The sequence below is a fragment of the Kitasatospora sp. NPDC051702 genome (assembly GCF_040681575.1).
GTDB lineage: Bacteria > Actinomycetota > Actinomycetes > Streptomycetales > Streptomycetaceae > Kitasatospora.
The window spans coordinates 1-53,794 of record NZ_JBFAZB010000057.1 but is presented as its reverse complement, the minus strand read 5'-3'; the positions used below and the strand labels follow the sequence as shown (position 1 = coordinate 53,794).

Sequence of the window (53,794 nt, the reverse complement as noted above, 5' to 3'; positions counted from 1 at the left end):
CCCGGGGCGGCGGCCGGGGCGGCGGCCGGGGCGGCCGGCGGCGTGGTCGGGTCCTGCGCGCCCGGACGGCTCGGGGCGCTCACCGAACCGTCCGCGTTCCGGGTCGGCAGCGCCTGCGCGCCGTCCGAGGTGACCCGGGTCGCCCCGATGTACTCCCGGGTGTCGATCTTGTCGTAGCGGATCACCGCGCCGGTGTGCGGCGCGTTGATCATGTACCCGCCCCCGACGTAGATCCCGACGTGGTGGATGCTCCGCGGATCGTTCAGGTCCGTCGCCCAGAACACCAGGTCCCCCGGCCGCAGCTGATCGCGCGACGGGTGCGGGCCGGCGTACCACTGGTCGTTCGCCACCCGCGGCAGCGTGATGCCCACGCTGGCGTACGCCGCCTGGGTCAGCCCGGAGCAGTCGAACCGCCCGTTCTGCGAGGGCAGGCCCTCACCGCCCCACAGGTACGGCGTGCCGAGCTTGCTCTGCGCGAAGTAGATCGCCCCCGCCGACTGCGCGGACACCTCCACCGGCGCCGTGGGCGCCGTGAAGCTGCGGGCCATCGCCTGGATGTTCCGCACGTAGCCCTGGGTCTCCTTGTACGGCGGCACCCCGTTGTACCTGGTCACCGCGTACGGGCCGGCGTTGTAGGCGGCCAGCATGTTCGCCTGCCGGTCGCCCGGCACCTTCGCGACGTCCCTCGCCAGCGCGCAGTCGAAGGTCGCCGCCGAGGCGATCGCGTCGAACGGGTCCCAGACGTCCTTCTTCCCGTCCCCGTTGGCGTCCGTCCCGTACGACGCCCAGGTCGCCGGCATGAACTGCGCCATTCCCTGCGCCCCGACGCCCGATTGGGCCTTCGGATCGAATCCGCTTTCCTGGTACAGCTGCGCCGCGAGCATCGGCGGGGAGATCTCCGGACAGAGCGCGCCCCACTGCTGGATCGACGCCTGGTAGGCCGCCGGGACCGTTCCCGGGGAGAGCGCCGCGCGATTGGCCGACGCCTGCGGCGTCCCGCTCGCCGCATACGTCCCCATCGTCACCAGGCCGACGAAACCGACGGCGACAACTCCCGCAGCGGCGGCGGCCGTACCGGCCTTCCGGAGTACCATCAGCACCATCCCGACGAATCGTCAGTCGAAGTGTTCCGGAAGGCGTTGCTCACCGCAATCATCAGAGATACAAAGAGTGAGCGCTATCCTTCGTACGGTGGACATCCTCGCGTACGTGTCCGATGCCTCACGACCAATCCGCGAGAAGTAGCCAAGTCGACATCAGATCTGGCCAAGAATGGGTACCGACCCTTCGCGCGGGCGGGGTCAGGGCCCTTGAATTTGCCTGATCGGGCGGTGAGATGGAAATGAACCTGAGCAGCGTGCACACCTACGCGATCGGCCACCTGGCCGAGGACCCTCCAAAGAAGCCGAATATCGACACCATCATCGGCGGGATCGCCCCGGACTGGGGCCCGTTCGCGACCCTCGGGTCGGAGGCCCGCGTGATGGTCGAGGTCATCATGGCCGTCGCCATCCTGATCTGCCTCGGCATCGCCGTCTGGGGAGCCGCCAAGCAGCGGATCGGTGCGACCGCGATGCGCGACAGCTTCGGCGCCGAACAGGGCAAGGGGCTGATCGTGGCGGGCTTGACCGGCGTGTTCATCATTGGATCACTCGGCACTCTGTTCACCATTGTCTACGGCATGGCGATCTGACGATCGGACAGCAGTAGCGCGCAGTAGCCAGGTCGAACCCCACAGATCGAACCCAGGTCGAACCCCAGGCCCCACCGGGCCCGCCCGGGCCCCACAAGGCCCGACGGGGCCCGTCAGAGGCCAGGCCCCGTCCCCCGACCGCCCCGGGCAGCCCGCGAGCCGTCCACCCCCGTTCCCGCCCTCCGTCCGCGCCCGCCCACGGGCGGAGGGGCCCCGGAGCCACCCGGCTCCCCGCACCAGGAGGGCCGCCGTGCCGTTGTCCGACGACCAGCCGCACACCCGTACGCGGCTGCCGGTCGGCGAACAGCCCTCCTCCCAGCCGAGCCAGCGTCAGGCGCGCCCGATCCGCACCCTGATGACCGTCCTCGCCGTGGTCACCCTCCTCGTCGTGGCCATCTCCATCGCCAACCGCGACAAGCCCGACCCCCGCACCACCGGCCCCTCCGCCGACCGCGCCGCCCCCACCGCGCCCGCCGGCGCCGGCCCCGCCCCCAGCGGCGACCAGCCCGTCGGCACCACCGCCAACGGCATCGGCTCCGGCTACCCGCACACCGACGCGGGCGCGCAGTCCGCCGCCGCCAACTACGCGGTCGCCGTGGGCTCCGCGGACATGTTCCGCACCGACAGCCGGCACACCATCATCGCCACCATCGCCGACCCCGGCGCGGCCCCGGCCCTGCAGACCCGCCTGGACCAGGGGTTCGGCGGCGACACCGCCGCCCGCTACGGACTCGACGCCCAGGGACGCGCCCCCAAGGGCCTCACCTTCGTCAGCCGCACCGTCCCGGTCGGCACGAAGTCCACCGGCTACAACGACGGCGACGCCAAGGTCGAGGTCTGGTGCACCGGCCTCACCGGCCTCGCGGGCGAACACTCCGTCCAGCCGGTGACGACGAACTGGTTCACGCTCACGCTGTCGCTCCACTGGACGGGCAGCGACTGGAAGCTCACCGACTTCACCAGCAAGCAGGGCCCGGCGCCGATGCCCGGAGACCAGCAGGCCGCAACCGCCGAGGAGATCACCGGCGCCGTCCAGCAGTTCGGGGGGTTCCGCTATGCCCGTTGACCAGACCTCGCACAGCACCACCGCACGCCGCGCGGGGGTGCTGGCGGGCGCAGTGGCCACCCTGCAGGTGGCGGCGCTCCTGGCGGCCCAGCGCGTGTTCGCGGAGCCTTCACCAACGGCGACACCGTCCGCCACGCCAACGGGAAGTCCGAGTGCCAACTGCCCGGACCTGCCGATCTCCGGCAACGGCATTCTCTGTGTGGACAAGCCGGGAATCGGCTCGCTCCCCGGGAGCGGGACCGTCGGCAATGTGACGGATCCGCTGGGGTCGTTGGCCAAGGGGTGTGCCCAGGCGGCGGCGTGGGTGGTGCGGAAGCTGTCGGGTGCGATCGACGGGACGACGCAGGTGGACTTCACCAACGCGTCGTTCCTGCAGCAGTACGCGGTGGTGTTCGCCGTGTCGACGGTGGTCACCCTGGTGCTGTGGCTGCTGGCGGTGACGAAGCGGGCGGTGCGGGGGGCGCCGTTGGCGACGGCGTTCTCGGAGGCGATCGGCTTCCTGTGGCTGACCGTGGTGGCGTCGGCGTTCACGCCGTTGATCCTGTACACCGTGGTGAGCGTGACGGACGGGCTGACCAAGGCGATCGCGGTGGGGACGAAGTCGGACACCGGGACGTACCTGGGCGGGTTCGCGGACACCCTGGAGAAGGGGGACGTGGGCGGTGGTCCGCTGATCCTGGTGATCGTGTCGCTGGTGGCGGTGCTGGCGGCTGCGGTGCTCTGGATCGAGCTGTTGATCCGGGCGGCGATGCTGTACGTGGGCGCGTTGCTGGGTACGGCGGTGTACGCGGGCCTGGTGGACAAGCAGCTCTGGAAGCACGTGCGCCGGTGGGCGGGGGTGATGGTGGCGGTGGACCTGGCGAAGCCGATCATCGTGGTCATCCTGGGCCTGGCGGGTGCGGTGGCGACCGGGGCCGGGGCCACCGACGACTTCGCGCGGGTGCTGTCGGGGCTGGCGATCCTCTTCCTGTCGATCTTCGCGAGCGCCGCGGTGTACCGCTTCGTGCCCGGCTTCGGCGACGAGATCATGAACATGCGGCACGCCCGGGCGAGCGCGGTGTCGGCCGGTTCGGCGATGATCAACGGCACCGCGAACCTGATGAAGCAGGGCATCACCACCCACGGCGACCGCGGTCCGCAGGCGGTCGGCGGGGGCGGTGGGGGAGCGGGCGGCGGCTCGGTGGCGCCGGGCATCGCGGCGCACGCCGGCCGGACGCCCGCCCCGCCGCCGCAGGCGGGGCCTCCGCAGGCCCCGGTTCCGATCCGCGACAGCAATCCAGCGAAGGGAGGGTGACGGGTAAGTGAGCAGCGAACCGCTCGGCCAGTACGGGGCCCAGTACGCCCAGCCGTACGTGCACCAGCGCCGCACCTACCTGATCGGCAAGGCCCGCCCGAACGCACCGATCGGCCGGAACCGGGAGTCCGGCGAGATCGTGCTGATCATCTTCGGGGCCTTCCTCGGCATGCTCTGGGGCCTGCTGATGCCGGTCCTGCCGCTGCGGATCGGCGGTCTGGTGGGTCTGCCCGCGCTGGCGATCGCGGCGGTGTACGTGCCGTACCGCAAGCGGACGTTCTACAAGTGGGTGGAGATCAACCGCACCTACCGCCGGACGGTCCGCAGCGGGCGGGCGCTGTGGCGCTCGGACGTGATGGACGCCGGCACCCGGATGGACGGCCGGGAGGTGGAGGTCGGTCCGCCGCCGGGGGTGGGGCGGCTGCGCTGGCTGACCGCGCCGTTCGGGCCGGACGAGGTCGGGGTGCTGATGCACCTGGAGCGGCGGACGGTGACGGCCGCGATCGAGATCGAGGGCCCGGGCGTCGGGCTGCGCGACTCGGAGGACCAGGAGGCGCTGGTCGACCGGTTCGGGACGCTGCTGAAGCACGTCGCCAACGGGGACGGCTTCGTGACCCGGCTGCAGATCCTGGCCCGGACGCTGCCGGCGGATCCGGACGCGCACGCCAAGGACGTGGAGCGGCGCGGTGACCACGACGCGCCGCGCTGGCTGCAGGACTCGTACGACCAGTTGCAGTCGATGGTGTCGACCTCCTCGGAGCAGCACCGGGCGTACCTGGTGGCCTGCATGCACTACACCCGCGACCTGGCCGCGGAGGCGCACGCGATGGGCCGGACGGCCACCGGCCGGCGGGCCCGGGACGACGAGGGGCTGGCGGCCGTGATGGCGCGCGAGCTGACCGACATCTGCGCCCGGCTGGCGGAGGCGGACATCCGGGTGCGCCAGCCGCTGGGCCAGGCCCGGTTGTCCTCGCTGCTGCACTCGATGTACGACCCGGACCACCCGATCGACCACATCCAGGCGATGTCCCGGCGCAACGCCTGGCCGGCCGAGCTGGACGCGACCCACCCGCAGTTCCTGCAGGCGAAGACCCGTGAGTCGGCGACCCGGGAGCCGTGGTGCCACGCCACGGCGTGGGTCAAGGAGTGGCCGCTGACCCCGGTGGGGGTCAACTTCCTGGCGCCGCTGCTGGTGCACACCCCGGACGTGATCCGGACGGTCGCGGTGACGATGGACCTGGAGCCGACGGACGTCGCGATCGAGCGGATGCTGACCGAGAAGACCAACGACGAGGCGGAGGCGAGCCGCGCGGCCAAGATGAACCGCACGGTCGACCCGCGCGACCTGGCGCACACCGGGCGGGTGGACCAGCGCGGTGACGACCTGGCCTCCGGCGCGGCCGGCGTGAACCTGGTCGGCTACATCACGGTGTCCTCGCGCAATCCCGACGCGCTGGCCCGGGACAAGCGGACGATCCGGGCCTCGGCCGGCAAGAGCTACCTCAAGCTGGAGTGGTGCGACCGGGAGCACCACCGGGCGTTCGTCAACACCCTGCCGTTCGCCACCGGCATCCGCCGCTGACCGTTCGGCGACCCCGCCGCCGCACCGCCCGCAGTCCGATCGCTCACCGCCACACCGGCTCACCGCCACACCGGCTCACCGCCACACCGGCCCGCCGTCCAGCCGCCCCACCGACCCGCCCCGGCGGCGTCCGACCACCACCGCCCGCCGACCAGACCAGGAGGCCGCCCATGGCGCTCGGCAACCTCACCGAGGCGTTCACCAGCCTGATGTTCGGCAAGGTGGAGACCACCCGGCTGCCGGTGCGCACGTCCACCGGGCAGGCGCAGGCGGTCTACCTGCCCACCGCCGCACCGGGTCTGGGCGACTCCGGGGTGATCATCGGGCGCGAGGTGTACAGCGGCAAGGGCTACGTCTACGACCCCTTCCAGCTGTACGGTCAGCAGCTGCCGGCCCCGCACTGGCTGGTGCTCGGCGAGTCCGGGAACGGCAAGTCGGCGCTGGAGAAGACGTACGTGCTGCGGCAGCTGCGGTTCCGCGACCGGCAGGTCGTGGTGCTGGACGCGCAGGGCGAGGACGGCGTCGGCGAGTGGAACCTGATCGCCAACGCGTTGGGCATAAAGTCGATCCGGCTGGACCCGATGGCCGCCCGGGACGGCGGCGTGAAGCTCAACCCGCTGGACCCGGCGATCACCCAGACCGGCCAGCTGTCGCTGCTGCGCACCATCGTCGAGGTGGCGATGGGGCGGGGTCTGGAGGAGCGGGCCGGGTTCGCCCTGAAGGCCGCGCACGCCCACGTGGTGGCCTCGGTGACGGACCGCCAGCCGGTGCTCGACGACATCATCGACACCCTGCGCAGCCCCGAGCTGTCCTCGGTGGAGTCGCTCGGCGTGGCGGTGGACGAGGTGCAGTCCTGGGGCCTGGACGTGGCGCTGGTGCTCGACCGGCTGGTCGACGGCGACCTGCGCGGCATGTTCGACGGCCCGACCACCGAGGGCATCGACCTGGACGCGCCGCTGATCGTCTTCGACCTCTCGCACATCGACCGCAACTCCATCGCGATGCCGATCCTGATGGCGATCGTCGGCGTGTGGCTGGAGCACACCTGGATCCGCCCGGACCGGAAGAAGCGCATCTTCCTGGTCGAGGAGGCCTGGCACATCATCAACAGCCCGTTCGTGGCCCAGCTGTTCCAACGGCTGCTGAAGTTCGGGCGTCGGCTCGGCCTCTCCTTCGTCGCGGTGGTGCACCACCTCTCGGACGTGGTGGACGGCGCGGCGGCCAAGGAGGCGTCGGCGATCCTGAAGATGGCCTCCACCCGGACGATCTACATGCAGAAGGCCGAGGAGGCGCGGGCGACCGGCCGGGTGCTCGGTCTGCCGCGCTGGGCGGTGGAGATCATCCCCACACTTTCGCCGGGCATCGCGGTCTGGGACGTCAACGGCAACGTCCAGGTGGTCAAGCACATCATCACCGAGACCGAGCGGCCGCTGGTCTACACCGACCGTGCGATGACCGAGGACGCGGTGGCCGAACGGGACCGTGCTGAGCGGCAGTTGGCGGCCGAGCCGGGGGTCTGAGCCGCTTCGCCGGGGTGGCCGGCGGCCGGCCCGGGCGGCCCGCGGGGGCGGGCGCGGAGGCCGGTTCCCGGGCGCCGGCGTCGCCCGGACGGCGACGGTTCGTCAGGAGGTAATCCTCTCGTTACGTTCAACGTCCTGACAGCTACGCGCGTTGACCCTAGGCTTCACAGGCGCAACACATCGCCCGAACGCCCGGTCCAGTCCACAACCGGCGCTCCTCCTCCAAGGTGCAGGGGACCCTCTCATGCTCACCGTCAGATCCCGCCGTGCGGCGCTCGCCGTCGTCGCCGCCGCTGGTCTGTTCGGCACGGTGGCCGTGCCGACGGCCGCTCAGGCCGCCGACGCCAAGCGTCACAAGACCGTCAACCTCCAGCTGCTGGCGATCAACGACTTCCACGGCAACCTGGAGCCCCCGGCCGGCTCGTCCGGCACGATCAAGGAGATCGACCCGGCCACCGGCAAGGAGGTCGCGACCCCGGCCGGCGGCATCGAGTACCTGGCCACGGCGCTGCGCCAGGCCCGGATCCCGGCCGACGACTCGATCACCGTCGCGGCCGGCGACATCGTCGGCGCCAGCCCGCTGACCTCGGCGCTCTTCCACGACGAGCCGACCATCGAGGCGATGGACAAGCTCGGCCTGGACGTCACCTCGGTGGGCAACCACGAGTTCGACGAGGGCGCGGCGGAGCTCCTGCGGATGCAGGAGGGCGGCTGCCACCCGACCGACGGCTGCTACGAGCCGGGCCGCACCTTCAAGGGCGCCAACTTCAACTACCTGTCGGCCAACGTCACCGACGAGAAGACCGGCAAGCCGCTGCTGGCCCCGTACTGGGTGACCAAGTCCCAGGGCGTGAAGGTCGGCTTCATCGGCGTCACCCTGGAGGGCACGCCGAACATCGTGACCGCCGAGGGCGTCAAGGGCCTGAAGTTCGCCAACGAGGTCACCACGATCAACAAGTACGCCGCCGAGCTCAAGGCGAAGGGCGTCAACTCGATCGTCGCGCTGATCCACGAGGGCGGCTACCCGGCGAGCAGCGTCTACAACTACGACTGCGGCCCGGCCGGCCAGGGCATCTCCGGCCCGATCGTCGACATATCCAAGAAGCTCGACCCGTCGATCGGCGCCATCGTCACCGGCCACACGCACAACGCGTACGCCTGCACCATCCCCGACCCCAACGGCGTGCCGCGCTCGGTCACCAGCGCCGCCTCCTTCGGCCGCCTGTACACCGAGATCGACCTCAAGCTCGACAAGACCACCGGCGAGATCGTGCGCCCCTCGGTCAAGGCCGAGAACCACGTGGTGCGCCGCACCGTCGAGAAGGCGCCCGACATGACGGCGCTGATCGACCACTACTCCAAGCTCGCCGCCCCGATCGCCAACCGTCCGATCGGTTACATCGGCTCGGACATCAACGGCCGCGGCAACAGCGACCTGGAGAAGCCGCTCGGTGACCTGATCGCCGACGCGCAGCAGGAGGGCCTCGCCGCCGCCGACAAGGGCGGGGCGCAGCTCGCCTTCATGAACCCCGGCGGCATCCGCTCCGACCTGGTCTACAAGGCCACCGGCGCCGAGGGCGACGGGGTGGTGACCTACGGCGAGGCGTTCACCGTCCAGCCGTTCACCAACATGATGCAGGTCAAGACGCTGACCGGGGCCCAGCTCGTGCAGCTGCTCCAGCAGCAGGTCAGCGGTGCCAACCTGGCCGCGCCGAAGATCCTGCAGGGGTCCGCGGGCCTGAAGTACACCCTGGACATGCGCAAGACCGGTGCCGACCGGGTCCTCGTCGACACGATCCGGCTGAACGGCGCGCCGATCGACCCGGCCGCCAAGTACCGCGTCGCGGCCAACGAGTTCCTGGCCGGCGGCGGCGACGGCTTCCCGGCCTTCGCGGCCGGCACCGACAAGCTCGTCGGCGCCTCCGACCTGGACGTCTTCACCGCCTACCTGGGTGCCCACAGCTCGGCGGCCTCGCCGCTGAAGGCCCCGGCGCAGGACCGGATCAAGGTCATCGGCCCGGGCAGCGACATCGACTGACCGTGAGCCGGCACAGGACGGGCGGGGCGCTGTCGGGGCGCCCCGCCCGTCCTGCTTTCCCGCCTACTCGGGGGCCGGCCCGCCCGGCAGCCGGACGGTCGCCAGGGCGCCGGGACCGCCGTCCCCGGCCGCGCCGAGCGACACCTCGCCGCCGGCCTCCCGCACGCTCTGCGCCACGATCGACAGCCCCAGGCCGGAACCGGGCAGCTGCCGGGAGGACGGCGAGCGCCAGAACCGGTCGAACACGTACTGCAGTTCGTCCGGGGGGATGCCCGGACCGTGGTCCCGGACGGTCAGCACGCCCTGCCGGAGCCGGACCTCGATGGTGCCGCCCGGCGGGCTGTACTTGACGGCGTTGTCCAGCAGGTTGATCACCGCCCGTTCCAGGGCGGCGGCGTCGCCGTGCACGAACCAGGGGTCGGTGGCCGTCTCGAAGACCAGCCCCGGCCCGCGCAGCTTCGCCCGTTCGACGGCCCGGCCCGCGATCTCGTGCAGGGCGACCACCGTCGGGTTGTGGACCGGTTTGGGGGAGTCCGGGCGGGACAGCTGCAGCAGGTCGCCGATCAGCACGGTGAGCTCCTGCATCTGCGCCTTCATGTTGCCCAGCAGCTTGGTCTTGGTCGCCGGGGGCAGCGGGCGGCCGGTGTCGTTGCTGCGGATCAGCAGGTCCACGTTGGTGCGCAGCGAGGTCAGCGGCGTCCGGAGCTCGTGGCCGGCGTCCGCGATCAGCCGGGTCTGCCGCTCGCGGGAGTTGGCGAGGGCGGTGCTCATGGAGTTGAAGGAGGTCGACAGGCGGGCGATCTCGTCGTCCCCGTGCACCGGGATGGTGGTGCCGACCTCCTCGGTGCGGGCGATGTGCTCGACGGCGTCGGTGAGCTGGTCGACCGGCTTGAGGGCGGAGCGGGCGACCAGCCGGCCGGCGATGGCGGCGAGCGCGATGCCGCCGAGCGCCACCCCGCCGAGGATGAAGGCGAGCTTCTGGAGCGAGTCCTCGACGGGCTGGGTGGAGGTGGCGACCATGACCAGCGCGGTCGGGTACCCGCTGACCTCGGAACCGGCGGCGCTGATCCGGACCATGGCCGGGGTGCCGTTGGTGTAGTGGCCGTCGCGGATGATCGACTGTCCGGGCTTCAGGTGCAGGGCGTTGCTGTCGCTCGACTCGACCATGATCGCCCTGCTCGCGCTCATCGGCAGGCACACCAGCGGCGTGCTGGTCGGGCTCAGCAGGACGTACTGGGTGTCCCGCGGGACGGGGGCGCCGACCGGGGGCTGCCGGCCGTTGCTCTGGACGTTCCGCAGGGCCGTCTGCGGGGTGGAGGCGCAGTCGTTGCTGCTGATCGGGGGCAGTTGGATCCGGATGTTCTGGAGGTCGCTGCGGACCAGCCCGTAGAGCTGCTTCTCCACGATGAACCAGCACGCCAGCGCCGACAGCGCGATGGCGACGGCCACCGCCGCGGCGCTGAGGAAGATGAGGCGGCTGCGCAGCGAGCGGGAGCGCAGCCAGAGGGCGAGGCGCCGGTGCCGGGAGGAGCGCGGCGGGACCAGCGGAGGGGGAGGAACGGTGCTCACGCCGTGGCGCCGGCGGCCGGGCGCAGGGCGTAGCCGACGCCTCGTACGGTCTGGATGAGGCGCGGCATGCCGCCCTGCTCGGTCTTGCGGCGCAGGTACATCACGTAGACGTCCAGGGAGTTGGAGGAGGGCTCGAAGTCGAAGCCCCAGACCGCCTTGAGGATCTGTTCGCGGGTGAGGACCTGGCGGGGGTGGGAGAGGAACATCTCCAGCAGCATGAACTCGGTGCGGGTGAGTTCGACGGGCCGGCCGGCCCGGGTGACCTCGCGGGTGGCGGTGTTCATCCGCAGGTCGGCGAAGGCCAGCACCTCGCTCTCGTCCTCGGCGGCGGCGCGGGCGGCGGCCTCGGTGGCGAGGGCGTTGCGGCGGAGCAGGGCGCGGACGCGGGCGAGCAGTTCGTCGAGCTCGAAGGGCTTGGCGAGGTAGTCGTCGGCGCCGACGTCCAGGCCGGTGACGCGGTCCCCGACGGCGTCGCGGGCGGTGAGCATCAGGACCGGGACGGTGTCGCCGCGGGAGCGCATCCGGCGGACGGCGGTGAGGCCGTCCATGCGCGGCATCATGATGTCCAGCAGGACCAGGTCGGGCTTGTCCCGTTCGACGGACTCCAGCGCCTCGTAGCCGTCGGTGGCGGTGGCGACCTCGTAGCCCTCGAAGGCGAGGCTGCTCTCCAGGGCGTCCCGGAGGGCGGGTTCGTCGTCGACCACGAGGAGCCGGGCGGAGGGGTGGCCGGCCTCGGCGGGGGTGCGGTCGTCGGCGGACGGGGTCATGGGCGGCTGCCCTTTCTCGTCGGGTGGAGGGCCTGCTGGAGCGGTGGTCCGTCGTACAGGGTCCTACAGGTTCTGGCCGGCTTCGAGCTTCGGCAGGACCTGCTTGATGTCGTTGATGGGGATGGAGAAGCCGAGGCCGACGCTGCCGGCGGTGCCGCCGCCTGCGGTCGAACTGGTGCCGCTGGGGGCGTACATGGCCGAGTTGATGGCGATGACCTGGCCGTTGGCGTTGATCAGCGGGCCGCCGGAGTTGCCGGGGTTGAGGGCGGCGTCGGTCTGGAAGGCCTTGTAGGTGGTGGTGCTGCCGCTGTTCTGCTGCGGGAGGCTGCCGCGCAGGCCGGGCAGGGAGGGGAAGCCGAAGCCGCCGTTGCTGCTGGTGCTGCCCTCGTCGAGCTGGACGGTGACGTCGCGGTTCTCGGCGCTGATGATGCCGGAGGTGACGGTGCCGGTGAGGCCGTCGGGGTTGCCGATGGCGACGACCGGGTCGCCGACGGCCACGGCGGAGGAGTCGCCGAGGGTGGCGGGGGTCAGGTTCTTGGCGCCGGTGGCGGTGATCACGGCGACGTCGAGGGACTTGTCGGTGCCGGTGACGGTGGCCTGGGCGGTGGAGCCGTCCTTGAAGGTCACGGTGATCGGTCCGCCGTCGGCGGCGGTGTCGATGACGTGGTAGTTGGTGAGGATCCGGCCGCTGCCGTCGAGGACGACGCCGGTGCCGGTGGCGGTGCCGCCGGCGCCCTTGACGGTGATCTGGACGACGCTGGGCGAGACGGCGGCGGCGATGGCCGGGACGTCGGCGCTGCCGTCGGAGCGGGCCGCGACGGGGCTGACGACGGTGCCGGTGCGGGCGCCGGAGGTGTGCTGGTCGGTGGCGACGACCCCGCCGGTGACACCGCCGAGGACGGCGGCGACCGCGGCGACGGCGGTGACCAGGACGACCCGACCGCGGAGCAGGCCGCGGCGGGCCCGGCGGCCGTGCCCGCCGTGGTCGCCGGGCTCGCCCGGCCGGCCCGCGGTGGGCGGCTCGGGGGGCATCGGCGGGGGCGGCGTGGGGGTGTCGAAGCCGCTCGTGGAGTGGTCCTCGCGGTAACCGTAGGCGGTCGCGTCGGTGCTGCTGCCGAGGACGGTGCCCTCGACCACGCGGGGCTCGTACGGGCCGTACTGCTCGCTGTGGTGCCGCTGCTGTTCGCTCATGCCGACCAAGCTCCGCCCGGTGCATGAGGATCGGATGAGAACCGGATCAGAAGGGCCCGAGAAGCCCGTTGGGTTCTCATAAAGCCTGGTCAGGTGGTGTCCGGCGGCCGGTGGAGCGGAGCCCGCTACTCCGCTTCGGCGGCCGCGGCCGGTGCGGCGCCGTTGCAGCCGCAGGACCGGCGGATCACCAGGCGGGACGGGAACTTGCGGACCCGCTCGGTGTCCGAGCCGGGCACCATCAGCGAGTCGTCGAGCACCAGGTCGACGGCGGCCCGGGCCATCGCGTCCCGGTCGGAGGCGACGGTGGTGAGCGGCGGGTCGGCGAGCGCGGCCTCGGGCACGTCGTCGAAGCCGGCCACCGCGAGGTCCTCGGGGACCTTGAGGCCGACCTCGCGGGCGGCCCGCAGCACGCCGATCGCCTGGTCGTCGGTGGAGCAGAAGATCGCCCGCGGCCGGTCCGGGGAGCGCAGCACGCCGAGCGCGACCTCGTAGGCGCCGTAGCGGTGGAACGGCGCGTCGATCAGGTGGGGTTCGGTGGGCAGGCCGTGCGCGTCCATGGCGCGCTGCCAGCCCTCGACGTGGTCGATGACCGGGTCGCCGGGGGCGGGGGACTCCACCGGGCCGCCGAAGCAGGCCACGTACGGGTGCCCGTGCTCCTCCAGCAGGTGGCGGACGACGGCCTCGGCGCCGCCCACGTCGTCGGTGACCACGGCGACGTCGTCGATGGCCTCGGGCCGGCGGTGCAGCAGCACCACCTTGGCGCCCTCCATCGCGGCGAACTCCTCGGCGGCGCGCTGCGAGGGGCCCTGGCTGACCAGGATCAGGCCGGAGACGCGCATCCCGAGGAAGGCGCGGACGTAGTGCACCTCGCGGTCGTCCACGTAGTCGGAGTTGCCGATCAGGACGAGCTTGCCGCGTTCGGAGGCGGCCCGTTCCACGGCGTGCGCCATCTCGGCGAAGAAGGGCTGGCGGGCGTCCGGGACGACCATGCCGATGAGGTTGGTCCGGCGGGAGGCCATCGCCTGGGCGACGCTGTTCGGCCGGTAGCCGAGCTGCTCGATCGCCGCGAGGACCTTCTCCCGGGTCGCGGGCGCGACCGGGCGCGGCCCGTTGTTGATGACGTAGCTGACGACCGCGGTCGAGGTACCAGCCAGCCGGGCTACATCGTCGCGCGTCACTTTGGCCACGGGGGGAGTCTACGCGGGTGGCGTCCGCGTCGGCAGTGGGACCTGGGGCTGCCTGCGGGTGGACGACGGGTGCCCGGGGGGCGAACCGGACAAGCCGGGCGGGGGCGGCCCGCCCGGCCGGCCGGTCAGGACTCCAGCTGCGCCGCGGGGCGCTGGGCGAGCTCCGGGCGCTCTCCCTTCTCGGGCTTCTCCGGGACGACGAAGCGGTAACCGACGTTGCGCACGGTGCCGATCAGCTGCTCGTGCTCGACGCCGAGCTTGGCGCGCAGCCGCCGGACGTGCACGTCCACCGTCCGGGTGCCGCCGAAGTAGTCGTAGCCCCAGACCTCCTGCAGCAGCTGCGCCCGGGTGAAGACCCGGCCCGGGTGCTGGGCGAGGTACTTGAGCAGCTCGAACTCCTTGAAGGTGAGGTCGAGCGCCCGGCCCTTGAGCTTGGCGGAGTAGGTGGCCTCGTCGACCGAGAGGTCGCCGTTGCGGATCTCCATCGGGCTGTCGTCGGTGGTGACCTGGAGCCGGCCGAGGGCCAGTCGCAGCCGGGCCTCGACCTCGGCCGGTCCGGCGGTGTCCAGCAGGACGTCGTCGACGCCCCACTCGGCGGTGACGGCGGCCAGGCCGCCCTCGGTGAGCACCAGGATCAGCGGGCAGCCGATGCCGGTCGAACGCAGCAGCTGGCAGAGGCTGCGGATCTGCGGCAGGTCGCGCCTGCCGTCGACCAGGATGACGTCCGCGCTGGGGGTGTCCACGAGGGCGGACCCCTCGGCGGGCGCCACCCGGACGTTGTGCAGCAGCAGGCCGAGGGCCGGCAGCACCTCCGCGGAGGGCTGCAGTGCGTTGGTGAGGAGGAGGAGAGAACTCATACCCGGTAGTCCCCTTTCCGGGTCGTCGCGGTCGCGTTGCGGCTGCCGCCACAGCCGGATGGCGCACGTGCTGAAGTGAGGGGGAGGTCGGGCGCCGGGGACGCACCGGGGGATCGGCCGGAGCGCAGGACGTGGCGCGCGGGCCGGGGGTCCCGCAACCCCTGGCGCACCGTTTCTGCCCTGCTCATCCCGCGAACCCTCCGGTCTGGTCCGGCTCCGGGCGGCGGCCCGGGTGCCGGGTGGCGACGCCCCGGCCGGCCCGGGCACGTCGTTGTGCCGGGTGAGGCGGGGCGGTCCCGCGATGCGCCGGGGGTGGACCGACGAATCGCACGAACGTCCGTACTGGCGTCCTGAAAGCACAAAAGGACCCGGGGGCGACTCTGCCCGGATCCCTCTTGGACGTCGAGGATAGCCGAAGGCCTCCCGCACCGGGAGGGCTCGAATCCGGCGGTTGGGCGATTTCGGGCGCGCGCCGGGTGAGCCTGGACACAGCTTCGAGCGGTCCTCCGCGGCCGCGGGGCCAGGGCGATTGCCGGTCGCGGCGGCGGACACGCCATCATGGGACGCACATCGGCGGTGCCGCGCGGGTCCACCTTTCGGGTGATCGGGCGGCGGTTCCGGTGGTGGGCCGGACCGGGGCACCGGGGCCGGGCGAGGACGACGAGAAGGGGTGGCCCCGATGGGTGCGACCACCGAGCCCGCGAGCGGCGCCCGGGTGCGCGGGACGATCCGTTACTGGGCGGCCGCGAAGTCCGAGGCCGGACTGGCCGAGGAGCCGTACGACGCGGCGACCCTGGCGGAGGCCCTGGCGGCCGTCAGGGAGCGGCACGCGGACCGGCCGAAGCTCGTCCAGCTGCTCGGGCACTGCTCGTACCTGGTCGACGGCGCGCAGGTCGGCGGCCGGGACCACACGACCGTGGCCCTCACCGAGGGCGGCACGGTCGAGGTGCTGCCGCCGTTCGCGGGAGGCTGAGCGCCGTGACGGACATGAACGACGCCAACCACGCCGCGCCCGGCGAGTGGCCGCAGCAGCCCCGGCAGCCGCAGCCCGCCGACCCGCAGCACGACCCGCAGCACGACCCGCAGTACGGGCAGCAGCCGTACCCGCAGCCGTACCCCCAGGGGCAGCAGCCCCGGGCGGTGTACGGGCAGCAGCCGTACCAGCAGCAGCCCTACCCGCAGGGGCAGCAGGAGCCGTACGGGCAGCAGCCGTACCCGCAGGGGCCGTACCCGCAGGCCCAGCCGGGGCAGCAGCCGTTCCAGCAGGCCCCGCAGGCCCAGCAGCCGTACCCGGCGGGACGGCACCGGCAGCCGCAGCCGCAGCCCGACGCGTACCCGCACTCCCGGCCTTACCCGCAGCCGCAGCCGTCCTACGGCCATCCGGGGTACGGGCAGGCCCAGGTGCCGCCCGTCGACGACGCGGCGACGACGCTGCTGCCGCCGGTGCCCGCGATGGACGACGCGGCGGCGACCACCCTGCTGCCGCCGGTCCCGCCGATGGACGACGCGGCGGCGACCACCCTGCTGCCGCCCGTGCCGGCGATGGACGACGCGGCGGCGACCACGCTGCTGCCCCCGGTGGGCGGTGCCGGCGCGCCGCCGGTCGCCCAGACGCCCGCCCGGCCCCTCGCGCAGCCGCAGCCGCAGCCGCAGCCGCAGCAGGCGCCGCGCCTGGACCAGCCGACCATGACGCTCAAGCGCCCGGCCGCCCCCGGCGGGCCGGCCGGCGCCCCCGCCGTGCCGCCGTACGCGGCCGTGCCGGCGCAGCCCGCGCCGCCCGTGCAGCCGCCGGCGGCCGCCGGCCCGGCGGGCCGGACCGGTTCGCCGATCATCGACCCGGGCCTGCAGCCCGCGCTGATCACCGCCGGCGCGGCCGCGCTGCTGGCGGGCGGGGCCGCGCTCGGCCAGGTGGGGCTGGCCCTGGTGGTCGTGCTGCTCCAGGTGCTGACGGCGGCCGGCTGGTTCCGGCTGAACGGCATGTGGCCGGCCCGCCAGGGCATCGCGCTGGCCGCGCTGGCCGGGTTCACCGCGGACGCGGCCGTGCTGCTGGCGGACGCCGACAACGGCGTCGCGGCGGTGGTCGGGACGCTCGGCGGGTTCTTCCTGCTGGTCCTGGTGCTGCAGACGTTCCGCCCCTCGGACCCGAAGGAGCGGTTCTATGCGCTGACGGTGCTCGGCTCGGCCACCGTGGTGACGGCCCTGTGCACCACGCTGCTGCTGGCCGACTGGGTGCCGGCCGGGGTGGGTGCGGTCGCACTGGCCACCGTGCTCGCCGCGGCGCCGCTGCCCGGTCCGAAGCAGCTGGGCCCGGTGCTGGGCCTGGTGGCGGCCGTGCTGCTGGGGCTGCTGGTGGGCGCGCCGCCGGCGCTGGGGGTGCTGGCCGGGCTGGGTGCGCTGGTCGGCCGCCGGGTCGCGGCGTACGACTTCCCGTCCCGGTTCGTGCACATGACGGCGGGGGTGGCGCTGCCGCTGACGGTGGCCTCGCCGCTGATCTGGATGGCCACCGACCTGCTGGCCGGCTGACCCCCGCCCGCGCGGTTGCCCGGCTCCTGGGCCCGCCCGCCCGTGGGCCCTCCCGTCCCGCCCCGGAACCATGCTCCGGGGCGGGACGTCGTACGGTCGTGCGGGACCGCCCCGGCAGGGACGGCCGCACGGGCCGCCGGACGACGGCCCGGGAAGGCGGCGCCGGACGGTGCCGCCGGAGGACGGCGGACGACGACCGAACGACCACGGCGACCGGCGACGACGGGGGAGAGCGATGCGCGGATGGCTGAAGGCGACGATCGGCCTGGTGGTGGTCTCGGGCCTGCTGGTCGCCGCCGACCGGATCGCGGTCGGGGTGGCCGAGGACGAGGCCGCCGACCAGCTGGTGAGCAGCGGCCGGATGAGCCAGCGGCCGGACGTCTCGATCGAGGGCGTCCCGTTCCTCACCCAGGCGCTGTCGATGAAGCTGGACGACGTCCGGATCTCCTCCGACGGCCTGACCGTCGGGGACGGCGGCCGCCGGGTGGCGCTGCACGCGTTCACGGCCAAGCTGTCCGGCGTGAAGGTGGGCGACAGCATGAAGAGCGCCACCGTGGACAGCGGCACCGGCAGCGGACTGATCACCTACGCGGACCTCGCGCAGCTGCTGCCGCCGGCTTCCCAGCTGATGCACGGGGCGAAGCTGCCGATCGGCGGCGGCTCCCGGCTGACCCTGGCGTACGCCGGGCCCGGCAAGATCAAGGCCTCGCTGGGGCCCGTCGAGGTCGGGGAGGGCTCGGTGCACAACACGGGGAACACCGTCACCGCGGACGGGTTCCAGCTCAGTCCGCTGGCCGGGATGTTCGCCGGGGTCACCAACCAGAAGCTGGAGCCGATGAGCTTCACCCTGGACTCGCTCCCGGCCGGGCTGAAGCTGGCGGGCCAGGACGGCGCGACGCCGCTGCCGGAAGGGCTCCGGCTGAGCTTCGAGGGCAAGGACGTGCAGCTGCTGGGCTGACCGCCCGGCTCGGCCCGGCCCGGCCTCGCACCGGATCGTGGGCCGCCGGACCGTTGCGCCTCGTTCCGTTCCCTGCCGTACCGTTCCCTTCCGTACCGTTCCGCTCCGCGAGACGCGCCGTCCAGCGCGGGTCGCGGAGCGGTGTCGTTTCCGCCCGTTGTGTGCCGTCGTGGCGGGCCCGGCCCGGCCCCGGGCGGTGCGCTGTAGGCCGCGCGGAGGTCAAATCTCAGCATTCAGGCCATTTGGTCTCACTATTCGGTACGCTAATGACAGCGGGCCTCCGGTGTCCCTAGCATCGTCGACATGAAGCGACAGACGGATCTCACGAAGCGGCGGGCGGTCGACCTGTGCCGCGTGGCCGCCTGTCTGTGTCGAATGCGCTAACTCGGCGTCTTGGCAGGGCAATTGATGCCCGCCGCCGATTCTTCCGGTGACCCAGCCCGGCCGCTCCGGTCGGCCGTCGCCGCCACGCCGTGCCCCTCCCCGCCCGGTCGCCCCGGACTGCCCTCCCCGTCCCATCATTCGGACAGGAATTCGGACCGTAGTCGTCCCGGCACCCCGCAGCACTCCTGAGCAGCACCTTCCGCAAACCGCCCTCGGATGGAGAACACCACCATGAGCCGCAGCGACGTCCTGGTCGACGCCGACTGGGTCCAGGCCCGCCTGGACGACCCGAAGGTCGTCATCGTCGAGGTCGACGAGGACACCTCCGCGTACGACAAGAACCACATCCGCAACGCCGTCCGGATCGACTGGAAGCAGGACCTCCAGGACCCGGTCCGCCGCGACTTCATCGACCAGGCCGGCTTCGAGGCGCTGCTCAGCGCCAAGGGCATCGCCAACGACGACACCGTCGTGCTCTACGGCGGCAACAACAACTGGTTCGCCTCCTACGCCTACTGGTACTTCAAGCTGTACGGCCACGGCGACGTCCGCCTGCTGGACGGTGGCCGCAAGAAGTGGGAGCTGGACTCCCGCGACCTGGTCTCCGAGGTGCCGGCCCGCCCGGCCACCGAGTACCGGGCCCAGGCCGTCGACTCCTCGATCCGCGCCTTCCGCGACGACGTGATCGCCGCCATCGGCACCCTGAACCTGGTCGACGTCCGCTCGCCCGACGAGTTCTCCGGCAAGCTGCTCGCCCCGGCCCACCTCCCGCAGGAGCAGTCGCAGCGCCCCGGCCACGTGCCGAGCGCCCGCAACATCCCGTGGGCCAAGAACGCCAACGACGACGGCACCTTCAAGAGCGACGACGAGCTCAAGGCCCTGTACGAGGCCGAGGGCATCGACCTGGCGAAGGACACCATCGCCTACTGCCGCATCGGTGAGCGCTCCGCGCTCACCTGGTTCGTGCTGCACGAGCTGCTCGGCCAGGAGAACGTCAAGAACTACGACGGTTCGTGGACCGAGTACGGCAGCCTGGTCGGCGTGCCGATCGAGCTCGGCAGCAACTGAGCCTCCGGCTCGACCGTAAGTCAGAAGGGAACACAGACATGTGCGGTGCGAAGGCCGGCGGCCCGGACCTGGCAGGAGTTGACGTGGCGAACGAGACGATCATCCAGGGTTCGGTGACCCGCGACGGTGAGCCGGTCAACGGCTACGTCCGGCTGCTGGACGAGGGCGGCGAATTCACGGCCGAGGTGCCCACCTCGGCGACCGGACAGTTCCGGTTCTTCGCCCGCCCGGGCAAGTGGACCCTGCGCGCGCTGGTGCCGGGCCAGACCGTGGACCGCCAGGTGGTGGCCTCCCAGGGCACCGCCGTCGAGGTCGCGATCGCGGTCTGACGCGGACGGACGACACAGCGGGGGGCCTGCCGCGGCGGGCCCCCCGGTCGTACCGTGGAGACGTGCAGGCGAGACGGCGGCGGCGGTTCTACTTCGCCATGATGGGCGTGTGCCTGGGCCTCTTCGTGCTGGCCTGGGGCGTGGTGCGGTTCTTCTCGGTGGGGGCCGCGATCGGCATGTGCGTGGTCGCCATGGTCATCCCGCCGGCCGCCGCGGTGTTCGCCAACAAGCGCGACCCGGACGACGACTGGTGGAACGACCCGCGCTGGGACGACCCGAAGTGGGACGACCCCGGCCACGACCGGGACCGCCCCGACCACGAGGAACGCGGCTAGCGCCCGTCCGGCGGGCGGCGGACGCCGTCAGTAGACGAGCGCCTGGACGCCGTCGGCCATGATCTCGCTGACGAAGACCTGCGCGCCCGCGATCCGGACGCCGTCGAGGGTGTCCTTCTGCTCGATCCCGCGCCGCACCGCGCACTGGGTGCACAGCGTCACCGAACCGGCCGCCAGGATCGAGTCCAGCAGGTCCGGCAGCGGCGCCGCGTGCGGCAGCTCGAACTCCTTCGCCCGCCCCGGGAGGGCGAACCAGGAGGACTCCCCGGTCAGCCAGAGCGAGACCTCGATCCCGCTGGCGACGGCCACCGCCGCCACCGTGAACGCCTGCGAGCACCGCTCCGGCGCATCCGCCCCGGCGGTGACCTTGATGACGAGTTTCTTCGACATGGCGCCACCTTAGAGGTCCGGCGGCCCCCGCTCGCCGTCATCCCGGGATCCCTTGGACAAACCTTGGGCGGCGCCGGAGCGCGGGGGCGCGAAACGGCGACGTGGTGGGGCTCACCGCGACCCGCCGATGACCGGCGGATAGAGTGAGCGGCAGCAAAATCCACCACACTGTCGCCGCCTGGGAGCCCCCCGTGTCCGGTCTGGAAATGTTCTTCGACGGTCTGCTGGCCCTCATGGCCGTGCTGATCACCTGGTTCGCCATCTTCTCGGTGATGAAGCTCTACCAGGGCCAGCGCTGACCCCTGCCGTACGGTTGAGGCAGTCCCACACCGACGACAGCGACCAGGAACATGATCGAGATCCCCTCTGACCTCCACAAGGACGTCGTCCCGCTCGCCTTCCTCCTCGGCACCTGGGAGGGCGCGGGCGTCTATGACTTCCCGGGCACGGAGAAGTGCAACTTCGGCCAGGAGATCGTGATCCGGCACGACGGCCGGGCCTTCCTCGAGTTCCGCTCCCGCACCTGGGTGCTGAACAACGAGGGCGAGAAGGTCCGCCCGCTGGAGAACGAGCACGCGTTCTGGCGCATCACCAGCAACCCCGACGGCACCAGCGGTGCCCGCGGGATCGAGATCTCCTCCGTCCGGGACGACGGCACCGTCGAGATCTGGTACGGCGAGCTGGCCGACGGCAAGCCGCAGATCGACGTCTCCACCGACGCGGTGGCCCGCATCGAGGGCTCGCCGGAGTACTCGGGCGGCAAGCGGCTGTACGGCTTCGTCAACGAGGAGCTGCTCTGGGTCGGCGAGAAGGCCGCCCCGAACGTGCCGCTGCGCCCGTACATGTCCGCCCAGCTGAAGAAGGTGCTCAGCCCGGCCCAGCTGATCAAGGACATCAACGACCTGCCGGACGACGGCATCGCCTTCTTCAAGTAGGCGCGGCGCGGCCGGGCGGACCTCGGGTCCGCCCGGGAACGGCTTCGCAGGAGTAGGGACCGGCCCCGCGGCCGGTCCCTACACTTGCCTCAGGACCCCCGACTTGGCAGGGACAGCACCGTGGCGGACACCGGCACCACCGACTGGCAGCTCTCCGGCGACTGGAAGGCCGACCTGCGCGAACGCGGCTACCGGCTGACGCCGCAGCGGCAGCTCGTGCTCGAGGCCGTCGACGTCCTCGACCACGCCACCCCCGACGACATCCTCGGCCACGTCCGGCGGACCGCCAGCGGCATCAACATCTCCACCGTCTACCGGACGCTGGAGCTGCTGGAGGAGCTCGGCCTGGTCTCGCACGCCCACCTCGGGCACGGCGCACCGACCTACCACCTGGCCGGCCGCCACCACCACCTGCACCTGGTCTGCCGGGACTGCGACCGGGTCACCGAGACCGGCACCGAGATCGCCGAGCCGCTGATCCGGAGCCTGCGCGAGCAGCACGGCTTCGACACCGACCTCAAGCACTTCGCCATCTTCGGCCGCTGCGCCGACTGCACCGCCAAGCTCGCCGAGGGCGGCTCCCCGGGCCGGTCCTAGGACCGGCGGACGGGCGGGACCGGGACCGAGGGCCCGGCCGGGACCGCATGGGCAGGCCCTAAGCTGGCCGGTATGAAGAGCCCGCTGCTGAGCCTGCCCGGAGCCGTTCCCGCCGAGGGACCCGACGAGGGCGTCGCCGCCCACTACGGCGACATCTTCCGCGAGCAGCGCAACCTCGCGCAGGGCACCGGCTTCGTGGACCTCTCGCACCGGGACGTGCTCACCGTCACCGGCGACGACCGGCTCTCCTGGCTGCACCTGCTGCTTACCCAGCACGTCAGCGAGCTGGCCCCGCAGCAGGCCACGGAGGCGCTGGTGCTCTCCCCGAACGGGCACGTCGAGCACGCGCTCTACCTCGTCGACGACGGCGCCACCACCTGGGTGCACGTCGAGCCGGGGACCGGGGCGGCGCTGCGGGGCTACCTGGAGAGCATGCGGTTCTTCTACCGGGTGGAGGTCGCCGACGCGACCGCCGAGTACGCCGTGGTGCACCTGCCGGAGGGCTCCGTGGCCTCCGCCGAGGGCGCCGCCGCGGTGCGCGAACTCCCCTACGGCCGTGACCTGTTCGTGCCGCGCGCCGAGCTGGAGAAGCTGACCGCGGGGTACGGCCCGGCGGCGGGGGTCTGGGCGTACGAGGCGCTGCGGATCGAGGGCCACCGCCCGCGGCTGGGCTTCGAGACCGACCACCGGACCATCCCGCACGAGGTGGACTGGCTGCGCACCGCCGTCCACCTGCAGAAGGGCTGCTACCGCGGGCAGGAGACGGTCGCCCGGGTGCACAACCTGGGGCGCCCGCCGCGCCGGCTGGTCTTCCTGCACCTGGACGGCACCGAGGAGACGCTGCCCCCGCACGGGACGGAGGTGCGGCTGGCCACCGAGCCGGACGGGCGCGCGCTGGGCGTCGTCACCTCCTCGGCGCGGCACCACGAGCTGGGGCCGATCGCGCTGGCGGTCGTCAAGCGGAACGTCCCGGTGGACGCGGTGCTGCTGGCCGGGACGGTGCCGGCGACGCAGGACGTGATCGTCCCGCAGTAGCCGCAGGGCCCGCTTGGGGCCGCCGGCTGCCGGGCGGCGGGTCAGACCTCGACGAGGACGGTGAACGGGCCGTCGTTCACCAGCGCCACCTGCATGTCGGCGCCGAACCGGCCGGTCTCGACCTTGGCGCCGAGCTCGCGCAGCCGGGCGACCACCTCGTCCACCAGCGGCTCGGCGACGGGGCCGGGGGCGGCGGCGTTCCAGGTGGGCCGGCGGCCCTTGCGGGCGTCACCGTAGAGGGTGAACTGGCTGATCACCAGCAGCGGGGCGCCGAGGTCGGAGCAGCTCTGTTCGACGCCCTCCTCGTTCGCGGGGAGCAGCCGCAGCGTCCACAGCTTGCGGGCCAGCTGGGCGGCCTTGGCCGGGGTGTCGTCGTGGGTCGCGCCGACCAGGACGCAGAGTCCGGGCCCCTCGATCGCGCCGACGGTCTCTCCGGCCACCGTCACCCGGGCCTCGGTCACTCGCTGCACCACTGCTCGCATGCCGCCATTGTGCCGGAGCGCCCGGAGCCGTCCGACCGCCCCCGGTCGCTCCCGGTCGCTCCCGGGCCGCCGCGAAGGGCGCCGGGCCGGGCGCCGCGAAGGGGCGTGCATGAGGGTGGCGCGCGCTGGGTGGTGCACGCCTGCGCGGGGTCGGGCGCCGCGCTTCCTGCGGAAAGTCCCGGTCGTATCAGCCACCCCCGTTCGCCAGGGGGCCGTTCGGGTGCACGGGCGGTGCGCCCGCGCCGGGCGGGGTGGCACGCTGGGGGACCGTACGGAGGGCCCGGCGCGCCACATGGTCCGCCGCACCGGGCCGGGTTCGGCCGGGTGGCCGAGCCGATGGGTCAGGCGTTCTGGCGGTGTCGCCCCGGCGGGTGGTTCCGGCCGGGACCCGGAACCCCCGGGGGGTGGCCGGGCGTGCCAACGGACGGGACGCGCGAGCCCGTCGAGGGACGGGCCGGGCGGGCGGCAGGGACGGGGTGCCGCGAGCGGGCGGGATCGGACGACGGCAGGTGATGGTGGATGGACGCGAGCAGCGCTGCGTGGGACCGGTCCGGGCGGGTGGTCGAGGTGGTCGAGGTGGTCGGGGACGGCGCGGGCCCAGGGGTGCCGGGGGTGGTGCCGGAGCCGCAGCTGGAACGGCTGGGCCTGGACCAGCTGAGGGTGCTGCGCCGGGAGACGATGGAGCAGGAGGCCGACCTCTCCTACCTGCGGCGGCTGCTGCACGGCCGGATGGACATCCTGCGCGCCGAGCTCGACCGCCGGCCCGGTGCGGTCCGCGCGGCGGGTCCCGAGGGCGCCGGAGGCCTCCCCGGCGACCTGCTGGACCGCCTCCCGGCCATCCTGACCGACGCGCCCTCCACCGTGCGGCGCTCGGCCCGGCACGTCACGCTCCGGCCGCCGCGCACCCACGAGTCGCAGCTGGAGGCGGACGCGCTGATGGGGGACGTCCAGCTGGCCGACCTGGCCGCGCACCCGGCCGAGGACCTGCTGGCCGCGCTGGAGCGGCTGCGCGCGCACGAGCGCGAGGTGTCCGGGCGCCGCAACCGCCTGCTGCGGACGGCCGACGGTTGCAATGCCGAGATCACCCGCAGGTACCGTGATGGGGAAGCACGGGTCGACGACCTGCTCGCAGGAGGGCCGCTCTGACCGGGTGAGGCGCCAGGGGCGGGTGGGCCCGGCCCGACCCGGTCCACCCCCGCCCCCGGAAGGCCTCCGCCATGTCCCAGTCCGCCACCCCTCCCGTGCTCGCCGAGGTCATACGCTCGGGCTTCACCGAGGGCCGGCACCACGGCTCGCTGGTGCTGCTCGCCGCCGACGGCTCGGTCGAGTTCGCGCTCGGCGACCCCGGTGCGCCGGTCTTCCCCCGGTCGACGGCCAAGCCGTTCCAGGCCGTGGCCACGCTGCGGGCCGGGCTGGAGCTGGAGGGGGCGCTGCTGGCGCTGGCGGCCTCCAGCCACTCTGCAGAATCGTTTCACCTGGACGGGGTCCGGAGCATCCTCGGCTCCGCGGGCCTGGACGAGTCCGCCCTGCGCACCCCGGCCGACCTGCCGCTGGACGAGACCGAGGCGGAACTGCTTCTCGGATCCGGCGGCCTGCGCGCCCCGATCCTGATGGACTGCTCCGGCAAGCACGCCGGCTGGCTGGCCGCCTGCGTCGCCAACGGCTGGGACACCGAGGGCTACCTCGACCCCGGGCACCCGATCCAGCGGCTGGCCCGCGAGGCCCTGGAGGAGGGCACCGGCGAGACCGCCGCGCACGCCGGCGTGGACGGCTGCGGCGCCCCGCTGCTGGCCGTCACGCTGACCGGCCTGGCCCGCGCCTACCGCGGACTGCTGCTGGCCGCCGAGGGCACCGCGCAGCGCCGGGTGGCCGACGCGATGCGCGCCCACCCCGAGTACGTGGCCGGCACCCGCCGGGCCGACACCTGGCTGATGCGGGCCGTCCCCGGGACGCTCTCCAAGATGGGCGCCGAGGCCGTCCAGGTGGTGGCGCTGCCGGACGGGCGGGCACTCGCCTTCAAGATCGACGACGGTGGCGAGCGGGCCCGCGGCCCGGTGCTGGCGGCCGCGCTGCGCCGTCTCGGGGTGACCGGCGCGGACGAGGCCGTCGAGCGGATCGGCGCGGCCCCGCTGCTGGGCGGCGGCGTTCCGGTCGGCGAGGTGCGGGCGGCGTTCTAGGGTCTGTCTTCAAACCCGCGTCTGCGGGGCGACGCCGGGGCACGCCCGTCGCCGCCCCGGTCGGCCGGTGGTGCAGGACGCCCGCCCGGACGCCCCCGGGACGCCCGCCCGGACGCCCGCCGGACGCCGGTGGCGGCCGTCGGCGTGCGGGCGGACCGGGTGCGGTGCACGGTGGACCGGGGGCCGTCGCACAGCTGAGGGAGTCCGTCATGACTGACCACGTGTACCGGGTGACCGAGATCGTCGGGTCCTCGACCGAGAGCGTCGACGCCGCGATCCGCAACGGGGTGGAGCGGGCGTCCCGGACGCTGCGCAACCTCGACTGGTTCGAGGTGACGCAGGTCCGGGGGCACCTGGAGGACGGCCGGGTGAAGCACTTCCAGGTCGGTCTGAAGCTCGGCTTCCGGCTGGAGGACTGACCGCGGTCAGCGCTCGGGGAGCACCAGCGGCACGCCGGTGCGCGGGTGCGCCAGCACCTCGACCGGATGGCCGTACACCTCGCTGAGCAGCGGTGCGCGCAGCACCTCGGCGACCGGTCCGTCCGCGACCGTCGCCCCGTTCGCCAGCAGCACCACCCGGTCCGCGTGGGCCGCCGCCAGGGACAGGTCGTGGAGCACCACGACCACGCCGTCCCCGGCGGCGGCGCGCTCCCGGGCGATCCGCAGCACCAGCTCCTGGTGGCGCAGGTCGAGGGCGGCGGTCGGCTCGTCCAGGAGGAGCAGCGGCGCGCGCTGGGCCAGCACCCGGGCCAGTGCCACCCGGGCCCGCTCGCCGCCGGACAGGGCGGTGAACGGGCGCCCGGCGAAGGCGGTCGACTCGGTGGCCGCCATCGCCTCGGCGACCACCGCCCCGTCCTCGGCGGCGGCCGTCGTGCCGGCCCACGGGGCGCGGCCCATCCGGACCACCTCGCCGGCCGGGAACGGGAAGGACAGCTCGGCGGACTGCGGCAGCAGCGCCCGGTGCAGGGCGAGTTCGGCGGCGCCGTAGTCGGCGAGCGGGCGGTCGAGCAGCCGGACCTCGCCGCCGTCCGGCCGGACGTCCCCGGCCAGCACGGACAGCAGGGTGGACTTGCCGGCGCCGTTCGGCCCGAGCAGGGCGCCCACCTCGCCCGCCGCGACCCGGACCGCGGCGCCGGCCAGCAGGTCGCGGCCGCCGGCCTGCAGCCGGACGGCCTCGGCGGTCAGCAGTGCCGTGCCGAGCGGCGGTCGTGCGGGCGTCCTCCGGTGGGTGCGCAGTCTCACGCCCAGCCTCCCTGCCTGGTCCTGGTCCGGCGCAGCAGCCAGAAGAAGAACGGGCTGCCGATCAGCGCGGTGAGCACGCCGAGCGGCAGTTCGGCCGGTGCGGCGAGGGTCCGGGCGGCCAGGTCGGCGGCCACCAGCACCAGGGCGCCGCCGAGGGCCGAGGCGGGCAGCAGGAAGCGGTGTCCCGGCCCGGCCAGCATCCGCAGCAGGTGCGGGACGACCAGCCCGACGAAGCCGATGATGCCGCTGACCGCGACGGCCGCGGCGGTGAGCAGCGCGACCACGGTGATCAGCACCAGCCGCATCCGCTCGACGTCCACCCCGAGGTGGCGGGCCGGGCGCTCGCCGAGGGCCAGCAGGTCCAGCCGGCGGGCGTACAGGGGCGCGACGGCGAGCCCGGCCGCGGCGAAGGGCAGGACGGCGAGGACCTTGCCCCAGGTGGCCTGGGAGAGCGAGCCGAGCTGCCAGAATGTGACCTGGCTGATCGCGGCGGAGTCGGCGGTGAACAGCAGGAGCCCGATCAGCGCGCCGCAGAAGGCGTTGACGGCGACCCCGGTGAGGATCAGCGTGACGACCTCGGTGCGCCCGCCGGACCGGGCGAGCAGGTACACCCCGAAGACCGTCACCAGGCCGGCGGCGAAGGCCGCCGCGCTGGCCGTCCACGCCCCGAAGGCGTCGAGGCCGAGCACGATGCAGGCGACCGCGCCGACCGCGCCGCCCGAGGAGACGCCGATCACCGCGGGTTCGGCGAGCGGGTTGCCGAACACGCCCTGCATCAGCGCTCCGGCGCAGCCGAGCGAGGCGCCGACCAGCAGGGCGAGCACCACCCGGGGCAGCCGGACGTTCCACAGCACCGACTCGGGCACCCGGTCCAGCGCGTGGCCGCCGAGCCCGAGCCGGTGGGCGCCGGAGGCGAGGATGTCGCCGAGCGGGATGCGGTAGGCGCCGACGCCGGCCGCGAGCAGGGCGCAGAGCACCAGGGCGGCGGCGAGCGCGGTCACGAGCAGCGGCGCGCGGTTGCGCGTGCGGGGTGTCGGGAGGCCCGTCTCCCGTACGTCGGTGGTCACTTGGCGTCGCCCGGGTAGAGCTGGGCGGTGATCTCGCGCAGCACCCGGGGGGTGCGCGGGCCGTAGCTGAGCAGTTGGCCGTCCTCGATCGAGACGATCCGGCGGTCGAGTCCGGCCGGGGTCTGGGCGACGCCGGGGAGCTTGAGCAGGCCGTCGACGCCGCCGACCGACTCCAGGCCCTTGCTCATCACCAGGATCGCGTCGGGCGCGGCCTTGACCAGGGCCTCGCTGGTGAGCGGGGTGAAGTCGCCGGTGAGGCCGGCCGCGGTGCCGGCGTCCGTGCCGCCGACCGCCTCGATCAGCGAGCCGGCGCCGGAGGCGGGCCCGCCGAGCAGGTAGACGGAGGCGCTGCCGCGCAGGTAGAGGAAGGCGACCTTGGGGTGCCGGCCGGCGGCGTCTCGCTGACCTCCGGCGGCTCGGGCGCCACGCTGGCCGCCACCGGCGCGGACACCCCGGTCGTCCCGCTGCTGGCCACCGCGGCCGGTCTGCTGCTGGTCGGCGGCAGTGTCACCGTCCTGGTGCGCGGCCGCCGCGGCGCGCGGTCCTGACGCACCCCCGGGACGCGCGACGGCCCCGGCGAGCAGCTGCTCGCCGGGGCCGTTCCGTCGGTGGCGTCGGTGGCGCCGGTCGCGCCGGTGGCGCGGTCAGGCGCTCAGCGGGTAGCGGGTGTCCAGGTCCCGGAAGACCGCGCCGTTGAGCGCGAAGGCGCGCTTGCACTCCTCGACCACCCGGCGGCGCTCGACCTCGTCCATCGCCGCGCCGGCCGCGTCCAGCCGGGCCCGGTAGTCGCGCTTGAAGGCGGCCGGGTTGTCGACCTCCTCGAAGACGTAGAACCGCACGCCGTCGCCCTTGCGCTCGAAGCCCCAGGTCCGCTCGGCGATGCCGCGGATGATCTGACCGCCGGACAGGTCCCCCAGGTAGCGGGTGTAGTGGTGCGCGAGGTAGCCGGCGGGCCAGTCCTCGGCCAGTTCCGCGACCCGCGCCGCGTACGCCGCGGTGGCGGGCAGCGGCTCCAGCCCGTCCCGCCAGCGGGGGCCGCGCAGGTGCTCCAGGTCGCGTTCGACGGCGGCGGTGCGCAGCAGGGCCCGGTCGATGAAGGGGCCGGTCAGCGGGTGTTCGGCGAGCTGTCCGGCGCGGCTCTCCAGGGCCCGGTAGACGTACCAGAGCTGTCCGGTGAGGTCGGCGTAGGCCTCGACGCCGAGCTGCCCGCCGAGCAGTCGGCTCATGAACGAGGACTGCTCCGCGGCCTCGTGCTCCTCGCTGCTGGCGGTGCGGAGCACGGTCGAGAACGGGACGGGCTCGGGCGTGGGCATGCGGCCTCCAGGGATCGGATCAGGCCCCGACTATTTTGGTTAGCCTAACCTAATCTGCCATGATGCCGACGGGGTGTCGGCAAGACCGGGCGCACCCGGACACGGCGAAGGCCGGGGCCCTGCGGACGAATCCGCGGACCCCGGCCTCCGACTGCCCCGACCTGTCTCGAACGCCCTGATCGAACGAGATCGGAACGACGGCTCAGTGGCCGCCCTGCTCCGCCAGGCGCTTGATCGAAGCGGTGACCTCGGCCTCGGCCTCGGCGCGGCCGACCCAGTTGGCACCCTCGACGGACTTGCCGGGCTCCAGGTCCTTGTAGACCTCGAAGAAGTGCTGGATCTCCAGGCGGTCGAACTCCGACACGTGGTGGATGTCCCGCAGGTGCTCCCAGCGCGGGTCGGTCGCCGGGACGCACAGCAGCTTGTCGTCGCCGCCGGCCTCGTCGGTCATCTGGAACATGCCGATGGCGCGGCACTTGATGAGGCAACCCGGGAAGGTCGGCTCGTCCAGGATGACCAGGGCGTCCAGCGGGTCGCCGTCCTCGCCGAGCGTGCCCTCGACGTAGCCGTAGTCGGCCGGGTAGCGGGTCGAGGTGAAGAGCATCCGGTCGAGCCGCAGACGGCCGGTCTCGTGGTCGACCTCGTACTTGTTACGAGAGCCCTTCGGGATTTCGATAAGGACGTCGAACTCCAACGGTTCCTCCAAGGTAGGGACTGACAGAATCCAAGTGTCTCCTACGGGAGTGAGTGCTCAGGAAAGGGGCCGGTCGGTGGGAGCAGGGGGCGGGGCGGTGCACCGCCGCAGGGGGAGGGCCGCGGGGCTGTTCGGGGCGGCGCTGCTGGTCGTCGCAACGGTGCTGACCTCGGGTGGGGCGCACGCGCAGCCCTCGCCGTCGGCGAGCGGCCACAGCTCCGACCGGGGGGAGGACGACGACCGGGACGGCGGCCGCAAGGGCGACCACGGCAAGGGGCCCGCCACGTCCGGGCCGGGTGACGGTCCGACCACCCGTCCGGCCGATCCGCCCGCCACGACGGCCACTCAGGGGGCGCGGGGTCCCGCGGGCACCACCGGCGCCCCCGGAGCCCCAGGCACGCCCGGCACCCCCGGCGCCACGAGCGCCACCGCGAGCCCGGGCGGCGCCACCGCCCCGGCCGCGCGCCCGGCTCCCGCCCAGGGCGCCGTCCTGGCCTCCGTGGAGGCCGGTGCGGACGCCGCCGTCCCCACCTCCCAGGGCCTCCAGCAGGCCCTCGCCGGCGCCCTCGCCGACCGGAACCTCGGCACCGTCACCTTCGCGGTGGCCGACGCCGCCGACGGCCGGCTCCTCTACGGCTCCGGCGAGAACGTCCCCGCCACTCCCGCCTCCACCACCAAGCTGGCCACCTCGATCGCGGCGCTGTCGCTGATCCCCGGTGACACCCGGCTGAGCACCAAGGTGGTCAGGGGCGCCGACGCCGGCACCGTCACCCTGGTTGGCGGCGGGGACCCGACGCTCACCGCGCTGCCCGCCGACCAGGTGCAGATCGGCGGCCAGGCCGCCGACGCCGACACCGCGCCGGCCTCGCTCGACGCCCTCGCCCGGCAGACCGCCGCCGCCCTGAAGGCCGCCGGCACCACGAGCGTGCACCTGGACTACGACCTGTCGATGTACACGGGCAGCCCGCAGCACAAGAACCACGACGGACAGAACATCGCCCTGGTCGTCCCGTTGATGCTCGACGAGGGCAAGGTCGACCCCAGGAGCCGTGAGGAGGCGCCGGCCCGGGTCGCCGACCCCGCCGGGCAGGCGGCCGAGGCCTTCGCCGCGCTGCTCAGGGCCCAGGGCGTGGCCGTGGAGGGCAAGGCCAGGGCCGCCGCCGCCCCGGCCGCCCCCGGTGCGGCCGTCCTCGGCCGGGTGGACTCGCCGACCGTCGCCCGGCTGGTCGAGCGGCTGCTCACCACCTCCGACAACCAGCTCGCCGAGGCGATGGCCCGTCAGGTCGCCGTCGCCGCGCACCAGCCCGCCGGTTTCGAGGGCGCCGCCACCGCCGTCACCCAGGAGCTCGCCAGGCTCGGCGTGCCGATGACGGGCGTCGCGCTCAACGACGGCAGCGGCCTGCACCCCGGCAACACCGTCCCGCCGGCCGTCCTGGTCCGGCTGCTCGCGCTGGCGGCCTCCGAGCAGTACCCGGCCCTGCGCCCGGTCCTCACCGGCCTGCCGATCGCGGGCTTCACGGGCACCCTCGGCAAGCGCTACGGCTCCGGCTCGGGCTCCGCCGACGCGGCCGGTCTGATCCGAGCCAAGACCGGCACCCTCAGCGGCGTCAACACCCTGGCCGGCACGGTGGTGGACGCCGACGGCCGCCTGCTGGCCTTCGCCGTGATGACCCGCACCACCGCCCCCGTCGACACCGCCCGCGCCGCCATGGACCGCATCGCCGCCCGACTCTCCGCCTGCGGCTGCCACTGACCGGCCCCGGGCCGGGTCCGGGTTCGGCGGGTGGCTGCCGTTGACGGGTGCGAGCACGTACGGTGAGGGCATGACGAGCGCGAGTGGCGGTGCTGGCATGGTCGACTGGAATCTCGCGGTCGCAACCGCGACCAGGTTGGTGCGGCCGGGGCCGGAGGTGAGCCGGGCCGAGGCCGCGGCGGTGGTCGCCGAGCTGCGCCGGCACGCGCTGGAGGCCGAGGAGCACGTCCGGGCCTTCACCGGGATGCGGTCGAGCAGCCTCGCGGCGGCCGCCGCGACACCGGTGCTGGTGGTGGACCGCCCGGGCTGGGTGCGGGCGAACGTCGCGGGCTTCCGGACGGTGGTCCAGCCGCTGGTGGACAAGCTCCAGGCGCGCCGGGCGAGCAGTCCGACGGCGGGCGTGTTCGGCACGGTGGGCGAGAAGGCCACCGGGATCGAGGTGGGCGCGCTGCTGGCGTTCCTCTCCACCAAGGTGCTCGGCCAGTACGAGACCTTCGCCCCGGCGGAGCCGTCCCTGGAGGCGCCGGACAGCCCCGCCGCGCTGTTCGACAAGCCGCGGCTGGGGCCGGAGGGCCCCGGGCCGGGCCGGCTGCTGCTGGTGGCGCCGAACATCGTCCACGTGGAGCGGGAGCTGGACGTCGACCCGTCCGACTTCCGGCTCTGGGTGTGCCTGCACGAGGAGACGCACCGGACCCAGTTCACCGCGGTGCCGTGGCTGCGCGACCACATCCAGTCCGAGGTGCAGTCCTTCCTGGCCGAGACGGACGTCGACCCGGGTGCGCTGCTGGACCGGCTGCGGGACGCGGCGGGCTCGCTGGGCGGCGGCCCGCAGGGGGCCGGGGGCCGGGAGGGCGCGCCGTCCGCCGGGTTGATGGAGATCGTCCAGTCGCCCGCGCAGCGCGAGATCCTGGGCCGGCTGACGGCGGTGATGTCGCTGCTGGAGGGCCACGCCGACGTGGTGATGGACGGGGTCGGCCCGGCGGTGGTGCCGACGGTGGCGGAGATCCGGGAGAAGTTCCAGCAGCGCCGCGACCGCGGGGCGAACCGGCTGGACCTGGTGCTGCGCCGGCTGCTCGGGATGGACGCCAAGCTGCGGCAGTACCAGGACGGCGCGGTGTTCGTGCGCGGGGTGGTGGAGCAGGTCGGCATGGAGGGCTTCAACCGGGTCTGGACATCCCCGAACACGCTCCCGACCAAGGAGGAGATCCACGACCCGGCCGCCTGGGTCGCCCGGGTCGCGCGCTGACGGCGGCCGGCCGCGGCGGCGACGGACCCCGCCGCTAGCCGGGCGCGGGGTGGCGCAGGGTGGGCGCGGGGCGGTCAAACCCGCTCGTACGAGTGGTCCAATCGGGCAACGGGAGGGAGAAGATACGTTTCTCCATTCACCCGAACGTGGGACGGTGGTCGTACCGGTGGCGCGGGTGGCGTAGCGGGCCGCCACTTTCTGCCACCATCTGTGAGCGCCCGGTAACAGGGTGCTCACACGGGGGCGCGGCCCGGCCGCGCGAACCGTCGTCCTGTCCCCTCCGCCGAGGAGCCGTCCGCCGTGGGACCACACCCCGCCGTCGCCGCGATACGCCTGGCCGTCCGCCGCACGCTCACCGACCTCGCCGCCGAGGCCGGCACCACCTTCACCGCGCCCGTGCGCGAGCCCCGCGGGCGCCCCGCCGGCGCGCCGCTGGTGGGCGCCGCCGTCGGCACCACCCTGATCGGCAACGCCGCCCGCCACCCCTCCGGACTGCCCCGGACCCCGGCCGCCCCCGGCTCGCCGCTGGTGCTGGTCGCCGTCAGCGGCGGCGCGGACTCGATGGCGCTGGCCATCGCCGCCGCCTTCGAGGCCCCCAAGATCGGCCTGCGGGTCGGCGCCGTCACCGTCGACCACGGTCTGCAGGCCGGCTCCGCCGACCGGGCCGCCCAGGTCGCCGAACGGCTGCGATCGCTCGGCCTCGACCCGGTCGAGGCGATCCCGGTCGACGTCGGCCGGGCCGGCGGCCCGGAGGCGGCCGCCCGGGACGCCCGCTACGCGGCCCTGGACGAGGCCGCCGAGCGGCTCGGCGCGATCGCCGTCCTGCTCGGCCACACCCGCGACGACCAGGCCGAGACGGTGCTGCTGGGCCTGGCCCGCGGCTCCGGCGCGCGCTCGCTGGCCGGCATGCCCGCGCAGAAGGGCCGCTACCGCCGCCCGCTGCTGGAGCTCGACCGGGCGGCGACCCGGCAGGCCTGCTCCGCCCAGGCGATCCCGGTCTGGGACGACCCGCACAACTGTGACCCCGCCTACACCCGCTCCCGGGTCCGCCACGAGGTGCTGCCGGTGCTGGAGAAGCACCTGGGCGGCGGCGTGGTCGAGGCGCTGGCCCGGACGGCGCGGCTGTTCCGCGACGACGCGGACGCCCTCGACCAGTGGGCCTCCCTGGCCGAACGCGACCTCCGGACCGGGGAAGGCACCCTGGACGCCGTGAAACTCGCCGAACTGCCGCCCGCCGTCCGCCGCCGGGTGCTGCGCCGGGCCGCGCTCCGGGCGGGCTGCCCGGCCGGCGACCTGTTCGCGCGGCACCTCGAGACGATCGACCTGCTGGTCACCGGATGGCGCGGCCAGGGGCCGTTGCACCTACCCGGGGGCGTCGAGGCCACCCGCAGGTGTGGCACGCTGGTCTTTCGGCGGCAGGGCGACTGACGGGCTGGCATGCCCCGGGGTGGCCGGCCGCCGGCCACACAGACCCCGAACGTTTGAGGACGTATCCCCGGTGGACCAGAACGACATGGGCGCTGACCTCGCGAAGGTGCTCATCAGCAAGGACGAGATCGACGCCAAGCTCCTGGAGCTGGCCGAGCGCATCGACCGGGACTACGCAGGCAAGGACCTGCTGATCGTCGGCGTCCTCAAGGGGGCCGTGATGGTCATGGCCGACCTCGCCCGCGCCCTGCACTCGCAGGTCACCATGGACTGGATGGCGGTGTCGTCCTACGGCATGGGCACCAAGTCCTCCGGCGTGGTGCGCATCCTGAAGGACCTGGACACCGACATCGCCGGCCGGGACGTCCTGATCGTCGAGGACATCATCGACTCCGGTCTGACGCTGTCCTGGCTGCTGGGCAACCTGGGCTCGCGCGGCCCGGCCTCGCTCGAGGTCTGCACGCTGCTGCGCAAGCCGGACGCGGCCAAGGTCGAGATCGACGTGAAGTACGTCGGTTTCGACATCCCGAACGAGTTCGTGGTCGGCTACGGCCTGGACTACGCGGAGAAGCTGCGTAACCTGCCCTTCATCGGGACCCTCGCCCCGCACGTCTACGGGGGCTGAGAACCCCGTTCGGGCTACGGGTGGGAACAGCAGGTGGTTCCCGCCCGTTGGACCGGGCGGACAAAGAACGAAGCTGTGTCGCTGCGCTCCCGCCACCGGCGGGCGCGACTGCGGTACGGTCCAATAAAACCGCTCTTCACATGAGCACCGACCGGATGCGCCGCGGCCCACAGCCCCCCGGCGCCGTTGAGTGGCAGGAGGGACGGGGCGGCAACGCCCCGCATGGATGGACGTCAAGCGATACTTCCGTGCGCCGATCATGTGGATCGTGCTGGCCGTCCTCGCCGTCATCGTATTGATGCAGGTCGTTTCGGACTCGAACGGCTACAAGACGGTGGACACCGGTCAGGTCGTCGCAGCGATCGACGCCAAGCAGGTCAAGTCCGCGCAGATCACCACCGGTGACTCGAACACGATCAAGATCCAGCTGAAGGACGGCGCCACGCTGTCCAACGCCGGGACGGGCAAGCCGCCGTCCGGCAGCAAGTTCCAGGCCTCGTACATCGGCGACCAGGGTGTCTCGATCGCCGACAAGCTGCAGGCCCAGATCAACGACAACGACTCGAGCACGCTCTCCGAGGGCTACACCGTCAGCCCGGAGAAGCAGAGCACCTTCGTCAGCCTGCTGCTGTCGATGCTCCCGATCGTCATCATCGTCCTGGTCTTCCTGTTCCTGATGAACCAGATGCAGGGCGGCGGCTCCCGGGTCATGCAGTTCGGCAAGTCCAAGGCCAAGCTGCTCACCAAGGACACCCCGAAGACGACCTTCGCGGACGTCGCGGGTGCCGACGAGGCCGTCGAGGAGCTCCACGAGATCAAGGAGTTCCTCCAGGAGCCGGCGAAGTTCCAGGCCGTCGGCGCCAAGATCCCCAAGGGCGTGCTGCTCTACGGCCCGCCCGGCACCGGCAAGACCCTGCTGGCGCGCGCCGTCGCCGGCGAGGCCGGGGTGCCGTTCTACTCCATCTCGGGCTCCGACTTCGTCGAGATGTTCGTCGGTGTCGGCGCCAGCCGCGTCCGCGACCTCTTCGAGCAGGCCAAGGCGAACGCCCCGGCGATCGTCTTCGTCGACGAGATCGACGCCGTCGGCCGGCACCGCGGTGCGGGTCTCGGCGGCGGCCACGACGAGCGCGAGCAGACCCTCAACCAGCTGCTGGTCGAGATGGACGGCTTCGACGTCAAGGGCGGCGTGATCCTGATCGCCGCGACCAACCGCCCCGACATCCTGGACCCGGCGCTGCTGCGCCCGGGCCGCTTCGACCGCCAGATCGCGGTGGAGCGCCCCGACCTCCAGGGCCGTCTGGACATCCTGAAGGTCCACCAGAAGGGCAAGCCGATCGCGCCCGACGTCGACCTGTCGGCCGTCGCCAAGCGCACCCCCGGCTTCACCGGTGCGGACCTGTCGAACGTCCTCAACGAGGCCGCTCTGCTGACCGCCCGCTCGGACAAGAAGCTGATCGACAACGGCATCCTGGACGAGGCGATCGACCGCGTCGTGGCCGGTCCGCAGAAGCGCACGCGGATCATGTCCGACAAGGAGAAGAAGATCACCGCGTACCACGAGGGCGGTCACGCCCTGGTCGCGGCGGCCTCCCCGAACGCGGACCCGGTGCACAAGATCACCATCCTGTCCCGCGGCCGGGCCCTCGGCTACACCATGGTGCTGCCGGACGAGGACAAGTACTCCACCACCCGCAACGAGATGCTCGACCAGCTGGCCTACATGCTGGGCGGGCGCGCGGCGGAGGAGCTGGTCTTCCACGACCCGACCACCGGCGCCTCGAACGACATCGAGAAGGCCACCGCCACCGCGCGGGCCATGGTCACCCAGTACGGCATGACCGAGCGCCTGGGCGCGATCAAGTTCGGCACCGACAACTCGGAGCCGTTCCTGGGCCGCGAGATGGGCCACCAGCGCGACTACTCGGAAGAGGTCGCCGGGCTGGTGGACGAAGAGGTCAAGAAGCTCATCGAGAACGCGCACAACGAGGCCTGGGAGATCCTGGTCGAGAACCGCGACGTGCTCGACAACCTGGTTCTGGAGCTCCTCGAGAAGGAGACCCTGAACAAGGAGCAGATCGCCGAGATCTTCGCCCCCGTGGTCAAGCGCCCGGCCCGGCCGGCGTGGACGGGTTCCTCCCGCCGCACGCCGTCCACCCGGCCCCCGGTGCAGTCCCCGAAGGAGCTGGCGCTCACCAACGGCGCCGCCACGACCGACACCGCCCCGGTGGACGTCGTGAAGCTCCCGCCGCTGCCGACCGCGGAGCCGCCCGCGGAGGGCTGATCCGGCCCACCGTGCGAACGGAATGGATGCCGCGTCACCGGGGTTTGTACCCTGGAGGCGCGGCATCCGTGCTGCTCAGCAAAGTCGTCCCTAGTAAGCGAGGCCCGCATGATCGACCCGGTGACGCTCGACGGTCCGCCCGCCGTCGGGACCTTCGACCAGAAGCGGGCCGAGAACGCCGTGCGGGAGCTGCTGCTCGCGGTCGGTGAGGACCCGGACCGCGAGGGCCTGCTGGAGACCCCGGCCCGGGTGGCGCGCGCCTACAAGGAGATATTCGCGGGCCTGTGGCAGGAGCCGGAGGACGTCCTCACGACCACCTTCGACCTCGGCCACGACGAGATGGTCCTGGTGAAGGACATCGAGCTGACCTCGGTCTGCGAGCACCACCTGGTGCCGTTCCGCGGCGTGGCCCACGTCGGGTACATCCCGTCCCCCAGCGGCAAGATCACCGGTCTGTCCAAGCTCGCCCGGCTGGTCGACGTCTACGCCCGCCGCCCGCAGGTGCAGGAGCGGCTGACCAGCCAGGTGGCCGACGCGCTGATGCGGATCCTGGAGCCGCGCGGGGCGATCGTCGTGGTCGAGTGCGAGCACATGTGCATGTCGATGCGCGGCATCCGCAAGCCCGGCGCCAAGACCATCACCTCCTGCGTCCGCGGCCAGCTGCGCGACCCGGCCACCCGGGCCGAGGCGATGAGCCTGATCATCGGCCGCTAGCGGCCCCGGCGGGGTCCCGGCGGCCCCGGCGGGGTTCAGAGCACCTCGCGCTCCGCGTGCGGCGGGGCCGGGGTGCCCAGGGCGTTGCGGCGCTCGGGCATCCGCAGGGTGACCATCCGCCGCCAGCCGAAGGCCCGGTCGTACAGGTAGAGGGCGTGCACCCCGAGGGTGACCACGGCCAGCTGCCAGCGCGGCCAGCGCAGGATCCGCGCCATCCGGGACGTCACCGCGAGGCCGACGTCCCGGTGGGTGCGGATCTCGCCGCGGGCGCTGGTCTCCAGGGTGTGCCGGATGTACGGCCCGTGGCCCTCGGCGCGCAGCCGCAGCAGCTCCTCGTGGCAGTACGCGAGGTGGTCGTCCTCGTCGGCGGAGATCATCCGCACCGCCCGGCCGAGGTCCGGGTTGTCCCCGTAGACCCTGACCAGCTGGCGCATCTGCTCGGCGGCGCGCTGCTCGGTGACCCGGCTGTGCGCGAGGTAGGTGATGATCTCGCGGTCGGTCAGCGGGAGGTCGCTGTTCAGCCGCTCGTGCGAGAGGCCGACGCCCTTGCGCTCCAGCAGCATGCAGTAGTCGGCCTCCTCCGGGACGGGCACCTTGGGCAGGCCGCGCTTCTTCAGCAGCTGGCTGAAGATCCGGCCGTGCTTGCGCTCGTCGGCGCCGTGCCGGGCGATCTTGGGGGCGAGGACCGGATCCCGGGTGAGGACCGTGATCCGCTCGTTCTCCCAGCCGCCCTGGTCCTCGCCGCCCGCCGCGATGCTGCAGAACAGCTGGTACGCCTGGTCGTTCCGGTAGATCTCGTTGAAGAGCGATCGGGTGCTCAGCACGGCGCCTCCTGCGCGGATCCGGGTGGCGCCCGCCGGGGGTCGGACGGGCGGCCGCGATACGTTCCCCCGGGCGGCCGGCCGGCCGGGGCGACCGGCCGGTAGTCACCCGCATGCGTCAGCCGAGGTGCTCGCCGATCCACTCCAGCGAGGACGGCAGCTCGCGGGTCCAGCTGTCGAAGTTGTGGCCGCCGTCGTCCAGGTACTGCGAGTCGATCCGGAACTGCGGGTTGGCCGCGGCCACCTGCTGGGCGTGCTCGACGAACTGCACGGTCTGGGCGAAGTCGCCCTCCTTGCGGGAGGAGACCACCAGCAGCGACAGCGCCGGGGCCGGGAGGTTCTGCAGCCGCCAGTTGAGGTCGCTCTGCTGGGCCAGGGCGTTGTCCCCGCCGAACAGGCTGCCACCGGTGAACTGGTCCTCCTTCACCTTGAAGTCGCCGTGCAGGCCGACCGCGCTGCCGTAGACGTTCGGGGAACGCATCGCCAGCCGCAGTGCGCAGCTGCCCCCGGTCGAGTAGCCGAAGACGGACCAGGAGGCCGCGGAGCGGCCGGTGCGGTAGGTGGCGCGCAGCGCGTCCGGCACGTCCTTGGTGAACCAGGTCTCGCTGCGCGGGCCGCCGGGGACGTCCACGCACTCGGTGTCGCGCGGCGCCGCGACGGTCGGGCGGGCCATCACCACGATGGTCGGCGGCATCTTGCCGGACTTCTGCATCTCGGTCACGGTGTGCACCAGCGGCAGCTCCTTGAGCAGGTTGAGCGTGGTGCCGGGGTAGCCGGCCAGGGCCACCATGACCGGGAAGCGGACCAGCGCGAACTTCGGGTCGAAGTACTCGGGCGGCAGGTAGACGAACATCTGGTCGGACAGGCCGGTCTCCTTGCCGTTGACCCGGACCGACTCGACCTTGCCGGTCTCCTCGGGCGGGCCCTTGGGCAGGTCGGTGACCGTCTCCAGGCCGCCCTCGGTGGTCGGCTGGATCAGCTCGTCCGAGGCCGGGGCGACGCCCTTGTGGTTCTCGTTGCTGGTGAGCGCCAGCTTGGTGCCGCCGGGGCTGAGCAGGTCGTCCCAGGAGGTGTAGAACCCGAAGGAGTTGTTCACCGCCAGCGCCAGTACGGCCACCACGGAGACCTGAGTGACGGTCAGCAGGCCAAGCCGGCCGAGGACCGGCAGCGGGCGCTGGCGGGCGAGCCGGGGCCAGAGCCACAGGGTGGTGACGAGGGCCGCGGCGCCGAGGGCGAGCAGCGAGTTCACCAGCGCGTCGCTGGTCAGTTCCATGCCGTCGGCCTTCCGGTGGGACACTGTCGGTGCACGGCTTCATGGTCTGGCGGTCCGTCAGCTCGGGCCACCGCGGCTACGCCGTCCGGACGTCGGGGCGGGCCGGGAGGGCGGGGGGAGTCCGTAGGCAACCGGCGCCCTAGAATGCGGCGTCCACCGTACGTACGGCGTACCGGAGGGCCCTGCCGCGCCACGCGGCGACGGGCCCCCGGCTCCCACCCCCGGCTCAACCGCAACGCGCACTCGGCACCGGATTACCGACCGTTTCCGGATCCTTGGTATGCGCATTGCCCGATGAAGGAAATGGCATGAAGGTCCATCACGCGTCCTCCCCCGGAGTGACGGGACAGCGCCCCGCAGCCTCTACGCTGAGCTTCCATGAGCGTTCCCGTGTCCGTTGAGCCGAGCCCCGAGCAGCCGCGTCGTCGCCGCGGTCTGCAGACGCTGCGCAACCAGGCGTCGGCCGTGCCGAGGGCCTGGCTGCCCGGCGCGGTCGGGTACGCCTGTCTGCTGATCGGGCTGCTCGACATCGCCAGTGCGGTGTTCCCCAAGCTGCGCCACAGCAGGATGCACAGCTTCGCCGGGCAGCTGCCGGGCGGCACCACCACGCTGGCCGCGGTCGGCACGATGATGGTCGGCCTGCTGCTGGTGCTGCTCGCGCACGCGCTGCGCCGGCGCAAGCGGCGGGCCTGGCGGGTGGTGTGCGTGCTGCTGCCGGTCGGTGCGGCGCTGCACATCGTGCGCTGGCACCAGGTCGGCCCGGCGGTCGTCTCGCTGGTGGTCCTCGCCGTGCTGCTCGTGCACCGGCGCGAGTTCTACGCCAAGGCCGACCCGCGCACCCGCTGGCGGGCGCTGGTCAACCTGGTCGTGATGGGCACCGTCAGCGTGCTGCTGGGCCTGCTGATCGTGAGCACCCGGACCAAGTACGAGATCGGCCACCCCGGTCTGGGCGAGCGGCTCGAGCACGTCGGGTACGGACTGTTCGGCTTCGAGGGGCCGATCCGTTACAACAACATCCGGATGTCCGACCTGGTCGCCTACCTGCTCGGCGGGCTCGGTCTGCTGACCGCCTTCACCACCGCCTACCTGGCGCTGCGACCTGGCAAGCCGAAGCCGGAGCTGACCGCCGAGGACGAGGAGAAGGTCCGCGCGCTGCTCGCCCGGCACGGCGAGCGCGACTCGCTCGGCTACTTCGCCCTGCGCCGCGACAAGAGCGTGCTCTTCTCGCCCACCGGCAAGGCCGCGATCTCCTACCGCGTGGTCTCCGGCGTGATGCTGGCCTCCGGCGACCCGGTCGGCGACGTGGAGGCCTGGCCGGGCGCGATCAAGGTGTTCATGGCCGAGGCGCGCGAGCACGCCTGGGTGCCGGCCGTGATGGGCTGCAGCGAGGTCGGCGGCGAGGTCTGGACCCGTGAGGCGGGCCTGGACGCCCTGGAGCTGGGCGACGAGGCGATCGTCGACACCGCCTCCTTCTCGCTCTCCGGCCGGGCCATGCGCAACGTGCGCCAGATGGTCAAGCGGATCGAGCGCAACGGCTACTCCTGCCAGGTGCGCCGGGTCTCCGACCTCTCCCCGGCGGAGCGGTACCGGATCGCCGACGCGGCCGCCCGCTGGCGCGGCACCGACACCGAGCGCGGCTTCTCGATGGCCCTCGGCCGCTTCGGCGACCCGCTGGACGAGGACTGCGTGGTGGTCACCGCGCACAAGGCCCCGGAGGAGGGCGAGGGCGGCGACGACCTGAAGGCCGTGCTGCACTTCGTGCCCTGGGGGCCGGACGGCATCTCGCTGGAGCTGATGCGCCGCGACCGCGCCGCCGACCCGGGCCTGAACGAGCTGCTGATCGTCGCCGCCCTGCAGGCCGTGCCCGCGATGGGCGTGCGCCGGGTGTCGCTGAACTTCGCGATGTTCCGCTCGGCCCTGGCCCGCGGCGAGCGGATCGGCGCCGGCCCCGTCCTGCGGGCCTGGCGCGGGCTGCTGGTGTTCCTCTCCCGCTGGTTCCAGATCGAGTCGCTGTACAAGTTCAACGCCAAGTTCCAGCCCGAGTGGGAGCCGCGCTTCCTGGTCTTCCCGAGCACCAGGGACCTGCCGCGGATCGGTTTCGCCGCGATGCAGGCCGAGGCCTTCATCACGCTCGGCATGCCGCGCTTCGGCCGCCGGCGCCAGCGCGAGGGGCTGATGCCCGCCCCGGCCGCCCACGAGGTCACCGAGGCCGCCTGAGGCCGCCCGGAGCGCCGCCGCGTGGACGGGGCCCCCGCCGAGGATCCTCGGCGGGGGCCCCGTCCGATAATGGAGGACATGAGCAACTCGCCGTCCTTCTCCCTGCCGGCCGGACTGCCGCGGCTCGACCGCTGCGCCGTGATGGGCGTGGTCAACGTCACGCTCGACTCCTTCTCGGACGGCGGCCTGTGGCACGACCCCGCCAAGGCGATCGCGCACGGGCTCGCCCTGCGCGCCCGCGGCGCCGACCTGGTGGACGTGGGGGGCGAGTCCACCCGCCCCGGCGCCCGGCGGGTGCCCGAGGAGGAGGAGCTGCGCCGGGTGCTGCCGGTGGTGCGCGAGCTGGCCGGGGCGGGGGTGGTGGTCTCCGTCGACACCATGCGCGCCTCCGTCGCCGAGCAGGCCGTCGCGGCCGGCGCCGCGCTCGTCAACGACGTCTCCGGCGGCCTGGCCGACCCGGCGATGGCCCGGGTGGTCGCCGAGACCGGCGCACCCTTCGTGGTGATGCACTGGCGCGGGCAGTCCGCCGACATGGAACGGCTGGCGGTCTACGACGACGTGGTGACCGACGTGGTCGGCGAGCTCACCGGCCGGGTCGAGGCGCTGCTGGCGGCCGGGGTCAAGGAGGAGCAGCTGATCCTCGACCCGGGGCTCGGCTTCGCCAAGACCGCCGAGCACAACTGGGCACTGCTCGGCCGGCTGGACGCGCTCACCGCGCTCGGCCGTCCCGTCCTGGTGGCCGCATCGCGCAAGCGGTTCCTGGGTACGCTGCTCGCCGACCCGCAAACCGGGGAGCTGCGCCCGGCGCGGGAGCGCGACGACGCGACCGCCGCGGTGTCGGTGCTGTCGGCCCAGGCCGGCGCCTGGGCGGTGCGGGTGCACGACGTGTCCGGCACGGCGGACGCCGTGCGGGTGGTCGCGGCCTGGCAGCACGCGGCCCGACGAGGGGTGAGGGAGGGTCTGTGACAGGTGACGGCAGGCTGAGCGGCGGGACGGCCGGCCGGGCCCGCGAGGCGGACCTGGAGGCCGTGCTCGCGGCGAACCGGGCGCTCTACCAGGCGCTGGAGGAGGGGGACCTGGAGGCGGTCGAGGACGCCTGGCTGGGTGCCGCGGACGCCGACGACAAGGGCGGGGTGGTCTGTGTGCACCCCGGCTGGCCGGTGCTGCGCGGGCGGGCACAGGTGACCCGCTCGTACATGTTGATCATGATGAACACGGAGTACATCCAGTTCTTCCTGACCGACGTCGAGGCGGAGGTCCACGGTGATGTGGCCCTTGTCACGTGCACCGAGAACATCCTCTCCGGCGGCGAGGCGGAGGAGGAGGGCGAACTCGGACCGCTGGTCGGCGGAAAGGTCGTCTCGACGAATCTCTTCCGCCGCACCCCGGCCGGGTGGAAGCTCTGGTCGCACCACGGTTCACCCGTTCTGACCAGCGGCGACGAGGACGACGAGGACTGATCCGGGAGTTACCCGAAAACCGCCGCCGGGAGGTCGCCCGGGAATTTCCGAGTGGTCACCGAACGTTCACGTCAATCGCCATTCCGGTGCGCGTGGCGACGGTTCGTGCCGGGTAGGACGGTCAGGCGGTGTCCGCCCCCGCGGGTAGATTCGAAACGGAGTGGCGGGCCTGCTGCCCGCCTTCGCCCTGCCCGTCCATGTCATTCTCCGGGTGGGGCCCGTCCGACTGGGAGCAGTGATTCGTTTGCTGGACCGCGTCACCCTGCGGGGTCTGCGTGCCCGGGGCCACCACGGCGTCTTCGAGCGCGAGCGCGTCGAGGGCCAGACCTTCGTGGTCGACCTCGTGCTGTACCTGGACACCCGCCCCGCCGCGTCCGGCGACGACCTCACCCGCACGGCGCACTACGGCATCGTGGCCGAGGAGGTCACCGCGATCATCGCCGGGGAGCCGGTCGACCTGATCGAGACCCTCGCCCAGCGCATCGCCGACCAGTGCCTGAAGCACGAAGCGGTCGAGGAGGTCGAGGTGACCGTGCACAAGCCCGACGCCCCGATCACCGTGCCGTTCGACGACGTGACCGTGACCATCCACCGGAGCCGCGCATGACCGCCGCTGCGCGCCCCGCAGTTGTAGAGGCCCAGCCTCCCCGAGTAGAGGACGCCCGATGAGCACCAGCGACCCGACCGCCTCGCCGACCACGTTCGACCTGGAGAGCCGGGTGGACTCCGCCGACACCACGCTGCACAGCCAGCGGTGCGCGGTGATCGCACTGGGCAGCAACCTGGGCAACCGCCTGGACACCCTCCAGGGGGCCGTCGACGCCCTGGCCGACACCCCCGGACTCAAGATCAAGTCGGTCTCCGCCGTCTACGAGACCGAGGCCATGGGCGGCCCCGACGAACAGCCCAACTACTACAACGCGGTCGTCGTGCTGCGCACCACGCTGCCCCCGCGCGACCTGCTGGAGCGCGGCAACGCGATCGAGGACGCCTTCGGCCGGGTCCGGACCGTCCACTGGGGCCCGCGCACCCTGGACGTCGACATCCTCGCCTACGAGGGCGTGCTCAGCGACGACCCGCAGCTGCTGCTGCCGCACCCGCGCTCGCACGAGCGGGCCTTCGTGCTCGCCCCCTGGCTGGACGCCCAGCCGGAGGCCGAGGTGCCCGGGCACGGGCAGGTCGCCGAACTGCTGCGGGCCCTCGGCGGCCCGGACGCGCAGGGCGTGTGGCGCCGCGAGGACATCCGGCTGACGCTGCCGGAGTGACCGCCCCCGGCCGGGCGGCCGGGGAACCAGACCGGGGGCCCGGCCGTACGACTAGGTGTCCGCCGTTCGCGCGGTGGTCCGCCCGGCCGGGCCCGGTACGGTGGCCTGGCGCCGCCGTGCCGGACCACCGGGCGGCCGGCCGGCTCTGGTAACCCCGGGAAGGACCTCCTCCGAGTGAAGCTGCTTCGCCTCCGTCTGCTGGTCGGCATCACCGCTGCCACGACGGCGCTGTGCTGGGCCGGCGCCAAGTTGTGGGCCTCCCTGGACACGCTGCCGGCGGTGCCGGTCGCGGCGCCGGTGGTGCTGGCCGCGGTGGCGGTGATCCTGCTGGCCACCGCGCTGTCGCTGCGCTCCCGGCTGAAGGCGGTGCGCGAGCGGCAGCCCGGCGCGAAGGGCGTCGACCCGCTGCTCGCGGCCCGGGCGGTGGTGCTCGGCCAGGCCAGCGCGCTGGTCTCGGCGGTGGTCACCGGCGTCTACGCGGGCGCCGGGATCTTCCTGCTCGGCGAGCTGGACGTGCCGGCCCGCAAGGACCAGGCAGTCACGGCCGGGCTCGCGGTGCTGGCGGGAGCCGCGGTGATAGCGGCGGCGCTCTGGCTGCAGCACGTGTGCCGGCTGCCGGAGGACCACGACGGGCCGAGCGGTCCGGCGGCCTCGCACCGCTGAGCGGGTCCGGCGCCGCTGAGCGGTCCGCTCGCGCGGGCCGGCCCCGCAGCGCCGAACGGGGCATTCCCGGTGATCTTGAGTGAAGCGCCGGGTACGTGCGGTAAAACTTGCGCACTGTCAAGGGCGGAAGGGGACCCTGGGCTGACACGGCCCCAATTCGCACGCTAGTTTCTTGGCATGTCTCGCGGACGTCACCGTCATTCCTCCGTCCTCGGCCGGATCTTCCCCCCCACCGCCGCCGGCGTGCTGCTCGTGGCCGCGCTGGGCGCCCTGCTCTTCAGTCAGGACACCATCCTGGTGCGCTCGGTGGGCGTCGCTGCGGTGATCGCGACGCTCGGCTTCGCGCTGCTCCTGAAGCAGCGTGACAAGGCCGCCCGGGCCGCCGCCGAGATGGCCGTCGCACAGCGCCTGCGGGCCGAGGAGCGCTTCGAGGAGCAGCTCGCGGAGGCCGAGTACGCGGCCGAGGTCGCCGAGGAGCGGGCCACCCGGTTCGGGCGGCGGCTCACCGCGGAAAAGTCCCGGCTCGCCAAGGCCGAGACGGAGATCGCCCGGCTGCTGCGGGAGCGGGCCGTGGCGGTGGCCGAGCAGGCGCTCAAGGAGGCCGAGGCGGCCCAGCGGGCGCTCGCCGCGAGCCGCCCCAAGCACCCGGCCAGCCCGGCCGCGTTCGTCCGTGCCGGCTCCGTGCTGCGGCTGCTGGCGCGGCGGGCGGCGGAGCGGGAGGCGCAGCGGGAGCGGACCGCGGGCGCGGAGGTCGCGCTGCGCGCGGCCGCGGCGCCGGCCAGGCAGGCCCCGGTCCGGCAGGCTCCGGCCGCGGTGGCCCCTGCGCCCGTCGTACCGGCCCCGGTGGCGCCCGTGGTGCCGGCTCCGGTGGCCCCTGCGGTGCCGACCCCGGCCCAGGCCCCGGCGGTGCCGGCTCCGGCCGCCCAGGCGCCGGTGCGGCCCGCGCCGGTGCGCCCGGCGCTGACCGCCACGGTCGGGCAGCTCGGCGGGGCGCCGACGGCTCCGGTCGCGGTGCCCGCCCCGGTGGAACGGCAGCGGCTGCGCCCGGCGCAGTCCGGGGCGCGCGGACAGGGCTTCAGCTTCTTCGGCCGCGGTGCTGGTACTGGTGCTGCTCCGGGTTCGGCCGTGCGTGCGGCGGCCCCGGCGCCGGCGGTGGGCAGCGTCGCCGAGCTGGGGGAGCGCACGGACCTCGCGGACGTGGTGGGCGACGAGGCGGTGGCCGCACAGGCGCAGGCCGAGGCGCAGGAGGTCCGGGAGGCCCAGGCGGCGCCCGCGCCGGAGGGCGTCGGCGAGCCGGAGGGTCGCGACGAGCCGACGGGCCGTGCGGCCGGGGACGGGGCGGTGCCCGAGGTGGTCGACCTGACCCCGGAGGAGGAGACCGAGCTGATCCAGCTCCCGGAGCTGCGCGCCTCGCGCTGAGCCCGGGGCCGCTGGAAACGGCGACGGCGCGGGAAGTCGGTCCGACCGACTTCCCGCGCCGCGGCGTTCCCGGGGGTGCCGGGACGGGCCCGGCGGGGCGTCAGAGCTGGACGCCGAAGTCCTGGGCGATGCCCGCCAGGCCGGAGGCGTAGCCCTGGCCGACGGCACGGAACTTCCACTCGCCGCCGTTGCGGTACAGCTCGCCGAAGATCATCGCGGTCTCGGTGGCGGCGTCCTCGGAGAGGTCGTAGCGGGCGATCTCGGCACCGCCGGCGGCGTTCACCACGCGGATGTAGGCGTTGCGGACCTGGCCGAAGCTCTGGCCGCGGGCGACCCCGTCGTAGATGGTGACCGGGAAGGTGATCTTGACGGCCTCGGCCGGCAGGCCGGCCAGGTTCACGTTGATCGACTCGTCGTCGCCGACGCCCTCGCCGGTGCGGTTGTCACCGGTGTGCACGACGGTGTTGTCGGGGGTGCTGGTGTTGTTGAAGAAGACGAAGTGCCCGTTGGACAGCACCTTGCCGTCCGCGTTCAGGACGATCGCGCTGGCGTCGAGGTCGAACTCGGCGCCGGTGGTGGTCCGGACGTCCCAGCCCAGGCCGACGCTGACCGCGGACAGGCCGGGGGCCTCCTTGGTCAGCGAGACGTTGCCACCCTTGGAGAGGCTCACTGGCATGGCGATTGCAGTCCCTTCGTTCGCTTTTCCCCGGACAACGCAATACTCGGGTGGGTTGGTTCCACGGAGTCCGTGAATTTCTGGTGGCCGCCAATCCCCGGGCAAAGGCGGGGCAATAACGGGGATCAGATCCGGCGGAACCGGCCCTGCAGTGACCAGATGTTCGGATTGTCGGCCAGGTCGGGGTGCATGTCGAACAGATCGGCGAGGGTGTCCTGGAGGAAGTCCCGGGCCTCGCGCCGCAGCTCGCCGTGGCGCACCACCGCGGGCGGCTCGTCCGGCAGCCAGGTCGCGCTGACCTCGACCCAGTTGAAGCGGCGGGCGAACCGCAGCAGCTCGGTGTTCTGAGTGAAGTCCAGGTCGGCGGTCTGCACCCGGGCGGCCCGGCCGCCGTCCGGGTCGCGGTCCAGCTGCTCGGCGATGTCGCACAGCGCCCACGCGAAGTCCAGCACCGGCACCCACCCCCAGGCGGTGGACAGCTCGGCGCCCTCGGCCTCCAGGTAGACGTCGCCGCAGAACAGGTCGTACCGCAGCGCGTGCACCGAGGCGGACCGGTAGTCCGTCTGCGGAGGGTCGGGGAAGCGGTTGGAGAGGGAGTAGCCGAGCTCGATCACGTAGGCCATTGTCCGGGCTGCGGGCGGTGCCGCGGAACCGGGGCGGTGCCGGTGGCGGGCGGGCGGGGGTCCGCGGACCCGCCCGGACCGGTGCGGATAACCGGGTGACCCGGCGGGGGCGGGCGCGGGATGATGGGCGCATGCCCGAGCCCATCCGCGTACGGGGGTCGGTGGTCGTCCCCGACGCCGAGCTCGTCTGGCGCTTCTCGCGTTCCTCCGGCCCCGGTGGCCAGCACGTCAACACCTCCGACACGAAGGTCGAGCTGCGCTACGACCTGGCGTCCTCCCGGGCGCTGCCCGAGGTGTGGCGCGAGCGTGCGCTGGAGCGGCTGGCCGGGCGGCTGGTGGACGGCGGGGTGCTGGTGATCCAGGCCTCCGAGTTCCGCTCGCAGTGGCGCAACCGGGAGGCGGCCGCGGCCCGGCTGTCGGCGGTGCTGACCGAGGCGTGCGCGCCGCCGCCGAAGGCCCGGCGGGCGACCAGGCCCAGCCGGGGGACGGTCGAGCGGCGACTGGCCGGCAAGCGGCACCGCTCCGAGCTGAAGCAGGGCCGGCGCTCGCCGCGGGGCGGCGAGTAGGCGGGCTCAGCCGAGGGCGCGGTACCCGCCGCGGAAGTAGAGCAGCGGCCGGCCGGCCGGGTTGGGGACCACGGCCTCCAGGACGCGGCCGAGCAGCAGCGTGTGGTCACCTGCGGGTATCCGCTGTTCGGTGCGGCACTCGACGGTGGCGAGCGCGCCGTCGATCAGCGGCGCCCCGGAGTGCGGGCCGCGCCGGTGCGGGGTGTCCGCGAAGAGCAGCCGGTCGCTGAGCCGGCCCTTCATGGCGAAGCGGGAGCCGAGCGCCTTCTGGCCCTCCGTGAGCAGCGAGACCGCCCAGGTGTCCGTCCGGGTGAGCACCTCGTCCATCCGGGAGTCCTCGCGGACCGAGATCAGCACCAGCGGGGGCTCCAGCGACACCGAGAGGAAGGACGTGGCGGTCATGCCGATGTCCTCGCCGTCCTCCGGGTCGTGGACGGTGACCAGGCTGACGCCGGCGGCGAGCTGGGAGAGTGCTGCCCGGAACTCGTCGGGCGTGGCCTGGGTGGCAGCTTCGGGCTGCGGGGACGGGTACACGTACCGCACGGTAGCCGGAGGCCGCCGCGCTCTGCATCGGGCCGAGGTCGTAGGACCACCGGCGCGGGCCGGGGTCACGGGCGGTGGCGGGACCCGCCCCCCGCGAGGTGGTGGAGCTCACTCTCAGGAGTGAAGTGAGGGGCCTGCCGGGCGGCAGGGGCCTTCAGTGCGGGACCGCTGAGGTCGACCACGGGAATTGCCCTGATAGCGCGTGATGTACCGCTATGGGGCGGATGAGCTGATTAAGGGCGCATTAGTGTTGTGTGATTTAAGTCACAAGTAGCGGCCTATTGCTGACCGAGCGTGCCGAACGCTGTGCTCCCTGTGATTCAGTTCTTCTGGCAATCGGACGATAACCAATCAAGAACTATCCGAAGCAGCCGGGGAGCCCCCGCATGGAAGCCGAGTCGGAGCCGTACGTCCGTCTCGCGACCCTCCGCACCTTGCACCGGGTCGTGGCGGACCTCAACGCTGCCCGCAGCCTGGCGGGCACGCTGCAGGCCGTCGTCGAGGGCGCGGTGCACGGGCTCGGCTTCGACGCCGCCGCGGTCAGCCTGGTCCGCCCGGACGGCGACTTGGTGGTGGCGGCCGTCTGGGAGCTCGAGGAGAGCGCCATGGGCGGCCCCTCCGTGCTGCTCGGCCAGGTCGGCTCCCGGGAGTCCTGGGACCGGCTGCTCGGCGTCAGCGACCACTGGGGCACCCTGCGCTTCCTCCCCTACGACCGAGGCTGGGCCGTCGCCAGCGACATCCCGCGCTGGATCGGGGACGGCCCGCTGCCCGTCTACGCCAACGACTGGCACCCGGCCGACGGACTGCTCGCCCCGATGTACAGCGCTGGCGGCGACCTGCTCGGCGTGCTCTCGGTGGACCGTCCGCGCAGCGGCAAGCGGCCCGGGGCGTGGACCCGCGAGGCGCTGGAGATGTTCTCGCTGCAGGCCTCCATCGCGATCGGCAACGCCCGGCTGCGGGCCGAGATGCAGCGCGCCCTGGCCCGGCTGGAGAAGGAGCAGCAGGCGCTGCGGGCCAGCGAGGAGAGCTTCCGCCAGGCCTTCGAGTACGCGCCCAGCGGGATGGCCATCACCGAACTGCACGGCGCCGGTCGCGGCCAGCTGACCAGGGTCAACGACGCGCTCTGCCGACTGCTCGGCCGCCCCCGCGCGGTGCTGCGCCAGCAGAGCTTCGCCGATCTCGTCCACCCCGAGGACCGGGCCCTGCTGGAGCGCACCAGCGCCGAGAGCGGCCGGGCGGAGCTGCGGCTGTCCCGGCGGGACGGCGGCTACCAGTGGGTGTGCCTGCGCAACTCGATCGTGGCGGACGCGGCCGAGGGCCCGAGCTTCCTGCTCACCCACGTCGAGGACATCGAGGAGCGCAAGCGGCACGAGTTCCAGCTCGCCCACCGGGCCAGCCACGACGCGCTCACCGGCCTGCCGAACAGCGCCGAGCTGAAGGCCCGGCTGGCCCGTCGGCTCTGCAGCGAGCCGCAGACCGTCGGCGCCGCCGCCGGGGCCGAGACGGCCTACCCGGCCCCGTACGGCTACCCCGCGGACTCCTACGCCGCGCACGCCGCCTACGACGGGCTGGAGGGGGCGGACCCGTACGCCGGGCCGGTGCACGGCTACGGGCTGCCCGAGGCCGGTCCGCTGCCGGGGCTGACCGCGGCCTGCGGGGAGCACGTGCACGCGGTGGTCCCCACCGACCACGGCCCGGGCGAGGCCTGGTCGGCGCCCTTCCGCTCGGGGGCCGCGGCCCACGCGGACAAGGGGCTCGCGGTGCTCTTCTGCGACCTGGACGGCTTCAAGTCGATCAACGACCGGTTCGGCCACAACGCGGGCGACGCGGTGCTGGTCGAGGTCGCCCGGCGGCTGAGCCAGGCCGTCCGGGACGGCGACACGGTGGCCCGGCTCGGCGGCGACGAGTTCGTCGTGCTGGCCGACGGCATCGGCCGGGAGGAGGCCAAGGACCTCGCCCACCGGCTGCGCAACGCGATCATCCCGCCGATGCGGATCGACGGCCGGGCGATGCGGGTGGGCGTCAGCCTCGGCATCGGCTGGGCGGGCTGCGGGATGAGCACCGAGGAGGTGCTGCACACCGCGGACGAGCGGATGTACGACGAGAAGCGGGCGCGCGGGGGCGCGGTGCGCGGCGCGCGCGGCGAGCGTTCGCACCGGCGGGCGGGCTGACCGGGCCCCGGGGCCGCGCAGGTTACCCGTGGGTTGTCAAGGGCTCTTTCCCGGCAGTCGGGTACGGCAGGTAGGGTTCCCGGGTACGAGAGCGTCCATGATCTGCGCCGGTCCGCACCCGGCGGCGCGAACCGGATGGGGGAGTTGACCACCGTGACGACCGCCGGCAGCAACGGAGTGCCCGAGGGCCAGGGGGGCGGTGCCCCGCAGGACGACGATCCGTTCGGCTACCTCTACCGCCCGGCCGAGGGCTCGACCGGGCAGTCGGCCGAGCCGCAGCAGGGCGTGCCCCGGACGTCGTACAACCGCCCGATGGAGGTCGGCCGGGCGCAGTACGGGCAGCAGTACCCGCCCCGGGCGCCGCAGCAGCCGGCCTACGGCCAGCAGCAGCCGGGCTACCCGGGCCAGCAGCAGACCCCGTACGCCCAGCAGGGGGCGCCGCAGCAGCCCGAGTACGGCACGGCGCCCACCCAGCAGAACCGCTACGCCGAGCACTCCCGGCCGCAGCCGGGCGAGGAGCGGCCGAGCAGCGGTCGCAGCAAGGGCGCGGTGATCGGCGCGGTCGCCGTCGTCGCGGCCATCGCGATCGGCGCCGGCATCGCGCTGTCCTCGGGCGACCCGGACGGCGACAAGACCGCCAAGTCCGGCACCCAGACCACCGCCGCGGCCCCGCCCACCACCGCCGCGACCGGCGGGTCGTCCCCGACCGCCTCGCCCTCGGCGAGCGCCACCGTCGCGGCCGGCCCGACCACCGTGGACGCGGGCCAGCTGCAGGCCCAGAACGCGCCGTCCGGCAACAGCGTCAAGGGCGCCAAGTCCGCGGACGGCAGCTACCTGACCCTCCAGCAGGGCGGCTCGGTGACGTGGAACGGCGAGGTCGCCACCGCCGGGACGTACAAGCTGACGGTGCACTTCAGCAACGCCGGCGCGGACGTGAAGGGCGCGGCCTCGGTGAACGGCAAGGACTGGCCGAGCGGGCTGCCGTTCAAGAACTACTCGCCCGGCAAGGACCCGGCGTCCTCCTGGTACACCACCTGGATACTCCCGCAGCTGCAGGCCGGGGCGAACAGCGTCGTCATCACCGCGCCGGGCGGACCGATCCTGATCGACCAGATCACCGTCGAGCCGAGCGGCTGACGCCCGGCGTCCGAGTGCGCGACGGCCGCCCGTCCCCGTGGGGGAGGGCGGCCGTCGGCGTCCCGGGGGCCGTCAGGCGGGCTTCACCACGTCGAAGCGCTCGGCGCCGAGCACCCAGCGGCCGCGGCGCATGACGGCGACCAGGTCGTAGGTCTCGGAGTCGAGGGCGACGAGGTCCGCCAGCTTGCCGGTCTCGAGGGAGCCGGTGGTGCCGGCCAGGCCGAGCAGCCGGGCGGGGGTGGTGGAGAGCGACTCGACGGTCTGGCCCAGGCTGAGGCCGTTGACCGTGACGGAGCGCTTGAAGGCGACGTCCAGCGTGAGGGTGGAACCGGCGATCGCGCCGCCCTCGACCAGGCGCGCGACGCCGTCCTGGACGCGGACCTGGAGGGGGCCGAGGGGGTAGAGGCCGTCGCCCATGCCGGCGGCGCCCATGGCGTCGGTGATCAGGGCGACGCGGGAGGCGCCGGCGGTGCGGTAGGCGAGGTCGAGGACGGAGGGGTGCAGGTGCACGCCGTCGTTGATCAGCTCGACGGTGACGCGGTCGTCCTCGAGGAGGGCGACGATGGGGCCGGGGGCGCGGTGGGCGATGCCGGGCATGGCGTTGAAGAGGTGGGTGGCGAC

General features: G+C 73.4%; 54 protein-coding genes and 1 pseudogene. 36 read left to right on the top strand and 19 right to left on the bottom strand.

Annotation, left to right across the window (positions count from 1 at the left end):
- Positions 1-1,094: bifunctional lytic transglycosylase/C40 family peptidase (locus AB0N04_RS33660; protein WP_363365636.1), on the bottom strand; the 1,094-nt coding region annotated here is incomplete at its 3' end.
- Between the two features lie 248 nt (positions 1,095-1,342).
- Here AB0N04_RS33660 and AB0N04_RS33655 point away from each other — a divergent pair.
- The 6 genes from AB0N04_RS33655 (at position 1,343) to AB0N04_RS33630 (ending at position 9,193) form a co-directional block, all read left to right on the top strand.
- Positions 1,343-1,693, top strand: coding sequence for a hypothetical protein (locus AB0N04_RS33655; protein ID WP_360214969.1), 351 nt, complete (start codon positions 1,343-1,345; stop codon positions 1,691-1,693).
- A gap of 250 nt (positions 1,694-1,943) precedes the next feature.
- On the top strand, positions 1,944-2,759 hold the full coding sequence (locus AB0N04_RS33650) for a hypothetical protein (RefSeq protein ID WP_360214972.1): 816 nt from the start codon (positions 1,944-1,946) through the stop codon (positions 2,757-2,759).
- 52 nt (positions 2,760-2,811) lie between these two features.
- Positions 2,812-4,053, top strand: coding sequence for a hypothetical protein (locus AB0N04_RS33645; protein ID WP_360214975.1), 1,242 nt, complete (start codon positions 2,812-2,814; stop codon positions 4,051-4,053).
- A gap of 7 nt (positions 4,054-4,060) precedes the next feature.
- Complete coding sequence (locus tag AB0N04_RS33640) at positions 4,061-5,635, top strand: SCO6880 family protein (protein WP_360214978.1); 1,575 nt, start codon at positions 4,061-4,063, stop codon at positions 5,633-5,635.
- A gap of 170 nt (positions 5,636-5,805) precedes the next feature.
- Complete coding sequence (locus tag AB0N04_RS33635; RefSeq protein ID WP_360214981.1) at positions 5,806-7,155, top strand: ATP-binding protein; 1,350 nt, start codon at positions 5,806-5,808, stop codon at positions 7,153-7,155.
- 244 nt (positions 7,156-7,399) lie between these two features.
- On the top strand, positions 7,400-9,193 hold the full coding sequence (locus tag AB0N04_RS33630) for a bifunctional metallophosphatase/5'-nucleotidase (protein WP_360214984.1): 1,794 nt from the start codon (positions 7,400-7,402) through the stop codon (positions 9,191-9,193).
- 63 nt (positions 9,194-9,256) lie between these two features.
- Here AB0N04_RS33630 and AB0N04_RS33625 read toward each other — a convergent pair whose 3' ends face one another.
- The 5 genes from AB0N04_RS33625 to AB0N04_RS33605 form a co-directional block, all read right to left on the bottom strand.
- On the bottom strand, positions 9,257-10,762 hold the full coding sequence (locus AB0N04_RS33625) for a HAMP domain-containing sensor histidine kinase (RefSeq protein WP_360214987.1): 1,506 nt from the start codon (positions 10,760-10,762) through the stop codon (positions 9,257-9,259).
- Positions 10,759-11,529 (bottom strand): response regulator transcription factor, encoded by a 771-nt coding sequence (locus tag AB0N04_RS33620; protein ID WP_360214990.1) that lies wholly within the window; start codon positions 11,527-11,529, stop codon positions 10,759-10,761. Before AB0N04_RS33620 ends, AB0N04_RS33625 begins: the two co-directional genes overlap by 4 nt.
- A gap of 63 nt (positions 11,530-11,592) precedes the next feature.
- The gene (locus AB0N04_RS33615) at positions 11,593-12,720 is read right to left on the bottom strand and encodes a trypsin-like peptidase domain-containing protein (RefSeq protein WP_360214993.1); all 1,128 of its coding nucleotides are present in this window, start codon (positions 12,718-12,720) and stop codon (positions 11,593-11,595) included.
- 125 nt (positions 12,721-12,845) lie between these two features.
- Positions 12,846-13,907 (bottom strand): LacI family DNA-binding transcriptional regulator, encoded by a 1,062-nt coding sequence (locus AB0N04_RS33610; RefSeq protein WP_360214996.1) that lies wholly within the window; start codon positions 13,905-13,907, stop codon positions 12,846-12,848.
- Positions 13,908-14,032: 125 nt separating this feature from the next.
- Positions 14,033-14,764 carry a response regulator transcription factor gene (locus AB0N04_RS33605; protein ID WP_360214999.1) on the bottom strand — a complete coding sequence of 244 codons (732 nt, stop codon included), beginning with the start codon at positions 14,762-14,764 and terminating at the stop codon, positions 14,033-14,035.
- Positions 14,765-15,443: 679 nt separating this feature from the next.
- On the opposite strand from AB0N04_RS33605, the gene AB0N04_RS33600 reads away from it, so the two are divergent.
- The 7 genes from AB0N04_RS33600 (at position 15,444) to AB0N04_RS33570 (ending at position 20,361) form a co-directional block, all read left to right on the top strand.
- Positions 15,444-15,737 carry a MoaD/ThiS family protein gene (locus AB0N04_RS33600; RefSeq protein ID WP_360215002.1) on the top strand — a complete coding sequence of 98 codons (294 nt, stop codon included), beginning with the start codon at positions 15,444-15,446 and terminating at the stop codon, positions 15,735-15,737.
- Between the two features lie 5 nt (positions 15,738-15,742).
- The gene (locus tag AB0N04_RS33595) at positions 15,743-17,287 is read left to right on the top strand and encodes a hypothetical protein (protein ID WP_360215005.1); all 1,545 of its coding nucleotides are present in this window, start codon (positions 15,743-15,745) and stop codon (positions 17,285-17,287) included.
- 235 nt (positions 17,288-17,522) lie between these two features.
- Complete coding sequence (locus tag AB0N04_RS33590) at positions 17,523-18,245, top strand: DUF2993 domain-containing protein (protein WP_360215008.1); 723 nt, start codon at positions 17,523-17,525, stop codon at positions 18,243-18,245.
- 303 nt (positions 18,246-18,548) lie between these two features.
- Positions 18,549-18,629, top strand: coding sequence for an Ms5788A family Cys-rich leader peptide (locus AB0N04_RS33585; RefSeq protein WP_350517234.1), 81 nt, complete (start codon positions 18,549-18,551; stop codon positions 18,627-18,629).
- 231 nt (positions 18,630-18,860) lie between these two features.
- The gene (locus AB0N04_RS33580) at positions 18,861-19,697 is read left to right on the top strand and encodes a sulfurtransferase (RefSeq protein WP_360215011.1); all 837 of its coding nucleotides are present in this window, start codon (positions 18,861-18,863) and stop codon (positions 19,695-19,697) included.
- Between the two features lie 38 nt (positions 19,698-19,735).
- The gene (locus AB0N04_RS33575) at positions 19,736-20,026 is read left to right on the top strand and encodes a DUF1416 domain-containing protein (protein ID WP_030059605.1); all 291 of its coding nucleotides are present in this window, start codon (positions 19,736-19,738) and stop codon (positions 20,024-20,026) included.
- A gap of 98 nt (positions 20,027-20,124) precedes the next feature.
- Positions 20,125-20,361 carry a hypothetical protein gene (locus AB0N04_RS33570; protein WP_360215112.1) on the top strand — a complete coding sequence of 79 codons (237 nt, stop codon included), beginning with the start codon at positions 20,125-20,127 and terminating at the stop codon, positions 20,359-20,361.
- A gap of 27 nt (positions 20,362-20,388) precedes the next feature.
- Here AB0N04_RS33570 and AB0N04_RS33565 read toward each other — a convergent pair whose 3' ends face one another.
- Positions 20,389-20,751: a DsrE family protein gene (locus AB0N04_RS33565; RefSeq protein WP_360215014.1), complete on the bottom strand. Its 363-nt coding sequence runs from the start codon at positions 20,749-20,751 to the stop codon at positions 20,389-20,391.
- Between the two features lie 350 nt (positions 20,752-21,101).
- Here AB0N04_RS33565 and AB0N04_RS33560 point away from each other — a divergent pair, with 350 nt between their 5' ends.
- From AB0N04_RS33560 to AB0N04_RS33550, 3 genes are all read left to right on the top strand, one after another.
- Positions 21,102-21,686 (top strand): FABP family protein, encoded by a 585-nt coding sequence (locus AB0N04_RS33560; RefSeq protein WP_360215017.1) that lies wholly within the window; start codon positions 21,102-21,104, stop codon positions 21,684-21,686.
- Positions 21,687-21,806: 120 nt separating this feature from the next.
- A complete protein-coding gene (locus AB0N04_RS33555; RefSeq protein WP_360215020.1) occupies positions 21,807-22,283 on the top strand; it encodes a Fur family transcriptional regulator in 477 nt (158 codons plus the stop codon).
- 72 nt (positions 22,284-22,355) lie between these two features.
- Entirely contained in the window at positions 22,356-23,318 is a 963-nt protein-coding gene (locus tag AB0N04_RS33550) for a folate-binding protein (RefSeq protein WP_360215023.1), read from the top strand.
- A 41-nt stretch (positions 23,319-23,359) separates the two neighbouring features.
- Here the strand turns inward: AB0N04_RS33550 and dtd are convergent, their stop codons facing one another.
- Positions 23,360-23,800 carry a D-aminoacyl-tRNA deacylase gene (dtd, locus tag AB0N04_RS33545; protein ID WP_360215026.1) on the bottom strand — a complete coding sequence of 147 codons (441 nt, stop codon included), beginning with the start codon at positions 23,798-23,800 and terminating at the stop codon, positions 23,360-23,362.
- Between the two features lie 519 nt (positions 23,801-24,319).
- Here dtd and AB0N04_RS33540 point away from each other — a divergent pair.
- The 3 genes from AB0N04_RS33540 (at position 24,320) to AB0N04_RS33530 (ending at position 26,396) form a co-directional block, all read left to right on the top strand.
- Positions 24,320-24,946, top strand: coding sequence for an ABC transporter substrate-binding protein (locus AB0N04_RS33540; RefSeq protein ID WP_360215029.1), 627 nt, complete (start codon positions 24,320-24,322; stop codon positions 24,944-24,946).
- A gap of 71 nt (positions 24,947-25,017) precedes the next feature.
- A complete protein-coding gene (locus tag AB0N04_RS33535; RefSeq protein WP_360215032.1) occupies positions 25,018-25,977 on the top strand; it encodes an asparaginase in 960 nt (319 codons plus the stop codon).
- 209 nt (positions 25,978-26,186) lie between these two features.
- Positions 26,187-26,396 (top strand): dodecin, encoded by a 210-nt coding sequence (locus AB0N04_RS33530; RefSeq protein ID WP_360215035.1) that lies wholly within the window; start codon positions 26,187-26,189, stop codon positions 26,394-26,396.
- A 6-nt stretch (positions 26,397-26,402) separates the two neighbouring features.
- Here the strand turns inward: AB0N04_RS33530 and AB0N04_RS33525 are convergent, their stop codons facing one another.
- From AB0N04_RS33525 to AB0N04_RS33515, 3 genes and pseudogenes are all read right to left on the bottom strand, one after another.
- Positions 26,403-27,164: a heme ABC transporter ATP-binding protein gene (locus tag AB0N04_RS33525; RefSeq protein WP_360215115.1), complete on the bottom strand. Its 762-nt coding sequence runs from the start codon at positions 27,162-27,164 to the stop codon at positions 26,403-26,405.
- Between the two features lie 50 nt (positions 27,165-27,214).
- On the bottom strand, positions 27,215-28,285 hold the full coding sequence (locus AB0N04_RS33520; protein ID WP_360215038.1) for an iron ABC transporter permease: 1,071 nt from the start codon (positions 28,283-28,285) through the stop codon (positions 27,215-27,217).
- A pseudogene (locus AB0N04_RS33515) lies at positions 28,282-28,671 on the bottom strand (ABC transporter substrate-binding protein); the annotation flags it as partial. The pseudogene AB0N04_RS33515 and the gene AB0N04_RS33520, both read right to left, overlap by 4 nt.
- On the opposite strand from AB0N04_RS33515, the gene AB0N04_RS33510 reads away from it, so the two are divergent.
- The gene (locus AB0N04_RS33510) at positions 28,666-28,833 is read left to right on the top strand and encodes a hypothetical protein (RefSeq protein WP_360215041.1); all 168 of its coding nucleotides are present in this window, start codon (positions 28,666-28,668) and stop codon (positions 28,831-28,833) included. The pseudogene AB0N04_RS33515 and the gene AB0N04_RS33510 sit on opposite strands and share 6 nt — an antisense overlap.
- Positions 28,834-28,929: 96 nt before the next feature.
- On the opposite strand, the gene AB0N04_RS33505 is transcribed toward AB0N04_RS33510, so the two are convergent.
- Both AB0N04_RS33505 and AB0N04_RS33500 read right to left on the bottom strand, forming a co-directional pair.
- The gene (locus tag AB0N04_RS33505) at positions 28,930-29,598 is read right to left on the bottom strand and encodes a biliverdin-producing heme oxygenase (protein WP_360215044.1); all 669 of its coding nucleotides are present in this window, start codon (positions 29,596-29,598) and stop codon (positions 28,930-28,932) included.
- Between the two features lie 202 nt (positions 29,599-29,800).
- Positions 29,801-30,292 (bottom strand): inorganic diphosphatase, encoded by a 492-nt coding sequence (locus tag AB0N04_RS33500; protein ID WP_030244505.1) that lies wholly within the window; start codon positions 30,290-30,292, stop codon positions 29,801-29,803.
- Positions 30,293-30,389: 97 nt separating this feature from the next.
- Here AB0N04_RS33500 and dacB point away from each other — a divergent pair, with 97 nt between their 5' ends.
- The 6 genes from dacB to folE all read left to right on the top strand — a co-directional run bounded on the left by dacB (position 30,390) and on the right by folE (position 38,339).
- Positions 30,390-32,045, top strand: coding sequence for a D-alanyl-D-alanine carboxypeptidase/D-alanyl-D-alanine-endopeptidase (gene dacB / locus AB0N04_RS33495; protein ID WP_360215047.1), 1,656 nt, complete (start codon positions 30,390-30,392; stop codon positions 32,043-32,045).
- A 70-nt stretch (positions 32,046-32,115) separates the two neighbouring features.
- A complete protein-coding gene (locus AB0N04_RS33490; RefSeq protein ID WP_360215050.1) occupies positions 32,116-33,291 on the top strand; it encodes a zinc-dependent metalloprotease in 1,176 nt (391 codons plus the stop codon).
- Between the two features lie 300 nt (positions 33,292-33,591).
- Positions 33,592-34,719, top strand: coding sequence for a tRNA lysidine(34) synthetase TilS (tilS, locus tag AB0N04_RS33485; RefSeq protein ID WP_360215053.1), 1,128 nt, complete (start codon positions 33,592-33,594; stop codon positions 34,717-34,719).
- A 70-nt stretch (positions 34,720-34,789) separates the two neighbouring features.
- Positions 34,790-35,344 (top strand): hypoxanthine phosphoribosyltransferase, encoded by a 555-nt coding sequence (gene hpt / locus AB0N04_RS33480; protein WP_030059589.1) that lies wholly within the window; start codon positions 34,790-34,792, stop codon positions 35,342-35,344.
- A 226-nt stretch (positions 35,345-35,570) separates the two neighbouring features.
- Positions 35,571-37,625 carry an ATP-dependent zinc metalloprotease FtsH gene (gene ftsH / locus AB0N04_RS33475; RefSeq protein WP_360215056.1) on the top strand — a complete coding sequence of 685 codons (2,055 nt, stop codon included), beginning with the start codon at positions 35,571-35,573 and terminating at the stop codon, positions 37,623-37,625.
- Between the two features lie 108 nt (positions 37,626-37,733).
- Entirely contained in the window at positions 37,734-38,339 is a 606-nt protein-coding gene (gene folE / locus AB0N04_RS33470) for a GTP cyclohydrolase I FolE (protein ID WP_360215059.1), read from the top strand.
- A gap of 35 nt (positions 38,340-38,374) precedes the next feature.
- On the opposite strand, the gene AB0N04_RS33465 is transcribed toward folE, so the two are convergent.
- Both AB0N04_RS33465 and AB0N04_RS33460 read right to left on the bottom strand, forming a co-directional pair.
- On the bottom strand, positions 38,375-39,163 hold the full coding sequence (locus AB0N04_RS33465) for a ferritin-like domain-containing protein (protein ID WP_360215062.1): 789 nt from the start codon (positions 39,161-39,163) through the stop codon (positions 38,375-38,377).
- A gap of 115 nt (positions 39,164-39,278) precedes the next feature.
- A complete protein-coding gene (locus AB0N04_RS33460) occupies positions 39,279-40,433 on the bottom strand; it encodes an alpha/beta hydrolase-fold protein (RefSeq protein ID WP_360215065.1) in 1,155 nt (384 codons plus the stop codon).
- A gap of 378 nt (positions 40,434-40,811) precedes the next feature.
- Here AB0N04_RS33460 and AB0N04_RS33455 point away from each other — a divergent pair, with 378 nt between their 5' ends.
- The 7 genes from AB0N04_RS33455 to AB0N04_RS33425 all read left to right on the top strand — a co-directional run bounded on the left by AB0N04_RS33455 (position 40,812) and on the right by AB0N04_RS33425 (position 47,457).
- Entirely contained in the window at positions 40,812-42,650 is a 1,839-nt protein-coding gene (locus AB0N04_RS33455; RefSeq protein WP_360215068.1) for a phosphatidylglycerol lysyltransferase domain-containing protein, read from the top strand.
- Positions 42,651-42,719: 69 nt separating this feature from the next.
- The gene (folP, locus tag AB0N04_RS33450) at positions 42,720-43,616 is read left to right on the top strand and encodes a dihydropteroate synthase (RefSeq protein WP_360215071.1); all 897 of its coding nucleotides are present in this window, start codon (positions 42,720-42,722) and stop codon (positions 43,614-43,616) included.
- Entirely contained in the window at positions 43,613-44,110 is a 498-nt protein-coding gene (locus AB0N04_RS33445; protein ID WP_280685470.1) for a nuclear transport factor 2 family protein, read from the top strand. The genes folP and AB0N04_RS33445 overlap by 4 nt, the downstream gene beginning before the upstream one ends.
- Positions 44,111-44,357: 247 nt before the next feature.
- Positions 44,358-44,717, top strand: a complete 360-nt coding sequence (folB, locus tag AB0N04_RS33440; RefSeq protein ID WP_360215118.1) for a dihydroneopterin aldolase — start codon at positions 44,358-44,360, stop codon at positions 44,715-44,717.
- Positions 44,718-44,775: 58 nt separating this feature from the next.
- Entirely contained in the window at positions 44,776-45,375 is a 600-nt protein-coding gene (gene folK, locus AB0N04_RS33435) for a 2-amino-4-hydroxy-6-hydroxymethyldihydropteridine diphosphokinase (RefSeq protein ID WP_360215074.1), read from the top strand.
- Positions 45,376-45,549: 174 nt separating this feature from the next.
- Positions 45,550-46,038 carry a DUF3180 domain-containing protein gene (locus tag AB0N04_RS33430; RefSeq protein ID WP_360215077.1) on the top strand — a complete coding sequence of 163 codons (489 nt, stop codon included), beginning with the start codon at positions 45,550-45,552 and terminating at the stop codon, positions 46,036-46,038.
- A 177-nt stretch (positions 46,039-46,215) separates the two neighbouring features.
- On the top strand, positions 46,216-47,457 hold the full coding sequence (locus tag AB0N04_RS33425; RefSeq protein WP_360215080.1) for a hypothetical protein: 1,242 nt from the start codon (positions 46,216-46,218) through the stop codon (positions 47,455-47,457).
- Positions 47,458-47,557: 100 nt separating this feature from the next.
- Here the strand turns inward: AB0N04_RS33425 and AB0N04_RS33420 are convergent, their stop codons facing one another.
- Positions 47,558-48,133, bottom strand: a complete 576-nt coding sequence (locus AB0N04_RS33420; protein WP_360215083.1) for a TerD family protein — start codon at positions 48,131-48,133, stop codon at positions 47,558-47,560.
- Between the two features lie 125 nt (positions 48,134-48,258).
- Complete coding sequence (locus AB0N04_RS33415; protein WP_360215086.1) at positions 48,259-48,747, bottom strand: hypothetical protein; 489 nt, start codon at positions 48,745-48,747, stop codon at positions 48,259-48,261.
- A gap of 140 nt (positions 48,748-48,887) precedes the next feature.
- Here AB0N04_RS33415 and arfB point away from each other — a divergent pair, with 140 nt between their 5' ends.
- Complete coding sequence (gene arfB / locus AB0N04_RS33410; protein WP_360215089.1) at positions 48,888-49,322, top strand: alternative ribosome rescue aminoacyl-tRNA hydrolase ArfB; 435 nt, start codon at positions 48,888-48,890, stop codon at positions 49,320-49,322.
- A 6-nt stretch (positions 49,323-49,328) separates the two neighbouring features.
- Here arfB and AB0N04_RS33405 read toward each other — a convergent pair whose 3' ends face one another.
- Positions 49,329-49,856 (bottom strand): flavin reductase family protein, encoded by a 528-nt coding sequence (locus tag AB0N04_RS33405; RefSeq protein ID WP_360215092.1) that lies wholly within the window; start codon positions 49,854-49,856, stop codon positions 49,329-49,331.
- 395 nt (positions 49,857-50,251) lie between these two features.
- On the opposite strand from AB0N04_RS33405, the gene AB0N04_RS33400 reads away from it, so the two are divergent.
- Positions 50,252-52,036, top strand: a complete 1,785-nt coding sequence (locus tag AB0N04_RS33400; protein WP_360215095.1) for a diguanylate cyclase — start codon at positions 50,252-50,254, stop codon at positions 52,034-52,036.
- Positions 52,037-52,180: 144 nt separating this feature from the next.
- On the top strand, positions 52,181-53,173 hold the full coding sequence (locus AB0N04_RS33395) for a hypothetical protein (protein ID WP_360215098.1): 993 nt from the start codon (positions 52,181-52,183) through the stop codon (positions 53,171-53,173).
- Positions 53,174-53,245: 72 nt separating this feature from the next.
- Here the strand turns inward: AB0N04_RS33395 and AB0N04_RS33390 are convergent.
- Positions 53,246-53,794, bottom strand: a 549-nt coding sequence (locus AB0N04_RS33390; protein ID WP_363365635.1) for an amidohydrolase family protein, incomplete at its 5' end; no start/stop codon positions are given.

Bases quoted from the DNA above. Each gene is read 5' to 3' on its own strand.
- AB0N04_RS33655 (WP_360214969.1), top strand. From the start codon at position 1,343: ATGAACCTGAGCAGCGTGCACACCTACGCGATCGGCCACCTGGCCGAG.
- AB0N04_RS33635 (WP_360214981.1), top strand. From the start codon at position 5,806: ATGGCGCTCGGCAACCTCACCGAGGCGTTCACCAGCCTGATGTTCGGC.
- AB0N04_RS33630 (WP_360214984.1), top strand. From the start codon at position 7,400: ATGCTCACCGTCAGATCCCGCCGTGCGGCGCTCGCCGTCGTCGCCGCC.
- AB0N04_RS33620 (WP_360214990.1), bottom strand. From the start codon at position 11,529: ATGACCCCGTCCGCCGACGACCGCACCCCCGCCGAGGCCGGCCACCCC.
- AB0N04_RS33615 (WP_360214993.1), bottom strand. From the start codon at position 12,720: ATGAGCGAACAGCAGCGGCACCACAGCGAGCAGTACGGCCCGTACGAG.
- AB0N04_RS33605 (WP_360214999.1), bottom strand. From the start codon at position 14,764: ATGAGTTCTCTCCTCCTCCTCACCAACGCACTGCAGCCCTCCGCGGAG.
- AB0N04_RS33600 (WP_360215002.1), top strand. From the start codon at position 15,444: ATGGGTGCGACCACCGAGCCCGCGAGCGGCGCCCGGGTGCGCGGGACG.
- AB0N04_RS33590 (WP_360215008.1), top strand. From the start codon at position 17,523: ATGCGCGGATGGCTGAAGGCGACGATCGGCCTGGTGGTGGTCTCGGGC.
- AB0N04_RS33585 (WP_350517234.1), top strand. From the start codon at position 18,549: ATGAAGCGACAGACGGATCTCACGAAGCGGCGGGCGGTCGACCTGTGC.
- AB0N04_RS33580 (WP_360215011.1), top strand. From the start codon at position 18,861: ATGAGCCGCAGCGACGTCCTGGTCGACGCCGACTGGGTCCAGGCCCGC.
- AB0N04_RS33575 (WP_030059605.1), top strand. From the start codon at position 19,736: ATGTGCGGTGCGAAGGCCGGCGGCCCGGACCTGGCAGGAGTTGACGTG.
- AB0N04_RS33570 (WP_360215112.1), top strand. From the start codon at position 20,125: ATGATGGGCGTGTGCCTGGGCCTCTTCGTGCTGGCCTGGGGCGTGGTG.
- AB0N04_RS33565 (WP_360215014.1), bottom strand. From the start codon at position 20,751: ATGTCGAAGAAACTCGTCATCAAGGTCACCGCCGGGGCGGATGCGCCG.
- AB0N04_RS33560 (WP_360215017.1), top strand. From the start codon at position 21,102: ATGATCGAGATCCCCTCTGACCTCCACAAGGACGTCGTCCCGCTCGCC.
- AB0N04_RS33550 (WP_360215023.1), top strand. From the start codon at position 22,356: ATGAAGAGCCCGCTGCTGAGCCTGCCCGGAGCCGTTCCCGCCGAGGGA.
- dtd (WP_360215026.1), bottom strand. From the start codon at position 23,800: ATGCGAGCAGTGGTGCAGCGAGTGACCGAGGCCCGGGTGACGGTGGCC.
- AB0N04_RS33540 (WP_360215029.1), top strand. From the start codon at position 24,320: ATGGACGCGAGCAGCGCTGCGTGGGACCGGTCCGGGCGGGTGGTCGAG.
- AB0N04_RS33535 (WP_360215032.1), top strand. From the start codon at position 25,018: ATGTCCCAGTCCGCCACCCCTCCCGTGCTCGCCGAGGTCATACGCTCG.
- AB0N04_RS33530 (WP_360215035.1), top strand. From the start codon at position 26,187: ATGACTGACCACGTGTACCGGGTGACCGAGATCGTCGGGTCCTCGACC.
- AB0N04_RS33505 (WP_360215044.1), bottom strand. From the start codon at position 29,598: ATGCCCACGCCCGAGCCCGTCCCGTTCTCGACCGTGCTCCGCACCGCC.
- AB0N04_RS33490 (WP_360215050.1), top strand. From the start codon at position 32,116: ATGACGAGCGCGAGTGGCGGTGCTGGCATGGTCGACTGGAATCTCGCG.
- ftsH (WP_360215056.1), top strand. From the start codon at position 35,571: ATGGACGTCAAGCGATACTTCCGTGCGCCGATCATGTGGATCGTGCTG.
- folE (WP_360215059.1), top strand. From the start codon at position 37,734: ATGATCGACCCGGTGACGCTCGACGGTCCGCCCGCCGTCGGGACCTTC.
- AB0N04_RS33460 (WP_360215065.1), bottom strand. From the start codon at position 40,433: ATGGAACTGACCAGCGACGCGCTGGTGAACTCGCTGCTCGCCCTCGGC.
- AB0N04_RS33455 (WP_360215068.1), top strand. From the start codon at position 40,812: ATGAGCGTTCCCGTGTCCGTTGAGCCGAGCCCCGAGCAGCCGCGTCGT.
- folP (WP_360215071.1), top strand. From the start codon at position 42,720: ATGGAGGACATGAGCAACTCGCCGTCCTTCTCCCTGCCGGCCGGACTG.
- folK (WP_360215074.1), top strand. From the start codon at position 44,776: ATGAGCACCAGCGACCCGACCGCCTCGCCGACCACGTTCGACCTGGAG.
- AB0N04_RS33425 (WP_360215080.1), top strand. From the start codon at position 46,216: ATGTCTCGCGGACGTCACCGTCATTCCTCCGTCCTCGGCCGGATCTTC.
- AB0N04_RS33420 (WP_360215083.1), bottom strand. From the start codon at position 48,133: ATGCCAGTGAGCCTCTCCAAGGGTGGCAACGTCTCGCTGACCAAGGAG.
- arfB (WP_360215089.1), top strand. From the start codon at position 48,888: ATGCCCGAGCCCATCCGCGTACGGGGGTCGGTGGTCGTCCCCGACGCC.
- AB0N04_RS33400 (WP_360215095.1), top strand. From the start codon at position 50,252: ATGGAAGCCGAGTCGGAGCCGTACGTCCGTCTCGCGACCCTCCGCACC.